The organism is Streptomyces sp. NPDC104367, assembly GCF_055583825.1.
The window spans coordinates 110531-162166 of record NZ_JBVJND010000002.1 but is presented as its reverse complement, the minus strand read 5'-3'; the positions used below and the strand labels follow the sequence as shown (position 1 = coordinate 162166).

47 protein-coding genes (1 of these 47 running past the window's edge) are annotated in these 51636 nt (G+C 71.8%); 34 read left to right on the top strand and 13 right to left on the bottom strand.

The genetic code is table 11. From position 1 onward, the window contains the following. Positions 1–81 precede the first annotated feature (81 nt). A complete protein-coding gene (locus ACZ619_RS03540; protein ID WP_469593593.1) occupies positions 82–819 on the top strand; it encodes an SRPBCC family protein in 738 nt (245 codons plus the stop codon). A gap of 18 nt (positions 820–837) precedes the next feature. Here ACZ619_RS03540 and ACZ619_RS03535 read toward each other — a convergent pair whose 3' ends face one another. After that, a complete protein-coding gene (locus ACZ619_RS03535) occupies positions 838–2664 on the bottom strand; it encodes an endonuclease/exonuclease/phosphatase family protein (protein ID WP_469593590.1) in 1827 nt (608 codons plus the stop codon). A 309-nt stretch (positions 2665–2973) separates the two neighbouring features. On the opposite strand from ACZ619_RS03535, the gene ACZ619_RS03530 reads away from it, so the two are divergent. From ACZ619_RS03530 to ACZ619_RS03485, 10 genes are all read left to right on the top strand, one after another. Next, positions 2974–4413 (top strand): hypothetical protein, encoded by a 1440-nt coding sequence (locus ACZ619_RS03530; RefSeq protein ID WP_469593587.1) that lies wholly within the window; start codon positions 2974–2976, stop codon positions 4411–4413. 204 nt (positions 4414–4617) lie between these two features. Then, positions 4618–6060: an alkaline phosphatase PhoX gene (locus ACZ619_RS03525; protein ID WP_469593584.1), complete on the top strand. Its 1443-nt coding sequence runs from the start codon at positions 4618–4620 to the stop codon at positions 6058–6060. A gap of 399 nt (positions 6061–6459) precedes the next feature. After that, the gene (locus tag ACZ619_RS03520) at positions 6460–8049 is read left to right on the top strand and encodes a TROVE domain-containing protein (RefSeq protein ID WP_469593582.1); all 1590 of its coding nucleotides are present in this window, start codon (positions 6460–6462) and stop codon (positions 8047–8049) included. Between the two features lie 106 nt (positions 8050–8155). Continuing rightward, positions 8156–8809, top strand: a complete 654-nt coding sequence (locus ACZ619_RS03515; protein WP_469593579.1) for a GntR family transcriptional regulator — start codon at positions 8156–8158, stop codon at positions 8807–8809. A gap of 22 nt (positions 8810–8831) precedes the next feature. Further along, positions 8832–9848, top strand: a complete 1017-nt coding sequence (locus ACZ619_RS03510; protein WP_469593576.1) for a 1-aminocyclopropane-1-carboxylate deaminase — start codon at positions 8832–8834, stop codon at positions 9846–9848. An 81-nt stretch (positions 9849–9929) separates the two neighbouring features. Next, positions 9930–10184 (top strand): DUF6332 family protein, encoded by a 255-nt coding sequence (locus tag ACZ619_RS03505; RefSeq protein ID WP_469593573.1) that lies wholly within the window; start codon positions 9930–9932, stop codon positions 10182–10184. Positions 10185–10282: 98 nt separating this feature from the next. Further along, a complete protein-coding gene (locus tag ACZ619_RS03500) occupies positions 10283–11335 on the top strand; it encodes a LacI family DNA-binding transcriptional regulator (protein WP_469594474.1) in 1053 nt (350 codons plus the stop codon). Between the two features lie 219 nt (positions 11336–11554). Then, the gene (locus ACZ619_RS03495) at positions 11555–12859 is read left to right on the top strand and encodes an ABC transporter substrate-binding protein (protein WP_469593570.1); all 1305 of its coding nucleotides are present in this window, start codon (positions 11555–11557) and stop codon (positions 12857–12859) included. Between the two features lies 1 nt (position 12860). Continuing rightward, positions 12861–13889 carry a carbohydrate ABC transporter permease gene (locus tag ACZ619_RS03490; protein WP_469593568.1) on the top strand — a complete coding sequence of 343 codons (1029 nt, stop codon included), beginning with the start codon at positions 12861–12863 and terminating at the stop codon, positions 13887–13889. After that, positions 13879–14757, top strand: coding sequence for a carbohydrate ABC transporter permease (locus ACZ619_RS03485; protein WP_469593566.1), 879 nt, complete (start codon positions 13879–13881; stop codon positions 14755–14757). Before ACZ619_RS03490 ends, ACZ619_RS03485 begins: the two co-directional genes overlap by 11 nt. A 40-nt stretch (positions 14758–14797) precedes the next feature. On the opposite strand, the gene ACZ619_RS03480 is transcribed toward ACZ619_RS03485, so the two are convergent. Further along, positions 14798–16240, bottom strand: coding sequence for an MFS transporter (locus ACZ619_RS03480; protein ID WP_469593564.1), 1443 nt, complete (start codon positions 16238–16240; stop codon positions 14798–14800). A 154-nt stretch (positions 16241–16394) separates the two neighbouring features. Between ACZ619_RS03480 and ACZ619_RS03475 the strand changes: the two genes are divergently transcribed. Further along, the gene (locus ACZ619_RS03475) at positions 16395–16961 is read left to right on the top strand and encodes a TetR/AcrR family transcriptional regulator (RefSeq protein ID WP_469593563.1); all 567 of its coding nucleotides are present in this window, start codon (positions 16395–16397) and stop codon (positions 16959–16961) included. A gap of 58 nt (positions 16962–17019) precedes the next feature. Here the strand turns inward: ACZ619_RS03475 and ACZ619_RS03470 are convergent, their stop codons facing one another. From ACZ619_RS03470 to ACZ619_RS03440, 7 genes are all read right to left on the bottom strand, one after another. After that, a complete protein-coding gene (locus ACZ619_RS03470) occupies positions 17020–18201 on the bottom strand; it encodes a TerD family protein (protein WP_469593562.1) in 1182 nt (393 codons plus the stop codon). 93 nt (positions 18202–18294) lie between these two features. Then, positions 18295–19284 carry a zinc-dependent alcohol dehydrogenase family protein gene (locus ACZ619_RS03465; RefSeq protein WP_469593560.1) on the bottom strand — a complete coding sequence of 330 codons (990 nt, stop codon included), beginning with the start codon at positions 19282–19284 and terminating at the stop codon, positions 18295–18297. After that, on the bottom strand, positions 19281–20117 hold the full coding sequence (locus ACZ619_RS03460; RefSeq protein ID WP_469593558.1) for a carbohydrate ABC transporter permease: 837 nt from the start codon (positions 20115–20117) through the stop codon (positions 19281–19283). The genes ACZ619_RS03465 and ACZ619_RS03460 overlap by 4 nt, the downstream gene beginning before the upstream one ends. Then, positions 20114–21052: a carbohydrate ABC transporter permease gene (locus ACZ619_RS03455; protein ID WP_469593555.1), complete on the bottom strand. Its 939-nt coding sequence runs from the start codon at positions 21050–21052 to the stop codon at positions 20114–20116. Before ACZ619_RS03455 ends, ACZ619_RS03460 begins: the two co-directional genes overlap by 4 nt. Further along, positions 21049–22419 (bottom strand): ABC transporter substrate-binding protein, encoded by a 1371-nt coding sequence (locus ACZ619_RS03450; protein WP_469593554.1) that lies wholly within the window; start codon positions 22417–22419, stop codon positions 21049–21051. The genes ACZ619_RS03455 and ACZ619_RS03450 overlap by 4 nt, the downstream gene beginning before the upstream one ends. Positions 22420–22499: 80 nt before the next feature. After that, positions 22500–23270 (bottom strand): DeoR/GlpR family DNA-binding transcription regulator, encoded by a 771-nt coding sequence (locus ACZ619_RS03445; RefSeq protein ID WP_469593551.1) that lies wholly within the window; start codon positions 23268–23270, stop codon positions 22500–22502. Positions 23271–23511: 241 nt separating this feature from the next. Next, on the bottom strand, positions 23512–24321 hold the full coding sequence (locus ACZ619_RS03440; protein WP_469593549.1) for an NAD-dependent epimerase/dehydratase family protein: 810 nt from the start codon (positions 24319–24321) through the stop codon (positions 23512–23514). A 243-nt stretch (positions 24322–24564) separates the two neighbouring features. On the opposite strand from ACZ619_RS03440, the gene ACZ619_RS03435 reads away from it, so the two are divergent. Continuing rightward, positions 24565–25506 (top strand): 5-dehydro-4-deoxyglucarate dehydratase, encoded by a 942-nt coding sequence (locus tag ACZ619_RS03435; protein ID WP_469593546.1) that lies wholly within the window; start codon positions 24565–24567, stop codon positions 25504–25506. 26 nt (positions 25507–25532) lie between these two features. Beyond that, positions 25533–26693, top strand: a complete 1161-nt coding sequence (locus tag ACZ619_RS03430; protein WP_469593544.1) for a hypothetical protein — start codon at positions 25533–25535, stop codon at positions 26691–26693. Here the strand turns inward: ACZ619_RS03430 and ACZ619_RS03425 are convergent. Next, positions 26636–27865 (bottom strand): MFS transporter, encoded by a 1230-nt coding sequence (locus ACZ619_RS03425; RefSeq protein ID WP_469593542.1) that lies wholly within the window; start codon positions 27863–27865, stop codon positions 26636–26638. The two genes, ACZ619_RS03430 and ACZ619_RS03425, sit on opposite strands and share 58 nt — an antisense overlap. Positions 27866–28023: 158 nt before the next feature. On the opposite strand from ACZ619_RS03425, the gene ACZ619_RS03420 reads away from it, so the two are divergent. Beyond that, positions 28024–28605 (top strand): TIGR03086 family metal-binding protein, encoded by a 582-nt coding sequence (locus ACZ619_RS03420; protein ID WP_469593540.1) that lies wholly within the window; start codon positions 28024–28026, stop codon positions 28603–28605. A 33-nt stretch (positions 28606–28638) separates the two neighbouring features. On the opposite strand, the gene ACZ619_RS03415 is transcribed toward ACZ619_RS03420, so the two are convergent. Further along, a complete protein-coding gene (locus ACZ619_RS03415; protein ID WP_469593537.1) occupies positions 28639–29010 on the bottom strand; it encodes a DUF6415 family natural product biosynthesis protein in 372 nt (123 codons plus the stop codon). A 27-nt stretch (positions 29011–29037) separates the two neighbouring features. On the opposite strand from ACZ619_RS03415, the gene ACZ619_RS03410 reads away from it, so the two are divergent. The 19 genes from ACZ619_RS03410 (at position 29038) to ACZ619_RS03320 (ending at position 50145) form a co-directional block, all read left to right on the top strand. Then, positions 29038–29640 carry an LOG family protein gene (locus tag ACZ619_RS03410; protein ID WP_469593536.1) on the top strand — a complete coding sequence of 201 codons (603 nt, stop codon included), beginning with the start codon at positions 29038–29040 and terminating at the stop codon, positions 29638–29640. A 35-nt stretch (positions 29641–29675) separates the two neighbouring features. After that, positions 29676–31019, top strand: a complete 1344-nt coding sequence (locus ACZ619_RS03405; protein ID WP_469593534.1) for a hypothetical protein — start codon at positions 29676–29678, stop codon at positions 31017–31019. A gap of 88 nt (positions 31020–31107) precedes the next feature. Further along, on the top strand, positions 31108–31860 hold the full coding sequence (locus ACZ619_RS03400) for an MBL fold metallo-hydrolase (protein ID WP_469593531.1): 753 nt from the start codon (positions 31108–31110) through the stop codon (positions 31858–31860). A gap of 198 nt (positions 31861–32058) precedes the next feature. Next, a complete protein-coding gene (locus ACZ619_RS03395; protein WP_469593528.1) occupies positions 32059–32715 on the top strand; it encodes a GntR family transcriptional regulator in 657 nt (218 codons plus the stop codon). Beyond that, positions 32712–33623, top strand: coding sequence for a dihydrodipicolinate synthase family protein (locus tag ACZ619_RS03390; protein ID WP_469593525.1), 912 nt, complete (start codon positions 32712–32714; stop codon positions 33621–33623). Before ACZ619_RS03395 ends, ACZ619_RS03390 begins: the two co-directional genes overlap by 4 nt. Further along, the gene (gene araD, locus ACZ619_RS03385) at positions 33611–35341 is read left to right on the top strand and encodes an L-arabinonate dehydratase (protein WP_469593523.1); all 1731 of its coding nucleotides are present in this window, start codon (positions 33611–33613) and stop codon (positions 35339–35341) included. The genes ACZ619_RS03390 and araD overlap by 13 nt, the downstream gene beginning before the upstream one ends. 98 nt (positions 35342–35439) lie before the next feature. Next, on the top strand, positions 35440–36375 hold the full coding sequence (locus ACZ619_RS03380) for a carbohydrate ABC transporter permease (RefSeq protein ID WP_469593521.1): 936 nt from the start codon (positions 35440–35442) through the stop codon (positions 36373–36375). Further along, entirely contained in the window at positions 36372–37256 is an 885-nt protein-coding gene (locus ACZ619_RS03375; RefSeq protein WP_469593519.1) for a carbohydrate ABC transporter permease, read from the top strand. The genes ACZ619_RS03380 and ACZ619_RS03375 overlap by 4 nt, the downstream gene beginning before the upstream one ends. 94 nt (positions 37257–37350) lie before the next feature. Next, positions 37351–38499 carry a Gfo/Idh/MocA family protein gene (locus tag ACZ619_RS03370; protein ID WP_469593517.1) on the top strand — a complete coding sequence of 383 codons (1149 nt, stop codon included), beginning with the start codon at positions 37351–37353 and terminating at the stop codon, positions 38497–38499. Continuing rightward, on the top strand, positions 38496–39341 hold the full coding sequence (locus ACZ619_RS03365; protein ID WP_469593515.1) for a DUF6807 domain-containing protein: 846 nt from the start codon (positions 38496–38498) through the stop codon (positions 39339–39341). The genes ACZ619_RS03370 and ACZ619_RS03365 overlap by 4 nt, the downstream gene beginning before the upstream one ends. After that, positions 39338–40843 (top strand): glycoside hydrolase family 43 protein, encoded by a 1506-nt coding sequence (locus tag ACZ619_RS03360; RefSeq protein WP_469593513.1) that lies wholly within the window; start codon positions 39338–39340, stop codon positions 40841–40843. The genes ACZ619_RS03365 and ACZ619_RS03360 overlap by 4 nt, the downstream gene beginning before the upstream one ends. 132 nt (positions 40844–40975) lie before the next feature. Continuing rightward, entirely contained in the window at positions 40976–42310 is a 1335-nt protein-coding gene (locus tag ACZ619_RS03355) for an ABC transporter substrate-binding protein (RefSeq protein ID WP_469593511.1), read from the top strand. A 113-nt stretch (positions 42311–42423) separates the two neighbouring features. Beyond that, on the top strand, positions 42424–43197 hold the full coding sequence (locus ACZ619_RS03350) for a rhamnogalacturonan acetylesterase (RefSeq protein WP_469593509.1): 774 nt from the start codon (positions 42424–42426) through the stop codon (positions 43195–43197). A gap of 17 nt (positions 43198–43214) precedes the next feature. Next, the gene (locus ACZ619_RS03345) at positions 43215–44528 is read left to right on the top strand and encodes a pectate lyase family protein (protein ID WP_469593507.1); all 1314 of its coding nucleotides are present in this window, start codon (positions 43215–43217) and stop codon (positions 44526–44528) included. A 114-nt stretch (positions 44529–44642) separates the two neighbouring features. Beyond that, a complete protein-coding gene (locus ACZ619_RS03340) occupies positions 44643–45761 on the top strand; it encodes a pectinesterase family protein (RefSeq protein WP_469593505.1) in 1119 nt (372 codons plus the stop codon). 1 nt (position 45762) lies between these two features. Beyond that, positions 45763–46803 (top strand): pectinesterase family protein, encoded by a 1041-nt coding sequence (locus tag ACZ619_RS03335; RefSeq protein WP_469593503.1) that lies wholly within the window; start codon positions 45763–45765, stop codon positions 46801–46803. Positions 46804–46825: 22 nt separating this feature from the next. Then, a complete protein-coding gene (locus ACZ619_RS03330) occupies positions 46826–47938 on the top strand; it encodes a right-handed parallel beta-helix repeat-containing protein (RefSeq protein ID WP_469593502.1) in 1113 nt (370 codons plus the stop codon). A 143-nt stretch (positions 47939–48081) separates the two neighbouring features. Then, on the top strand, positions 48082–48879 hold the full coding sequence (locus ACZ619_RS03325) for an HAD family acid phosphatase (protein ID WP_469593500.1): 798 nt from the start codon (positions 48082–48084) through the stop codon (positions 48877–48879). Between the two features lie 111 nt (positions 48880–48990). After that, the gene (locus ACZ619_RS03320; RefSeq protein ID WP_469593498.1) at positions 48991–50145 is read left to right on the top strand and encodes a right-handed parallel beta-helix repeat-containing protein; all 1155 of its coding nucleotides are present in this window, start codon (positions 48991–48993) and stop codon (positions 50143–50145) included. Positions 50146–50341: 196 nt separating this feature from the next. Here ACZ619_RS03320 and ACZ619_RS03315 read toward each other — a convergent pair whose 3' ends face one another. Next, the gene (locus ACZ619_RS03315; RefSeq protein ID WP_469593496.1) at positions 50342–51193 is read right to left on the bottom strand and encodes a hypothetical protein; all 852 of its coding nucleotides are present in this window, start codon (positions 51191–51193) and stop codon (positions 50342–50344) included. Continuing rightward, positions 51190–51636 carry the 3' portion of a SigE family RNA polymerase sigma factor gene (locus tag ACZ619_RS03310; protein ID WP_469593494.1) on the bottom strand. Its footprint extends 126 nt past the window's final position, so the window shows 447 of its 573 coding nt (coding positions 127–573); its start codon lies off the right edge, out of view — the gene reads right to left on this strand; its stop codon occupies positions 51190–51192. Before ACZ619_RS03310 ends, ACZ619_RS03315 begins: the two co-directional genes overlap by 4 nt.

The following is a 51636-nucleotide window of genomic DNA, read 5'->3' as shown; positions in this document are numbered from 1 at the left end:
CCCTCCCCCGGTCGAGGACCCTCCCCCGGTCGAGGACCGGCCCGTACCCGAACTGGATCAGTAGGCAGCAGGAGCCCCGTCATGTCCAAGGAATTCGAGATCGTCCGTGAGTTCGAGGTCGACGCCACGCCCGAGGAGGTGTGGGAGGCGATCACCAACGGCACCGGCGCCTATCTGTGGCCGATGCAGCCGCCCGAGCCCCGGGTCGGCGGCTCGGCGGCCTTCGGCTCCACCGTCACCGCCTACGACCCGCCGCACCACCTGGTCACCCGCAGCGAGGACGTCGGTTTCCCGACCCAGAGCGCCAACCAGCTGGAGCACGTCGTCGAACCCCGCGACGGCGGCCGGCGCGCCTGGGTGCGCTATGTGCACAGCGGGATCTTCACCGACGACTGGGACGGCCAGTACGACGGCGCGAGCCGGCACACCGACTTCTATCTGCACACCCTGCGCGAGTACCTCACCCGCTTCGCGCCCCGCCCGGTCACCTTCGCCCAGCTCAACGGGCCCGAGGCGTCCCAGGCACCGGACGCCTTCACCGCCGTGGGCCGGGCCCTCGGTCTGTCGGACGACACGGCCGAGGGCGCCAAGGTGAGCGTCCGGGGACCCGGCGGACGGGCCCTGGACGCGGTGGTCGACTACCGCGACCCCTACTTCATCGGGCTGCGCACCGACGACGCCCTCGTCCGGTTCTTCGGGCGCAACCACTGGGGCGCGCCGGTCGGCATCAGCGTCCACGACTTCGCGCCGGACGCGGACGCCGAGGCGAACGAGGCCGCCTGGCAGGACTGGCTGAACGGCGTGTACGGCCGGCCCTGAAGGGAGCGCGTCAGGGCGTCAGGGGCGGAACCGCAGCACCTGCGGGTCGTGGTCGCTGATCTGGTCGTGGAACTCCGAGTTGATGTGCACGCTGTCGTACTCGAAGTCACAGCCGCGCCGGATCGCCGGGCTGATCAGGATCTGGTCCAGGACCTGCTGGTTGCCCTGGTAGTCGTAGGTGTAGCGCTCGCTCCTGGGCAGCGACTGGATCGCCGACCACAGCTCGCCGTCACCCTGGAGGATCTTGGTGGTGTCGGAGAAGTCGAAGTCGTTCATGTCGCCGAGCGCGATGACGTTCGCGTTCTTCTGGACGTCGAGGATGCTCTTCACGAACGCGTTGACCAGCGTCGCCTGCGCGTGGCGCTGGGTCTCCGAGCTGCGCGCAGGGGGCTGGTACTGCGAGGTCAGACCCTGGTCGCCGCCCTTGGAGTTGAGGTGGTTGGCGATCACGAAGACCGACTTGCCGCGGAAGGTGAACTCTCCGGCCAGCGGCTTGCGGCTGCTGGCCCAGGCGGAGTCCGCCGGGGCGACACGGCCGGGGGAGGCGGTCAGCTGGGCCTTGCCGTGCACCTTGGTGACGCCCACCGCGGTGGTGGAGTCGCCGCCCGCGCGGTCGACGAAGGAGACCCGCTCGGGGTTGAAGAGGAAGACCTGGCGGATGTTGCCGCCGGGCTCGCCGCCGTCCTGGTCGTTGACCGGGTCGATCGAACGCCAGTCGTACTTCGGTCCGCCGGCCGCGACGATCGCGTCGATCAGCTTGTCCACCGTCACGTCGGCGGCGACCGTGCCGTCGTCCGTCGCGCCGTCGTTGTCCTGGATCTCCTCCAGGGACACGATGTCGGGCGACTGCAGGTTGTTCACGATCGCGGCGGCGTGCGCGTCGAACGTGGTGTCCGACGGGTCGAGGTTCTCGACGTTGTAGGTCGCGACCGCGAGCTCGCCGCGCGACTGCTTCTTCGTCGTCTCGCGCTCCAGGCCGCCGCTCTTCAGCGTGCCGAGGCTGCTCGCGACGAGGGTGTAGCCGCCGTACTGGTTGTAGTCCAGCGGGCCCGCCGTGGTGCCGGCCAGCGTGTCGCCGACGTTCGCCACCGGGAAGTCGGCGGTCGAACCGAGGGACTGGACCTGCAGACGGCCGGTGTTCTGGTCGGTGTAGGACGCGTACAGCGAACCGCCGCGGCGGGTGCGGTTCTCCTGCGGCTTCACCGTGACCCACAGCTCGCTGTACGGGTCGGTGGCGGTGACCACGCGGGCGTCCTGGACCTGGACGTTCATGCCCTCCAGGGACTCGTAGTAGTCCAGGGCGTACTTCGACGGCTCCAGCGCCAGGCCGTTGACCGAGCCGCTCGCGGCCGTGTCACCCGCCGGGGTGTACGCGGCGGGCACCGACTTCGCGTCGATCACGACCGGCGCGGGGACCGCGTTGCCGGTGGAGACGGTGGTGACGGTGGGCTTGGTGATCTCGGTCACCGACTGGTTGCCGGTGGAGGCACCGCCCGGGACGTACTCGGAGACCGTTCCGTTGACGGTGACCGAGTCGCCGACCGCGACCGTCGGGGTGGAGCTGGTGAAGACGAAGACGCCCTCGCTGGTGGCCGGGTCGTCGTCCGGCGTCGGATCCTGGAGCCAGAAACCTCTGGAGGAGCCGTACGTGCGCGTGGCCGTGACGATGCCGGGGACGTCCGTCACCTTCTGGCCGGCGTACGGCGACACCCGCGTGGTGCCCTGGATGTCGTGGATGCGCACCCCGTCGGCCTGCGCCGGAGAGGTGAGGGCGACGGTGGACGCCGCGCTGCAGACGGCGGCGACGGTGAGCGCGGCGAGTCGCGCGGAAGACCTGCTCGGCAAGGTGATCCCTCCGGGGACATGCGGAAGTGCCGGGACAAGGGTGACGTATATGGAGCGTGCATGACACGCGTAGAAAGAGAGTGAACAGTTGTCCCCCCTTTTCTACGCGCGTCAATCTCCTGCTTGGCCGGGGCAGTTGTCAAGGTTTCGGCCATGTACGGGACCCGGCGGGGAGATGAACCGGGCGGCATGGGTGGAAATCCGTCTAGGCTGAGCGGCTGAGTCGTACGGCGTCCAAAGAGCCGTACGGTCGTCGTACGGCGTCCGTGTCGCCGTACGACCGCCCAGGCGTCCGAGGAGAACCAGCCGATGTCAGACAGCGCCCCCCTGCCGCCGGTGCGGTTGCGTCCCGAAGCGGAGCTGGCGCGTGCCGCGCTGTCCACGCCGTTGCTCTCCCGGGCCGCCCGGCTCGCGCGCTGGGCCGGCCCCGACACCCGTGTCGACGCAGGCGGCGGACTCGCCGAGGGACAGCTCCCGGCCGCCGCCGAACTGCTCGGCCTCACCGGGGACGACGCCGCCGCCTTCGCCAGTGAGGCCTGGCGGGCCGCGATGGACGCCGGGCTCGTCGAGATCGTCGACGAGGAGGCCGGCACCGTGGCCGCGGGGGAGGAGCTGGCGCTGCTCACCGCGGGCTCGCCGCACGACGTGCTCGCGGTCTGGCAGGCGGCCCTGGAGGCCGTGATCGCCGACGCGGGCGTGCCCGACCTGGACGGAATTGTCGATGCGCTGGACGAGGGCGGCGAGGTCGATTTCTCGTCACTCGACTGGGACCCCGAGGCGGAGGCGGACTTCCTCGACGGCGTCCTCGGCAACCTGTACCTGCTCTCCGTGAGCGAGGACGGCCCCGGCGAGGCACCGGTGCCGCTGCCCGCGCTCGCCGCCTCGATGATCGTGCCCAGCGACATGGGCGAGCCGACCAACGACGTTCTCGAACAGGTCTCCGACGCGATGATGCGCCTCGACGACCAGTTCCGGATGCTGGAGCCGGTCGGACTGGTCGAGTACCAGCCGGTCGACGAGGCGCTGATGGCCGACGCCGACGAGGAGCCCGCGGCCGGACCGGTCGACGAGAGCGACGTCTCCCGCTACGGCATGGTCCGGCTCACCCCGCTCGGCGCGTACGGCCTGCGGGCCCGGCTGCTGGAGGCCGGCTTCGAGGCGCCCGCGGTCGGCGACCTCGTGGACAAGGGCGCGGACGCGCTGCTCGACGGCACGGCCGGCTTCCCGCAGGGCGCCGCGCGGGCCGAGACCGAGCAGTGGCTGGCGCCCCGCGAATCCCTGCCCGCCGCGCGGGAACTGCTCTTCGCCGCACGCGGCGCGGACTCCGGCGCGCCCCTGCGCCGGCTGCGCTGCCAGCAGGCGCTGTCGCTGGTCGGCCCCGAGGCCGAACCGGCCCTCCGCGAGGTCCTCGACGACCCCGAACTCGGCGGCCTCGCCCGGGTCTGGCTCGCCGAACGCGGCGCCGCCGACGTACCGGCGCCCTCCCCGGACATGATCTTCTGGCTGACCATCGACACCGTCGCCGCGCAGCTCGCCGCAGAGGGCAACTCCGAGGAACTCCAGGCCCTGGTCGAGGGGTTGGCCCAGCAGCACGGCGGCTTCTTCGCCGAGGCCTGGCGCGTGGAGCACCCGGACACGGCCGACGTCCTGGAGGCGATGGGCCGGCTGCACCCGGACAAGAAGGTGGCCAAGGAGGCCAGGAAGGCCGCGTTCAAGGCGCGGTCGCAGCACGGGGGCGGCGCCGAGTAGGCCGGACGGGGGAGACACCACCCTCCCTGGTGTGCTCTTGGCCGGGGCTTTGGGCTGCCGTGGGCCGCCGTATACGGATTCCTGGAACATGAGCCCTTGAGGTCGCCCGGTGTTCAACCGCCGTTCAGGGACGGGCGGGAGCGTGTGCGCCGTTACGAGGTCCGCGCCACCCTCCACGGCACTCCGACGGTCACAGGAGACACCATGTCGCTCACCCGCAGGGACTTCGCCAGGAAATCCGCGATCACCGGTGCCGGTGTGGCACTGGCGGGCAGCGTCGGCGCCCTGGCCACCGCCCCGAACGCCCTCGCCGCCACCGGGACCGTCGAGGCCGGGTCGGCGGACGCGCACGACGGCGTCGGCTACGGCCCGCTGTTCGCCGACCCGGACGGCATCCTCGCGCTGCCCGCCGGCTTCACGTACGAGATCATCACGTACAGCGGCAGGACCAGGCTGGAGACGGGGGAGTTCACGCCCTCCCATCACGACGGCACCTCCACCTTCGACGGCCCGCGCGGTGCCACCCTGCTCGTCAACAACCACGAGCTGAAGGGCCCGCGCGCCGACTGGGACCACCCGGTCCCGCTCACCGAGGGCCTCGTCTACGACCCCGCCGCCTCCGGCGGCTGCACGGTCGTCGAGGTGCGTCCCGGCGGCCGGGTCGCCGAGTGGGTCGGCATCGCCGGCACCTCCACCAACTGCGCGGGCGGCAACACCCCTTGGGGCACCTGGCTCACCTGCGAGGAGACCGAGGACAAGGCCGGCGCCAACGGCATGACCAAGGACCACGGCTACGTCTTCGAGGTCGACCCCGAGGACCGCCGGGCCAACCGCGACCCCAAGCCGGTCAAGGCGCTGGGCCGGTACGCCCACGAAGCCGTCGTCGTCGACCCCGGGCGCGGCCACCTCTACCTCACCGAGGACGCCTCCGGGCCCAACGGCCTGCTCTACCGCTGGACCCCGCCGCAGGGCTTCCACCACGGCCGCGGCAGGCTGCGCACCCTCGCCGACGACGCCGGCACCCTCCAGGCCTTCAAGTGCTTCGACTCCGCGGGCCAGTTCGTCGACGACCTCTCCCGCGCCACCAGGATCGGCACGGTGTACGGCGTCGACTGGGTCGACGTCCCCGACCGCGACGCCCGGACCACCTCGGTCCGCAAGCAGTTCGGCACCGGCCAGGTCACCCGCGCCCGCAAGCTGGAGGGGATGTGGTGGGGCGACGGCGGCACCTACATCGTCTCCTCCTACGCCCGTGCCGAGAGCCCCGTCCAGCACGACGGCGCCGTCTGGTTCCACGACCCGGTGCGCCGCACCCTCACCCTCAAGGTCCTCATCGGCGTCAACCCGGACCCCTCCGCGGAAGGCGGCTTCGACGGCCCGGACAACATCACCGTCTCCCCGTACGGCGGCCTCGTCATCGCCGAGGACGGCGAGGGACTCCAGCACCTCTTCGGCGCCACCGACAGCGGCCGCACCTACCCCATCGCCCGCAACGAACTCAACCTCGGCACCGAGACGGAGCCCGAGTACAGCGAATTCACCGGCGTCACCTTCTCCCCCGACGGAAAGACCCTGTACGCCAACATCCAGACCCCCGGCATCATGCTCGCGATCAAGGGCCCCTGGAAGCGGCAGAAGCGCTGCTGACCGCTAATTCGTTCGCCCGGCCCGAGGCCGTCCCCCTAAAGTGATGAACGTCCAGGTGCGAAGGCAGGACCTACTTCCACTCTTCATGGGGCGGCCGCGGGTTCGAGTCCCGCCACCGGTACAACACGCCGGTGTAGCTCAGGGGTTAGAGCACCTACGTCGGTTCCGCCGACTTCGATCTCTGGACACCGAAGACTTCTCGCACCTCCCGGTGCGTATCGTTCACCGAACTCGGGAGGCGCGGCTCATGGTGGGTGTCCGGTGCGTAGGCAGCGGTTGCCTCAGGGCGGAAAAGGCGGACGCGTCAGATTGTCGTTCCGCCGCCGACCCCTGACCTCGGACACCTTCCTTCCGCCGCGCCTCTCTCCGGAACTCCAATGAATTCGGGGGGAATTCACCATGGCGCGATTCAACACCAAGGCGGCCCGGGCGCAGCCCACCTCCCGCGTCACCTCCACGGGACGGGTCCTGCGCACCTACCAGGGCGGCCGCGGCCGGGAGCGGGACGCGCGCTCCGAGCTCTTCCTGCTCGCCGTCTCCCACTTCGTCTCGCAGCGGACCTTCTACGAGTCCGGCGCGGATCGCGACGACCGTTTCACCGCGCTCGTGCGCGAGCTCGCCGTCACCGACCCGGCCTGGACCGCGGGTCTGCTGGGCTGGCTGCGCGGCGAGGCCCGGATGCGGACCGCCGCGCTCGTGGGCGCCGCCGAGTACGTGCGCGCACGCCTGACCGCGGGCGCCACCGACGGCCCCGCCAACCGTCAGGTGATCGCCTCCGTCCTGCAGCGCCCCGACGAGCCCGGCGAGCTGCTCGCCTACTGGACCACCACCTACGGCCGCGCCGTCCCCAAGCCCGTCAAGCGCGGGATCGCCGACGCCGTGCGGCGGCTCTACCACGGCACGTCGCTGCTCAAGTACGACACCGCGGCCAGGGGTTACCGCTTCGGCGACATCCTCAACCTGGTGCACGCGGCGCCGGACCCGGACAAGCCGTGGCAGGGCGAGCTGTTCCAGTACGCGCTGGACCGCCGGCACCACCCGGACACCGCCGTACCGCCCGCGTCGAGCCCGGTGCTCGCCGCGCACCGCGAGCTGATGGCACTGCCCGTCGAGCGGCGGCGCGCGGTCGTCACCGGACGCGGCGGCGCCGAGCGGCTCGCGGCGGCGGGCCTCACCTGGGAGGCGCTGGCCGGGTGGCTCCAGGGGCCGATGGACAAGGCGGCCTGGGAGGCCGTGATCCCCTCCATGGGGGCTATGGCACTTGTCCGTAACCTGCGCAACTTCGACCGGGCCGGTGTCTGCGACGAGGTTGCCGCGCAGGTCGCGGCCCGGATCAGCCATCCGGCGGAGGTGGCGCGGTCGCGGCAGTTCCCGTTCCGCTACCTCGCCGCCTACCAGCACGCGCCGTCGCCGCGCTGGTCCCGTCCGCTGGAGCGGGCGCTCGGCCACTCGCTGGCCAACGTGCCCGCGCTGCCGGGGCGGACGCTGGTGCTCGTCGACCGGTCCGGCTCGATGTTCTACTCGCGGCTGTCCGAGCGCGCCGAGCTCAACCGGGCCGACGCGGCGGCGATCTTCGGTACGGCGCTCGCGCTGCGGGCGGCGGACGCGGACCTCGTCGAGTTCGGCACCATCAGCAAGCGGCTGCCCTTCGAGCGGGGCGAGTCGGTGCTGAAGATCCTCGGCCGCTTCGGCGACCTGGGCGGCACCGACACCACCTCGGCGATCCGGGCGCACTACCGGGGCCAGGACCGGGTGCTCATCGTCACCGACGAGCAGTACACGGACCACCGGCACGGCGACCCGACCCGGCAGGTCCCGGCCCGCGTCCCGGTCTACACCTGGAACCTGGCCGGCTACCGGGTGGGCCACGGCCCGTCGGGGACGGGCAACCGGCACACCTTCGGCGGCCTGACCGACGCGGCCTTCCGGATGGTGCCCTTGCTGGAGGCGGCCCGGGACGCCGACTGGCCGTGGACGACGGCGGCCTGAGGGCAGCCCTCCGAACGTGACCCGCACCTTCACGGGGGGTGCGGGTCACATCCGTGCCCGCGGTGCCCTTGCCGACGGGGCACACTGATATCTAACATTTCAGTTCATGGAGGCCATGCGACCCCTGCCCCGCACCCTGCTCCGGGACCGTGCCTGTGCCGCGATCCGGGACGCCATCGTCGCCGGGGAGATCGAACCCGGCGCGGTGGTGCGCGACGCGGAGTTCGCGGAGCGGCTCGGGCTGTCGCGGGCGCCGGTCCGCGAGGCGTTCGCCCGCCTCGTCGACGAGGGGCTGCTGGAGAGCAAGCCGCAGAGCTACACCAGGGTCACCCCGGTCGTCGCCGCGGACGTGAGGGACGCGGCGGCCGTGGTCGGCGCCATGCACGAACTGGTCACCCGGGCCGCCGTGCCCCGGCTGCGGGACACCGACCTGGACGTGATGCGCGCGGCCAACGACCGGTTCGCCGCCGCGGTCGCCGCCGGTGACGTGGACGCGGCCCTGCGCGCCGACGACGAACTGCACGACGTACTGGTCCGGGTGAGCGGCAACCGCGCGGCCGCCGCCACCGTCGCCCGCTACACCCCGCTCATCCGCCGCCTGGAGCGCCGCCGCTTCGGCGAGGGCGGCTCCTGCCGCTCGGCGGGCCTGCACGAACGGCTCATCGGGGCCTGCGCCGACGGCGACCCGGAGGCGGCGGTCCATGTCACGGCCGACATCTGGCACACCCTCTCCGACCTGGTCGACGACACCACCGACTGACCACCCCGCCAGGAGGCGCCCCATGTCCCTCTCCTCGTACGAGCGTTACCCCCTCCTCTTCGGCCCCTCGCCCGTGCACCCGCTGGAGCGGCTCACCGCCCACCTCGGCGGCGCAGCGCTGTGGGCCAAGCGGGAGGACTGCAACTCCGGGATCGCGTACGGCGGCAACAAGACGCGCAAGCTGGAGTACCTGGTCGCCGACGCCCTCGCCAAGGGCTGCGACACCCTCGTCTCCATCGGCGGGGTCCAGTCCAACCACACCCGCCAGGTCGCCGCCGTCGCCGCCCGCGCCGGACTCAAGTGCGTGCTGGTCCAGGAGAGCTGGGTGGAGTGGCCGGACTCCGTCTACGACAAGGTCGGCAACATCCTGATCAGCAGGCTGGCGGGAGCCGACGTACGGCTGGTCCGGGCCGGGTTCGGCATCGGGTTCAAGGAGAGCTGGGAACTGGCGCTGCGTGAGGTCGAGGAGTCCGGCGGCACGCCCTACGCCATCCCGGCCGGCGCCTCCGACCACCCCCTCGGCGGCCTCGGCTTCGCGGGCTGGGCCTACGAAGTCGCCGAGCAGGAGCGGGAGTCGGGCGTCTTCTTCGACACGGTGATCGTCTGCTCGGTGACCGGCTCGACCCAGGCCGGCATGGTGGCCGGCTTCGCCGCGCTCGCGGAGGCGGGCGGCCGCGCACGCCGGGTCATCGGCATCGACGCCTCCGCCAAGCCCACCGAGACCCGCGAGCAGATCGCCCGCATCGCTCAGCGGACCGGACGACTGATAGGCCTCAAGCGTGAGTTGACCGTCGACGACATCGAGCTCGACGAGCGCTACCACGCGGGCGTCTACGGCGTCCCCGACGACACCACCCTCGCCGCCATGCGTCTCGCGGCCCGAACGGAGGGCATGGTCACGGACCCGGTCTACGAGGGCAAGTCGATGGCCGGCCTGGTCGACCTGGTCGAACGCGGCGAGATCCCCGCCGACTCCACGGTCCTCTACGCCCACCTGGGCGGCCAACCGGCCCTGAACGCCTACAGCGCACTGTTCTAGGGGCCGCGGGTGCGGGGTTTGCGGTGCCCGGGACCGGGACCGGGGTGGGGGTGGGGTGGGGTGGGGTGCGAGACTCGGTGCATGGACTGGGGGCGTGAGTCGCGGTGGGAGAAGGACGCGATGACGGTGGAGATCGTCTTCGCCCTGGTGACCGCCGCCGCCACGGCCGCGGCGGTCTTCGCCGGGGCCGTGGCCCTCGCCCTGGCCACCGGCCTCTTCGGTCCGGTGCGGCAGGACGCGCTGGTGGCAGGTGCGGTGCTCGGGGTCGCGGTGGGGGTGTGGCGGCTGGTGCGGGTGCTGCGGCGGTTCGACGGACGGCGGCGGGCCGGTCACTGACCGCGGGTCCTCCGCGCCGCGGCCGGCGGTGCGCCGCCGTGCGGGGGGTGACCAGCCGCGACGGACCGGCGGCGGGCGGAGCGCCCGCCAGCGATACAGTGCACAGCGTGCGGGCGGACGATCACCAAAGAGACCCACGCGCCGGGCGGCCGGACGGCCCCCCACGGCGCGCCACGATCCATGACGTCGCCCAGCTCGCCGGCGTCTCCCGCCAGACCGTCTCCCGCGCGGTCAACGACAAGGGCGAGATCGACCCGGCCACCAAGGAACGCGTGCTGGAGGCGGCCCGGCTGCTCGACTACCGGCCCAGCCGGTTCGCCCGGGGCATGGTCCGCAAGGGCCAGGTCACCACCGGTCTGGTGATCCCCGACCTGATGAACCCGTTCTTCCCCGAGGTGGCCGCCGGGGTGCTGGAGGCGGCCGAGCAGCGCGGCTGGCAGGTCGTGGTGTGGGACTCCCGCACCGACGTGGCCCGCGAGCGCGAGGCGCTGGACGTGCTCTCGCACCAGGCGGACGCGGTCGTCGGCTACTTCAAGAACGACGACGACGAGCTCGCCCGCCTGCTCGGCGGCGTACCCCTCGTGATGCTGGAGCGCGGCCCGCAGCAGACCCGGTTCGGGGCCGTCGGCATCGATGTCGCCGCCGGGATGCAGCAGGGCGTCGCCCACCTGGTCGCGGCCGGGCACCGCCGGATCGGGCTGCTGGACGGGGACGGGCTGTCCGCCCCCGGCCCGCGCCGCACCGCCTTCCTCCAGGCGGCCCGGCGGCACGGCCTCCCGGTCGACGAGGGCTGGATCACGCTCTGCCCCGAGCACAGCGTGGCGGGCGGCGAGGCCGGTATGGAGCGGCTGTTCGCGGCGAGGCCGGACCTGACCGCCGTCGTCGGGTTCAACGACCTGATCGCCATCGGCGCCACCCGGGCCGCCCGGCGCCGCGGCCTGCGGGTGCCGGACGACCTCGCGGTGCTCGGCTTCGACGGGCTGTCGCTGGGCGAACTCGTGGAGCCCGCGCTGACCACCCTGCACATCGACAAACGCCGCCTCGGCCGGCTCGCCGTCGAGCAGGTCGCCCGGCTCCGGGCCGGGGAGGAGCCGCTGAGCGGCGCGGACGCCTGGGTGATTCCCGAGCTGGTGGTACGGGCCTCGGCCTGAGCGCCGGCACCGCCTCGGCCCGAGCGCCGGAACCGCCACTGACACCGCCTCGGCCCGAGCGCCGGCGCCGCTCCTGACACTGCGTCAGCAGATTGCGGTTGCAGGTGTCTTGACTGAGCTTTTCGGCCACCCCAATACTCGTCGGCAACGTTCACGTGAACGTTCACGGGGCTGCGACATCGTTGTCCTCCCCTTGTTCCGGAAAGCGAGTGCGCGCTCATGGCACCACACCGAACGATCTCCCGCAGACGTCTGCTGGGGGCCTCCCTGGGCGGCGCGGGTGCCGCCCTGCTGGGTCTGTCAGGATGCGGAAGCACCTCGGGATCGGTCTCCGCCGGCACCGACCACCTCAGCATCTGGTACTGGAACGGGTCGCTGAGCGACAAGCTCCTGGCCACCGCCGCGCGCGGGGTGCCCGGGGTGGCCGGGCTGAAGGTGAAGGGCTCGCCGATCGCCGGCGACTACAAGTCCAGGATCCGCACCAGCCTGGCGGCCCACGCCTATGTGCCCGACCTGGCCGCGGCCAACTCCGACGTGTCGGTGTTCTTCCCGGACGAGAGCGAGTTCCTGGACCTGCGGTCGCTCGGCGCGGACGCGGTCGAGGACGCGTACCTGCCCTGGAAGTGGAAGAGCGGCATCAGCCCGACCGGCCGGATGATCGGCTTCCCGCTGGACGCCGGCCCCACCGCGCTCTACTACCGCCGGGACCTGTTCGAGAAGGCGGGCCTGCCCGCCGAGCCGGACGAGGTCGCGGAGGCCACCTCGACCTGGGAGAAGTACCTGGAGGTCGGCAAGCGGCTCAAGGCCAAGGCCCCCACGCACCCCTTCCTGGTCTCGCAGATCAGTTACGTCTTCCGGATGGCGCTGTACCAGAGCGCCCAGCAGTTCGTCGACGCCGACGACCGCTTCATCGGCGACCAGCCGCACGTCAAGCGCGCCTGGGACCTGGCCGTGGAGACCTACCGGCAGGGCCTCAGCGCCCGGGTCCTGGACGCCACCCCGGACTTCAACTCGGCGCTGAGCGGCGGCCGTATCGCCTCGCTGATCACCGCGGTCTGGTACGCGAACGGCCTCAAGCAGACGGCGCCGAAGACGGCCGGCAGCTGGCGGCTGGCCGCGATGCCCGGCGGGCCCACCAACTACGGCGGCTCGTACGTCACGATCACCCGCTACTGCCGTGACCCGGAAGGGGCGTTCGCCTTCCTGAAGTGGATGCTCGGCCCGGAGAACCAGCTCAAGGCGTACCAGGAGATGGCGCTCTTCCCGACCACCCCGGAGATCTACTCCCGGTCCGAGATGCGCAGGCCCGACTCCTTCTTCGGCGGGCAGATCCCCGTCGACGTCTTCGGCCCGGCCGCCGAGAAGGCGCCGGTCATCTACTTCAGTCCGTACGAGAGCACCGCCAACACCCCGGTCTTCCAGGAGCTCACCAACGTGGAAACGCTCGGCAAGAACCCCGACAAGGCCTGGCGGGACGCCATGAACGCGGCCGAGTCCGAGCTCTCCCGGCGGGGGGTGGTCTGACATGGCGACCCTCACAGGAGCGGCTCCGGTCCCCACGGCGGACGGCGGGACGACCGACGGCGGCGGGACCGGCGCCCCGCGGGGCCGCCTGCGCCGGCACCTGCCGTCGTACCTCGCCATCTCGCCGTACTACGTGCTCTTCGCGGTCTTCGGTCTGTTCCCGGTGGGCTTCTCGCTCTACCTGTCCTTCCAGGACTGGGACGGGATCGGCCCGATGCGGTACGTCGGGCTCCAGCAGTACCAGTGGCTGCTGCACGACCAGGTGTTCTGGCACTCGATCCTGAACACCTTCGAGATCTGGTTCATGTCCACGGTGCCGATGCTGTTCCTGGCGCTGGTGATCGCGTTCCTGCTGAACGCGCAGGTGCGGTACGCGTCCGCGCTGCGGGTGGCGTACTTCGTCCCCAACATCACCTCGATGGTGGCCATGACCATCGTCTTCGGGTCGGTGTTCGCCCAGGCGGGGCTCGCCAACTCGCTGCTGAAGGCGGTCGGCGGAGACGGGGTCGGCTGGCTGACCTCGTCGCTCGGGATCAAGTCCGCGATCTCCATCATGATCATCTGGCGGTGGGTCGGCTACAACGCGCTGATCTTCCTGGCCGGTCTCCAGGCGATCCCCACGGACCTGTTCGAGGCGGCCCGGATGGACGGCGCGAACAGCCGCCAGACCCTCTTCCGGGTCCTGGTGCCGCAGCTGCGCCCGGTGATCCTCTTCGCCGTCATCACGTCCACCATCAACGGCCTGCAGATCTTCACCGAGTCGCAGGTGCTGTTCTACTCCGACGACCCCGGGACCACGGGCGGACCGGGCCAGGAAGGCATGACCATCGTGCTCTACCTCTGGCAGAAGGCCTTCAACGACCACCAGTTCGGCTACGGCGCCGCCATCGGCTGGTCGCTCTTCGCCCTGATCGCGCTCTTCGCGATCGTCAACTGGCGGCTGGTGTCCGGCTCCGAGCGCGACGGGCGGCCCCGTCGCTCGCCGCTCCCGCTGCCCGCGCTGCGCAAGGGAGGCCGCAATGGCCGTTGACCGTTCGCCTCGTACGGCCTCGGGTGCCGGGCTCGTGATCGGTTCCGGCAGCCGGCTCTCCCGGATCGGGGTGCGGGCGGCGCTGCTGTTCGGGGTCGTGGTCTCGCTGTTCCCCTTCTACTGGCTGGTGGTGATGGCGTCCGGGACGACGTCGGACATCTTCGCCTACCCGCCGAAGCTGGTCCCCGGACCCCATCTGCTCGACAACATGCGTGCGGTGGTCGACCGCATCGACTTCTTCGGCTCGCTCCTCAACACGGTCGTGGTCTCCGTCACCGGTACGGTCCTGGTGCTGTTCTTCGACTCGCTGGCCGCGTTCGCCTTCGCCAAGTACGAGTTCCCGGCGCGGAGGTTCCTCTTCGGCGTCCTGATGGCGACGTACATGATCCCGGCGCAGCTGTCGCTGGTCCCGCAGTTCGTCACCATGGCCCACTTCGGCTGGGCCGGTTCGCTGAAGGCGCTGACGATTCCCGCGGCCGCCAACGCGTTCGGCATCTTCTGGATGCGGCAGTACGCGAAGAACGCGCTGCCCGACGAACTCCTCGACGCCGGACGCATCGACGGCGCGGGCTTCTTCCGCCTCTACTGGCAGATCGCCGTCCCGCTCTTCCGGCCGGCCCTGGCCTTCCTCGGGATCTTCACGTTCATCCAGCTCTGGAACGACTACATCTGGCCGCTGGTCGTGATGATCGACCCCGACAAGGTCACCCTCCAGGTCGCCCTCGCCAACCTCAACGTCGCCTACAACACGGACTACGCCGTGGTGATGGCCGGCGCGCTGATGAGCGTGGTCCCCCTGATCGTGGTCTTCCTCATCGGCGCCCGCCACTTCCTGCGGGACCTGGCGGCGGGAGCGACGAAGATGTGACCGGCCCCGGCGCCGCCCCGGTCCTGCCCCGGCGACCGGCCTACTGGCCCGGTTCCCCGGGGCGGCCGGTGATGACGAGGGCCGCGGCCAGGAGGGCCGTGGCCGCGATCAGGGCGCTGATGCCGAAGGCCTGGGCGGCGCCGTGGGTGAGGGTGACGGCCGGGGCGGCGGCCGAGTGGCGGGTGGCGGTGCCGTAGACCGTGACCAGGACGGCGAGGCCGAGGGTGCCGCCCAGCCACTGGAGGGTCTGCAGCAGGCCGGACGCGGCGCCCGCCTCCCGGGGTTCGATACGGGCCAGGACGGTCGCGTTGAGCGGCATGAAGCTGAGGCCGGCGCCCACGCCGAGCAGCAGCAGCGGGCCCAGCAGCCCGGTCGCGTAGCCGTCGCCGGGGCGCAGCCGCCACAGCCAGCCGCCGGCGGCGGCCAGCAGGGTGATGCCGGTGAGCAGCAGCGGCTTGGTCCCGAAACGGGGGAGCAGCCTCGGCAGCAGCCGTACGACCGCGAACATCGCCAGGGTCATCGGCAGGAACGCGAACCCCGCGCGCAGCGGGGAGTACTCGAGGACCTGCTGGCAGACGAGGGTGAGGAAGTAGAAGGCGCCGAACATGCCCGCGGGCAGCAGCATCACGGTGAGGTAGCCGCCCGCCCGGTCGCGGTCGGCGAACAGCCGCAGCGGCATGATCGGCTGGCCGGCCCGGGACTCGATGAGGGCGAAGCCGGACAGCAGGGCGACGGCGCAGCCGAAGCCGAGCAGGGACCGGGTGTCGCTCCAGCCCTTCTCCGAGACCCGGATGAACCCGTAGACCAGGGAGGTCGTCCCGGCCGTCCCGGTGAGCGCGCCCGCCAGGTCGAAGCGGCCCGCGTGGCGCGGGGCCTCGGCGACGAAGCGGGGCAGGGCCGCGAAGAGGGCGATGCCGATGGGCACGTTGACGAGCAGGGCCCAGCGCCAGGACGCCCACGAGGTGAGCATGCCGCCGAGGACCAGCCCGGCGGAGCCGCCGATCCCGGCCATGGAGGAGTAGACGCTCAGGGCGTGGTGGCGGCGCGGCCCCTGGGGGAAGTTGGTGGTGATCAGCGCCAGGGTGCTGGGGGCGATCAGCGCCGCGCCGACGCCCTGCAGCGCGCGGGCCGCGAGCAGCCAGCCGCCCTCCGCGGCGACCCCGCCGAGCAGCGAGGACAGGGCGAACAGCAGTGCTCCGGCGCCCAGTGCGCGACGGCGTCCGACGATGTCGCCGACCCGCCCGCCGAGCAGTAACAGCCCGCCGAAGGCGAGGGTGTAGGTGTTGAGCACCCAGGACAGGCCGGTGCGGCTGAACCCGAGGTCCTGTTGGATGTCGGGCAGGGCGACGTTGACGACGGTGGAGTCGACGCCGACCATCATGTACGCGGTGACGATGACGAGGAGGGCGGAGCCGAGCCCGGCGGGGTGCGCGGGGGCCGGCCGGTTACCGGCGGCGGTGGACGGGCTGGACGGGGCGGACATGAGGTTCTCCCGTTCTGGGCGTCCCCGGCGCGGGCATGGGCGGGTACGGGCAGGGTGACTGCCCGCGGAGCACGCACGGCGACAAGCGGGGACTGTCTCCGTTTAGTGTTCGACAAGATACGGAGAGAGTCCCCGGTTCGCAAGGAGTAACTGGATGACGCAGGTCAGGCCCATGCGCGCGGACGCTCGCCGCAACTACGAGCGCTTGCTGAGGGTGGCCGTCGAGGCCTTCGCCGAGCATGGGGAGAACGCGTCCCTGGACGACATCGCCAAGCGGGCGGGCGTCGGCTCCGGCACTCTCTACCGGCACTTCCCGACCCGGCAGGCGCTGCTGGAGGCCGCGTACGTCGACCGGATCGAGGCGCTGGCGGTGCGCGCCGACGAACTGGGGGACGCGCTGCCGGCGGGCGAGGCGCTGGCGGAGTGGCTCAACGAGCTGTGCGTGGGGACGATCGAGGTGCGCGGGATGAAGGCGCTCCTGGGGTCCGCCGTCACCGACGGCAGCGTGGCCGCGGTGACGGCGTGCGGGGTGAGCGTGAAGGGCGCGGCGACCCGGCTGGTGTCGGCGGCGCAGGAGGCGGGGGTGCTGCGCGGGGACGTCGAGCCGATCGACGTGCTGCGGCTGGCGCACGGGGTGGCGACGGCGACGGAGCTGGCGAAGGGGGAGCGGACGCTGATCCGGCGGTACGTGGGACTGATGATGGAGGGGCTGGGGGCGTAGGGGGCCGCCCCGCGCCCCTCGGCCGGGTGCGCCCCCGCCCCCTGCCCGGGGCGCCGTGCTACAGCGCCTCCGCCCCCGGCTTCACCATGTTCCGGACCGTGCGGGCCTTCACGAACGAGCCCACGGCCGTCATGTCCCACTCGCCGGAGAACTGGCGGATGAGCTTCGCCATCAGGACGCCCGTCTGCGGTTCGGCGCCGGTGAGGTCGAAGCGGACCAGTTCCTCGCCGGTCGCGGCGTCCAGCAGGCGGCAGTAGGCCTTGGCGACCTCGGTGAACTTCTGGCCGGAGAAGGAGTTCACGGTGAAGACCAGGCCGGTGACCTCCGGCGGGATGCGGCCGAGGTCGACCACGATCACCTCGTCGTCGCCGCCCCCCTCGCCCGTGAGGTTGTCGCCGGAGTGCTTGATCGCGCCGCCGAGGACGGACAGCTTGCCGAAGTAGCAGCTGTCGATGTGGTTGCGCTGCGGGCCGTAGGCGATGACCGAGGCGTCCAGGTCGATGTCGGCGCCGCGGAACGCCGGCTCCCAGCCCAGGCCCATCTTCACCTGGGCGAGCAGCGGGCTGCCGCCCTTGACCAGGGACACGGTCTGGTTCTTCTGGAGGCTGACCCGGCCCTTGTCGAGGTTGACCTTCCCGGCGCCCGGGGCGGGCGGCGCGGGCGGGGCGGGCGGCATCGGGGGAACGGCGGGCGGGGCCGGCTGGGAGAGGGGGGCCGGGGGAGCGGCCGGCGCGGTGGCGGGGGCCGGTTCCTCCACCGACACTCCGAAGTCCGTCGCGATGCCGGCCAGTCCGTCGGCGTACCCCTGGCCGACCGCGCGGGCCTTCCACGCGCCGCCCCGCAGGTAGATCTCCACGACGACCAGCGCCGTCTCCGTGCCCAGCTGCGGCGGGGTGAAGGTGGCCAGCACCGAGCCGTCGTCCGCGTTGCGGATGGTCGCGGTCGGCTCGATGCCCTGGAAGGTCTGGCCCGCGGCGTCGGGGCTCGCGGTGACGACGATCTTCTCGATGCCGGGCGGCACGGCCGCCGTGTCGACGGTGATCGCGTCCGGGGACGTACCGCCGCCGGAGCGGTACGTCACACCGGGGCCGGCCGGCTGGTTGTAGAAGATGAAGTCGTCGTCGGAGCGCACCTTGCCGTCGCCGGTGAGCAGCAGGCCCGACACGTCGAGCCGCACCGGGGCGGCGACGTCCACCGCCACCCGGGGGACGGGGAGAGGGATGTTCGAGCCAGGGGTCATAGCTGTCATGCCCCACTGAACGAACGGCACCGCTTTACCGTTCCCTTACCGAAGGGCGGACCCGGGACAGCCCCCGGACGGCCCCCGGACGGCTCAGGGGACGACGACGATCTTCCGTCCCACCCCCGCCGCGAACTGCTCCAGCGCCTGCGGGTAGCTGTCCAGGGGGAGCCGGTCGCTGATGAAGACGTCCGGGTCCAGCACCCCGTTCGCGAACAGCTCCGCCGCCCGCTCGTAGCTGTGCAGCACGGCCATCGAGCCCGTGATGGTGATCTCCTGGTTGTAGATGCGGTACGGGTCGATGGTCACCCGCGTCGCGTAGTCGGCGACGCCGAACTGGAGGAACGTGCCGGCCTTGGCGACCCGGTCCAGGCCGTCCTGGATCGCCGCCGCGTTGCCGGTCGCGTCGATCACCACGTCCCAGCCCTGCGGCCGGTCCAGTTCGTCGGCGTGCGCGGCGGTCGCCGAGACGCCCAGGCGGCGGGCGGTCTCCAGCCGGGCCGGGTTGAGGTCGACCACGTCGACGCCCGCCGCGCCGGTCCGCTTGGCCAGCTCCAGCATCATCAGGCCCATGGTCCCGGAGCCGTAGACGAGCACCCGCGCGCCGAGCCTCGACCGCAGCACGTCGTAGCCGCGGACCGCGCAGGACAACGGCTCGATGAGGGCCGCGTCCTGGGTGCGGATGTGCTCGGGGAGCCTGACGCAGTTGGCGACCGGGGCCACCGCGTACTGCGCGGCCCCGCCCGGCACGGTCACGCCGATCGCGGCCCACCGCTCGCAGAGGTTGTTGTGGCCGCTCCGGCACTGCCGGCACTCGTGGCAGTACAGGGACGGGTCGACCGCCACCCGGTCGCCGACCGCCACCTCGGTCACCTGGGAGCCGACGCCGACCACCTCGCCCGCGAACTCGTGCCCCGGCACGATCGGCAGCTTGGGCGCGAACTCGCCCTGGAGGATGTGCAGATCGGTGCCGCACAGACCGCAGGCGGCCACCTCCACGACGACCTCGCGGGGGCCCGGTGCCGGGTCGGGGACCTCGGTGACGACGGCGCGGCCCACGGACTCGATGACGGCGGCCTTCATTTCACGGCTCCCAAGGACAGGCCCTGGACGAGTTTGTCCTGGGCGGCGAACCCCGCGGCGAGCACCGGCAGGGAGACGACGAGCGACGCGGCGCACACCTTCGCCAGGAACAGGCCCTGGCTGGTGATGAAGCCGGTCAGGAAGACCGGGGCGGTCTCGGCGACCACGCCGGTCAGGACCCGGGCGAAGAGCAGTTCGTTCCAGCTGAAGATGAAGCAGATCAGGGCGGTCGCCGCGATGCCGGGCAGCGAGATCGGGGCCACCACGCGCGCGAGGACGGTCGGCAGGCGCGCGCCGTCGACCCGGGCGGCCTCGATCACCGCGACCGGGACCTCGGCGAGGAAGGACTGCATCATCCAGACCGCGATCGGCAGGTTCATCGAGGTGTAGAGGACGACCAGCAGCCAGATGTTGTCGAGCATCCCGGCGTTCTTCGCGAACAGGTAGACCGGCAGCAGGCCCGCCACGGCCGGCAGCATCTTCGTGGAGAGGAAGAAGAACAGCACGTCCGTCCACTTGCGCACCCGGCGGATCGACAGCGCGTAGGCCGCCGGGAAGGACAGCAGGAGGACGAGGAGCGTCGAGGTCACCGACGCCATGGTCGAGTTGATCAGCGCGGGCCACGGGCTCGCCCCGCCGCCGACGCCGAAGAACTCGCGGTAGCCGTCCAGGGTGAGGGCGGCGGTGACGGACGGCGGGTTGGTCGCCGCGTCCGTCTCGGAGTGGAAGGACGTCAGCGCCATCCACGCGATGGGCAGGAAGAACACGATCCCCGTCAGCCACGCGACCAGCCCGGGTCCGCCCCGCCGTACGGCGGTCACTGCGGTGTTCATGCGCGGGACGCCTCCTCGCGGAACAGGGACGACACCACGCGCAGGGCGAAGGTCGCGATGACGATCGAGCCGATGACCACCAGGACGCCCGCGGCCGAGGCGAGGCCGTTCTCGTGGGCCTGGTAGAAGCTCTGGTAGACGGTGTAGGGGAGGTTGGCGGTGCCCAGGCCGCCGGAGGTGATGGTGAAGACCGCGTCGAAGTTCTGCACGATGTAGATCGAGCCCAGCAGGGCGCCGAGTTCGAGGTAGCGGCGCAGGTGCGGGAAGGTCAGGTAGCGGAAGATCTGCCAGTCGCTCGCGCCGTCCACCCGGGCGGCCTCCAGCTGCTGCTGGTCACGGCTCTGCAGTCCGGCCAGCAGGATCAGCATCATGAACGGCGTCCACTGCCACACCAGGGCGGCCTCGACCGCGAGCAGCGGGGTGTCGGAGATCCAGTCCGGCTGGGGACCGCCGACGTAGTGCAACAGGCCGTTGAGCAGGCCGTATTCGGGGTTGTAGAGGACGTGCTTCCACAGCAGCGCCGCCGCGACCGGGACGACCAGGAACGGCGCGATCATCAGGGTGCGGACCACGCCCCGGCCCCGGAACCTCCGGTTGAGCAGCAGCGCGACCCCGAGCCCCAGGACCAGGCTGACCAGCACCACGGTGACCGTCAGCAGGGCGGTCGTCCCCACCGAGTGGCGCAGGTCCGGGTCGGTCAGGACCTGGCGGTAGTTGTCGACGCCGGTGAAGTGGCGGTCCTTCGGGTAGAGGGCGTTCCAGTCGAAGAACGAGATCACCACGGTCGCCACGAACGGCAGCTGGGTCACCACGACCATGAAGACCAGCGCGGGCAGCAGCGGGGCCCGGGTGGCCCAGGCCCGCAGCCGGTCGGACGGGGGCCGGGGCGCCGGCCGCGCGGCGGCGGCGACCCGGGCGGTGGCGGTGGCGGTCATGATCCCTCGTACTTCTTGCCGACGGCCTCGGCGAGCTTCTGCGCCTTCTTCAGCGCGGCGTCGACGGACTGCTGACCGGCGACGGCGGAGCTGATCTCCTGGGAGACCTTGGTGCCCAGGTCGGTGAACTCGGGGATGTCGACGAACTGGATGCCGGGCGCGGGCCGCGGCTGGACACCCGGGTCGTTGGGCCTGGCGCTGGCGATGGCGTCCCGGGTGACGTCCGCGAAGGCGGCCGCCTCCGCGCGGTACTGCGGGATGTCGTACGTCGACGTGCGCTTGCCGGCCGGCACGTCGGCCCAGCCCGCCTTCTGGCCCACGAGCTTCTCGTAGCCCTTGCCCGACGCCCAGGAGATGAACTTCCAGGCGTCGTCGGGGTTCTTGGACGCCTTCTGGATCCCCCAGGCCCAGGTGTAGAGCCAGCCGGAGCTGTCGGTCTTCTCGACCGGGGCCGGGACGTAGCCCATCTTGCCCTTGACCGGGGAACCGGAGGCCTCCAGCGAACCCGCGCCTGAGGTGGCGTCGTACCACATCGCGGTCTTGCCCTGGGTCGTGTCGTTCAGGCACTCGGCGAAGCCCGACTGGGCGGCGCCGGACTCGCCGTGCTTGCGGACCAGGTCGACGTAGAACTGCGTGGCCTTCTTGAACTCGGGGGAGTCCAGTCGCGCCTTCCAGTCCTTGTCGAACCAGGTGCCGCCGAAGGTGTTGACGACCGTGGTCAGCGGAGCCAGCATCTCGCCCCAGCCGGGCAGCCCGCGCAGACAGATGCCCTTCATGCCGGGCTCCGCGCCGTCCACCTCGGCGGCCAGGTCGGCGACCTGCTGCCAGGTGGGATGGGCCGGCATGGTCAGCCCCTTCTTCTCGAAGACGTCCTTGCGGTACATCAGGAAGGACGACTCGCCGTAGAAGGGCTCGCCGTAGAGCTTGCCGTCCGCCGCGGTGAGGGCCTCCTGCATCGGCTTGAGGATGTCCTGCTGGTCGAAGGCGGTGTCCTTCTTCACGTACGCGTCGATCGGCTCCAGCCAGTCGTTCTTGGCGTAGATCGGGATCTCGTAGTTGGAGAGGGTGGCGACGTCGTACTGGCCGGCCTGGTTGGCGAAGTCCTGGCTGATCTTGTCGCGGACGTCGTTCTCGGGCAGCACGGTGAAGTTCACCTTGATCCCGGTGTCCTTGGTGAAGTGGGCGGCCGTGAGCTTCTGCAACTCCACCATCTGCGGGTTGTTGACCATGAGGACGTTGATGGAGTGGGCGGAGGAACCGCCGCCCGCGCCGGCGCCCGAGCAGCCGGCGAGCAGCGGGGTGATCAGCGTTCCTGCGGCGGCCACCGCAAACAGCGCGCGGGGCGTTCGACGGCTCTGGGTTCGCATGGGGCGCTCCTGGAGAACTTATCGGGACATAAGGGGCCCTCGTGGGCGTGGGTGTGCCGTACGGGGAGGGTGTTCGTCGATCAGACGCGGATGACCTGCGGGCCCTGGAGCGAGTAGCGGTGGGCCTCGGAGGCGGGCAGCAGGGTGCTGGTGACGATGGTCTCCAGCTCGCCGATCTCCGCGAACCGGCAGAAGCTGACCGCTCCGAACTTGGTGTGCACGCCCGCGAACACCGTGCGGCGCGCGGCCCGGATCGCCTGCGCCTTGACCTCGCTGACGGCGGGGTCGGGGGTGGTCAGGCCGTGCTCGCGGGAGATGCCGTTGGCGCCGATGTAGGCGAGGTCGAGGACGAAGCCGGCCAGCATCTTCGTCGTCCAGTGGTCGACGGTGGCCAGGGTGCCCCGCCGGACCCGGCCGCCGAGCAGCAGTACGGAGACGTTCTCGGCCTCCGCGAGCGCGCCCGCCACCGGCAGGGACGCGGTGACCACGGTCAGCGGCCGGTCCCCGGGCAGCGCCTCGGCGATGAGCTGGGGGGTGAAGCCCTCGTCGACGAAGACGGTCTCGGCGTCGCCCAGCAGGTCGGCGGCGGCGGTCGCGATCCGGCGCTTCTCGGGGACGTGGCTGGTCGAACGGAAGGCGAGCGTGGTCTCGAAACCGGCGCTCTCCACGGGATAGGCACCGCCATGGGTGCGGCGGACCAGCCCGTGGTCCTCCAGGGCGCGCAGATCGCGCCGGATGGTCTCCCTGGCGACGCCCAGCTCGGCGGCGAGTGCGGTGACGTCGACGGAGCCGGTGGCGCGGGCGGTCCGCACGATCTCGCGCTGGCGTTCTTCCGCCGTCCTGGTGCTCATGCCGTCACCCGCTTCCCCGTGGAGCCGCCCGTTCGGGCCATGGGGGAAGTTCTACCGCCGGTGCGCGGTCCGGACCAGGCCTGTTGCGCGCCCGATGCTGCCCGGGTGTGCCCGATCGGACTCCCGGGTGCCCGTCTCAGACCTGGGGCGCCGCTGTGGGTGACGTGGGATCGGGCATGATCCGTGCCCGAACGTGCCGCCGGGCGGGCCCGTTCGGTGCCCGCCCGCTCCCGGTGGGGGCTCAGTACGGCCAGATCGGCGGGTCGTTCACGAAACGGCCGCCCAGGTGGGTGTGGGCCGGGTTCTCCGGGTCCAGCTCGCCGTGCTCGGCGATCAGCTTGCCGGCGTACTGCTCCGAGTCGTCCTGCGGCGCGTAGCCGAGCGCCCGCGCGGAGGAGAGGTCCCACCACAGCCGGGTGTTGGCGGAGGAGCCGTAGACGACGGTGTGGCCGACCTCCTCGGCGGTCAGCGCCGCGTGGAAGAGGCGGGCGCCGTCGCCGGGGCTCATCCAGACCGAGAGCATCCGCACGTCCCGCGGCTCCGTGAAGCAGGAGCCGATGCGGACCGAGACGGTCTCCAGGCCGTGCTTGTCCCAGTACAGCTGGGCGAGGTCCTCGCCGAAGGACTTGGACAGTCCGTAGAAGGTGTCCGGGCGGTGCGGGGTGTCGACCGGGACGGCCGGCTCGCCCGGCCGCGGGGCGGGCGCGAAGCCGACGGCGTGGTTGGAGGAGGCGAAGACGATGCGCGGCACGCCCTCCAGCCGGGCGGCCTCGTACAGGTTGTAGGTGCCCTCGATGTTCGACCGGAGGATCTTCTCGAACGGTGCCTCCAGGGAGATCCCCGCGAGGTGGAGCACCGCGTCCACACCCCGTACCGCCTCGCGCAGCGCCGCCGTGTCCCCGAGGTCGGCGGTGATCGCGTCCGGCGCGCCCTCGACGGGCCGCACGTCGAACAGGCGCAGCTCGTAGCCGTACTGGGGGAGCAGTGACCGCATCAGGGTGCCGAGCCCGCCGGCGGCGCCGGTGAGCAGTAGCGTGCGGGGAGTGGGCATCCACGGTCTCCTTGGCTCGGCGCTGGTCGCGTACGTGCATTGTATTCACATTCGTGGACACGCTAGGGAGCTGGGGCGTGTTGCGTCAAGTGTGCCGTGGCGTGCGGAAATCCGCTGGCATGTTGGTCGTTTGCCTGCTTGACCGGCCTTGAGCGGGACTCGTAACGTGGTCGCGTTCATGAATATAGACGCCGATCAGAGGCGTGCATCGACTGCGTCGACCGCATCGCCCAGGGAGCGCCCGTGACGCCAGCCCCTCTCGCCGCCCGGCTCCGCGACCCGCGCGGGCCGCTCTTCTTCCCCGTCACGGCCTACGGCCCCGACGGCGCCCTCGACCTCGACGTCTACCGCGAGCACGTCCGCCGGGGCGTGGCCGCCGGCGCCGCCGCCGTGTTCGCCTGCTGCGGCACCGGCGAGTTCCACGCGCTGCTGCCCGAGGAGTACGAGGCCTGCGTGGCCGCGGCCGTGGAGGCGGCCGAGGGCCGGGTCCCGGTGGTGGCCGGCGCCGGCTACGGCACCGCGCTCGCCGCACGCTACGCGCGTCTCGCCGAGGCTGCGGGCGCCGACGGCCTGCTCGCCATGCCGCCCTACCTGGTGGTCGCCGGACAGGAGGGCCTGCTGCGGCACTACCGCGAGGTGGCCGCGGCGACCGGCCTCCCCGTCATCGTCTACCAGCGGGACAACGCGGTGTTCACACCGGCCACCGTCGTCGGACTCGCCCGCACCGAGGGGATCATCGGCTTCAAGGACGGCCTCGGCGACCTCGACCTCATGCAGCGCGTCGTCAGCGCCGTGCGCACCGAGGCACCCGGCGACTTCCTCTACTTCAACGGCCTGCCCACCGCCGAACAGACCCAGCTCGCCTACCGGGCCATCGGCATCACCCTCTACTCCTCGGCCGTCTTCTGCTTCGCCCCCGAGATCGCCCTCGCCTTCCACACGGCCCTGCGCGAGGACGACCGGCCGGTCCTGGAACGCCTGCTGGACGGCTTCTACCGCCCCTTCGTCGAACTCCGCGCCCAGGGCCGCGGATACGCCGTCTCCCTCGTCAAGGCGGGCGTACGGCTGCGCGGACTGGACGTCGGCGGGGTCCGCCCCCCGCTGCACGAACCGGGCGAGGATCATGTCAAGCAGCTCGCTCAGCTGATCGAGCGCGGGTACGCGCTGCTGGAGGAGAACGCGTGAGCCCGTCCGCGTCCGAAGGAAGCCGTATGAAGGCGTCGACGTTCGTCTACCCCTGGGACGTCAACGGGGACCCGGAGGCAGCCGGGCGGATCGCCGCACTCGGCGTGGACCAGGTCACCCTCGCCTCCGCCTACCACTCCACCCGCGCGCTGACCCCCCGCCACCCGCTGCGCCGCATCGTCACCGCCGAACACGCGGCCGTGTACTACCCGCCGGACGAGGGCCGTTGGGCGGGCCGCGCGCTCCGCCCGTACCCGGCCGGCGACTGGGCCCCGGGCGACGCCCACGGCGAGGCGGCCGAGGCCCTGCGCGCCGCCGGCCTCGAAGTGCACACCTGGGTGATCCTCGCCCACAACTCCCGTCTGGGCGCGGACCGTCCGGACACCTCGGTCGTCAACGCCTACGGCGACCGCTACCCGTGGGCCCCCTGCATCGCCCAGCCCGCCACCCGCGCCCACCTCACCGACCTCGCCGCCGAGGCCGCCGTGCGCCCGGGCGCCTCCGGCACCGAACTGGAGTCCCTCGGCTGGTACGGCCTCCAGCACCTGCACGCCCACGACAAGACCGCGGGCGTCCCGCTCGGCGACGCCGGCCAGTACCTGATGGCCCTCTGCTTCTGCCCGGACTGCCGGACGGGCTACGGCGAACAGGGCCTGGACGCGGACGAGCTGGCCAGGGCGGTCCGGCACGCGCTGGAACCGCTGTGGCGCGGCACCGCCGACGACGGGGGCTGGCCGACGGTCGAGAAGCTGCTCGGCGAGCCGGTGGCGGCGGCCACGCGCGCGTGGCGGGACACGACCGCCCGCACGCTCCAGGAGACGGTGGTCGCCGCCGTCCGCGCCGCCGCGCCCGCCGGCTTCCAGGTCCTGCTGCACGCCGACCCGGTGACGTACCACTGCGGCGCCAACCCGGGCGTGGACCCGCGGGGGATCCTGTCCGTCGCCGACGGGGTCGTGGTCCCCTGCGCGGGCGGCCCGGCGCCGCTGACGCCCTTCGCCGGGCACGCCCGCGCGGACACCGTCCTGGCGGCCAACTTCGGGGTGGTCTCCGGGATGGGCGGCAGCCCCGGCACGCTCGCGGCCGACGCGGAGCGCGCGCGGGCCCTGGGCGCGACCGAACTGCGGCTCTATCACGCAGGGTTGGCGTCCGACGAGGACCTGGCCGCGGTGCGGGAGGCGCTGCGCTGAGCCAGTGACCCGGCGGTGGCGAGCAGCCCGCCGCCGAAGAGCGCCAGCAGCAGCCGGTGGTCGACGAGTCCGACCAGGGCGGCCCCGGCCGTCAGCCCGATCACGTTCGGTGTGAACATCAGCGTGTCGGCGGTCGCGGTCGCCCGCCCCAGCGCGGCGGACGGGATCTCGCGCTGGACGGCGGTGTAGGCGGCGATCAGGACGCAGGGCAGGCCGAGTCCGGAGGCCAGGCTGCACGCGAGCAGTGATATGTCACACGGCACGGCCCGCCCGGCCATCGCGACCCCCGTCAGCGCGATCCCGCACACCGCGAACCACCGCTCGCCGAGCCGCCGCATCGCCGGCCCCGCGAGCAGCCCGACCGCGACCGAGCCGATGCCCTGGACGGCGTACAGCACACCGAGGTAGGCGGGGGCGCGGCCCAGCGCGTCCAGGACGGCGTAGTTGAGGGCGCTGCCCAGCGAGGCCAAAAAGAGCGTGGTGCCGCCGGCCCGGACCAGCGGGCGCAGCCCGGGGTGTCCCCGGAGCAGCCGTACGCCCTCGGCCGTCTCCCGCCGCCAGTTCCCGGCGGCCCGCGCGGGGCGCTCCTCGCGGACCCGCAGCAGCGCGCACAGCCCCGCCGCGAGCACGAAGGTCAGGGCGTCGAGCAGAACGACGGCCCGCCCGCCGTACGCCGTGTACAGCGCGGCGCCGGTCAGCGGGGCGACCAGCTTCATGCCCTCGCGGGCGGTCATCCGCAGCCCGTTGAAGTCGCCGAGCAGGCCGGGGTCGACGGCGGCGGCGACGAGCGCGGCGTTGGCGGCCTCCTCCACGACGCCGGCCGCGCCGTATACGAGCAGGACGGCGAACAGGAGCGGGACGGAGGCCGGGGAGCCGACGGTCAGCAGGGGGAGCAGGAGACCGGCGAGAGCGAGGTTGACGGAGATCAGCAGGGGTTTGCGGCGGACGCGGTCGGCGAGGGTGCCGAGGACCGGGCCGGCGAGGGTGGGGGCCCAGAGGGCGGCGGTGCACAGCGCGGCGAGGCCGTCGGACCCGGTGAGGTCCTTGACCCAGACACCCGACACCAGCCAGAGCGCCGAGGTGCCGAAGCCGGACACCACGACGCCGGCGAGGTAGAGCGCCGCGTTGCGGTCCCGCAGCAGCCGCACCACGGCCCAGGAGGAGGTCGTCATGTCGGCTCATGGTCGGTCTGAGGCGGGGGTGCGGGCATCGGGAAGGTGCCTTAGAGCGGAGCCGGGAGCGGGCCGGGTCCGGGCGCGCCGATGAGTTTCGGCGCGCCGCGCGGTCCACCCTTCGACGCAGACCACCGCACCGGCAGGAGGCACCGGAGATGACCGGCACGACCATGATCGACCTCGGACCGCAGGCGAGGATCGTGGCGGCGCTCGCGGAACGGGTGACGGACGGGCAGCTGGCGGCGCCGACCCCGTGCCCGGCCTACGCGGTCCGGCACCTCCTCGGCCATGTGGCGGGACTCTCCGTCGCCTTCCGGGACGCGGCCCGCAAGGACCTCGGCGCGACGACCGGCACCCCGCCGGACGCCGTCACGCCCGACGTCGGACCGGGCTGGCGCACGGAGCTGCCCGAGGCCCTCGACGCGCTCGCCCGGGCCTGGCGCGACCCGTCCGCGTGGGAGGGCATGACGCGGGCCGGCGGGATCGACCTGCCGGGCGCGGTGGCGGCCGCGGTGGCCGCCGACGAACTGGTCGTCCACGGCTGGGACCTGGCCCGTGCCACCGGCCAGGAGTACACCCCGGACCCGGCGGCCCTGGAGGCGGCGTACGGCTTCCTGCGGACGGCGGCCCAGGGCGACCGCGGCCCGTTCGGCCCGGTCGTACAGGTGCCCGAAGCGGCCCCACTGCTGGACCGCACGATCGGCCTGACCGGCCGCGCCCCGGGCTGGAAGCCGTAGCCGACGCGGGGTCGCGGGAATGGACGGTCGGCGTCACCCTCCCTCGTGGGGCTCTCCCGCCTGGGTGGAGCCCGGGAGAGGGGAGTCCTCGGCCGTCAGTCGTTCGAACTGGTCGCACAGGGCGTTGAGGGCGCGGGCAAGACGCCGGGCGTGGCCGACGGTGCCGCCGTATCGGGGGCTGGGTACGGCTTCCAGTCTGCTGCGGGCCTCCCACACACATCTGCGTGCTACGTAACCGGCGACGCTCGCCTTGCCGACCTCTTCCGCCAGTGACTCGATCTCCGGGACGAGCAGATGCAGGTGACCTCGCAACGCGTCGGTGAGGAGGAGCAGTCCGGCGGCTGACGGGGGCAGCACACCAGGGGCCGCGTCCGGGTCGAGCAGGATGCTCGCGGTGCCCCTCATCGTGGTGATGTCCGGAGGAGGGGTGCTGTGAGCGCTCTCGACCAGGGGCTCGGTCGCGCGGCACAATCCCACGGTCACCCGTGGGGAGAGCATGGTGAGGTCATCGTTGTCCACGGCTTGACGATCCCAAGGACGGCATCAGCCGGGGATATGACAACCCATGACACGGAGTTGATCTTGACGCGTTCGGTGACGATCACAGGGACCCGTGGCACAGGCCACCGTCGGCCCGACGACTTCTCGGCTCTGTTCGCCGAGTATCTGCTCCCGTTCACCACAAGCGCGCACTTCTACCTCGGCGGCGCCAAGGGCATCGACACTCTTGCCTTGTTGTGGTTGGCCGGGAACACGGAGGCCGACCTCACCGTGGTCACTCCCGGCACGCTCGACCAGCAGCCGGCCGAAGCCCGTGAAGCGGTCGCCCTGGTCCGCGAACGCCTCACCGAGATCGTGGAACTCGCCGCACCGGAGTTGCACACCGACGCGTACCACGCACGGAACAGATGGATGGTCGACCGCTCGGAGATGACGATCGGCTTCCCCGGCGTCGAGCAGCTTCGGTCGGGTACCTGGCAGACCCTGAACTACACACGCGATCAGGGGAAACCACACCTGGTCGTTCCTGTTTAGCCGTGTTTGGCCACGCTCCGGTGCACTATGGCCCCATGCGCGAGAGGACTGCCGGAGCGGCGACATTCAAGCGGTTACGCAAGGGGCGGGGCCTCTCGCTCGCCGGTCTCGCCCACGCGCTTGTCGTACTCGCACGGGATCTGCGCCACCCTCCGCTGCCGACGGCGGCCGGTGTGCAAAGGAGCGTCGCCCGCTGGGAGTCGGTCAGCCCGAGCAGACCCGATGAGCGTTACCAACTGCTCCTCGCGCACCTCTACGCCCGTACCCCTGCCGGTGAACTCCAGCTCGGTGCGGGCAGCGACTTCGCCGAATACCTCCAGGCGCTCGGGCTCATGGGCGAGAGCGAACTCCGTATCGCCGAACTCCGCACCCAGGTGCTGCGGGCGGCGACGGACTCCACCGGTGGGATGCTCGCTCTGCTCTCGCCCCGTGTGCAGAGCGGCCTTGCCTCGGCTCTCGGTGATCCCACGCGCGCGGACGAGGACACTGTGGCCGGGCTCGCATCGGTCGTAACGGACGTCAACACCGAGGTGGGTTCGCTGCCGATGGTGCGGCTCCAGCTGTTGCTCGCGCCCGCCGTGGAAGCGGCACACCGTCTCTTGTCCGGTCCGGTACCCGAGCCCCTCCTTCCGGGCCTGCGTGAGGTGGCGGTGTCGGCGGTCATGCTGGCCGGACGGCTGGCATTCGAGACCCGGGACGACGCGGCGTCGCGGACGCTCTACCAGGAGGCGATCCAGGAGGCGGTACGGCTCGGTGTTCCGTGGCGTACCGCCGCTGTGCAGATGAGCCATGCGCTGGTGACCCTGTATTCGGCGGATTCGGCACAGGACATCGGGAGTGCCCGGCGCATGGTGAGCGACGCGGTGTTCACTGCCGGCCGCGGGGAGTCGACGCTGATGCGGGCCAGAGCCCATGCGCTCCAGGCGGAGATCGCCGCGCGGGCGGGGCAGGAGCGACAGGCGCGGGCCGCGCTGGGGCTGGCCTGGTACGACGTCGAGGCGGACCGCGGCGAGGACCCGGCGCCGACGTGTTTCTCGGTCGGACACCTGCGCGGCTTCGAGGGCGTGTGCGAGTTGTACGTCGGCGACGCGGCTGCCGCGCACGACCGGTTAGCCCGATCGGCCCTCGCGTTACGGGCTCCACGGGAGCAGGTGCAGCGGGTGATCGTCACGACCGACCAGGCGCTGGCACGGATCCGGCTGGGCGAGCCACGAGCGGCGGCGGAACTGCTGCACGAGTGCGTGACCGCGGCGTCCGGCACGGGCGGCCGGGTTCCGGCGCTCCGCCTGCGGGAGGCGCGCAGGCGACTGCTGCCCTGGCGCCGCGAGGACTGGGCGGCGGACCTCGACGACCACCTCATGGACATACGGGGAACCTGATACGGGGACCTGGCATATCGGGCATGGTGGGCGACGGGGAAGCCGAACGGTGAGCGGGCGGCCTCCTGGGTCCGTATTCTCCTTCGCCATGCCACTGAGCCTCACCGTCCTCGGCACCGCCGCTCCGCATCCCCTCCCGGGCCGTCCGTGCTCCGGGTACCTGCTGCGGGGCGGTGGTGCCGAGGTGTGGGTGGACGCGGGCACCGGGACCTTCGCGGAATTGCAGCGGCACACCGATCCGACGCGGCTCACGGCGATCTGGATCTCGCATCTGCACGCCGACCACAGCGCCGACCTGCTGGCCGCCGCGTACGCCTACGCCTTCGGCGGGATGACCCCGCCCGCGCCGATCCTCGTCTACGCCCCGCAGGACTGCGCCCGCCGCCTGGCGGGCTTCTTCGGCCGTGCGGACCTGGCCTTCCTGAACGGGGTCTTCGACTTCCGGCCCCTGTACGACGGCCATACCGTCCAGCACTGGAACCTGCGGCTCTCCGCGCGGGCGGTCGCCCACGACGCCGAGGGCTACGGACTGCGCGCCGAATGCCAGGGCAGCGTCCTCGCCTACTCCGGGGACAGCGGCCCGTGCGACGCCCTGACCGAGCTGGCCGTGCGCGCGGACGCCTTCCTCTGCGAGGCGGACCTCGACGAGCATCGCGATGGCGAACGGTTCCATCTGACTCCGGAGGACGCGGGGCGGATCGCCCTGGAGGCCGGGGTGCGGGAGCTCCTGATCACCCACGTGGGACCGGCCCTGACCCGGGAGATGGCCGCGGCCCGGGCCGCCGCGGTCTTCGGGCGGCCCACGAGCGTGGCGCGGGAGGGCGAGGCCCGGGGCATCTGAGCCCCGGCCCGGAGCGACCCGGCAACCGCACCCCAGTAACCGCTTTCTGTCTTCTCTGTCAGAAGCATTGACGAAACACGGCCGCCCTCCTACCTTCATCCGCGTCGTACTTCGTACGTCATATATGAGACGCGATACGCGAGATCAGATACGTCAGACCGGGTCCCAGGGCCCGGTACGTGACCCCGAGAGGCGCGCATGACCTCTGTGCCCATGCCGATCCCGTCCCGCACCCAGTTCGTGCTGGACGCGATCAAACACCGCATCCTCACCGGGCAGCTGACGCCCGGCCAGGCCCTGGTGGAGACCGAGCTCGCCGCCCAGTTCGGGGTGTCCAAGACCCCCGTGCGGGAGGCGCTCAAGACCCTCGCCGGGACCGGGCTGGTCATGATGAGCCAGTACAAGGGCGTCACGGTGCGCATGGTGGACGCGGACATGGCCCGCGAGGTCTACGACGTCCGGCTGCTCCTCGAACCCGAGGCGCTCAGACGCGCCGTCCGCAGGGGCGCCTCCCTCGACGCCGCCCGCGACGCCCTCACCCGGGCCGACGACGCGACCGACACCGCCGAACGCTCGCTGGCCAACCGGGAGTTCCACCGCGCCCTCTACCTCCCGTGCGGCAACCCGCTGCTCGGCCGCATGCTCGACGAGGTCCGCGACCAGGCCGCCCTCGTCTCCGCCGTGGCCTGGGCCGCCTCCCCCTCCTGGGAGCGCGAGGCCGGCGAGCACCGCGAGATCCTGCGGCTGGCGCTGGACGGGGACGCCGACGGCGCCGCCCGCGCCCTGCACGCCCACATCGCGTCCTTCGTCGAGCGTGCCTATCCCGATGCCCAGGCAAAGGAAGGTCAGGAATGAGCAGCGTGGCGTTCGAGACCCCACGGGCGGCCCTGGCCGACGTCGTGGCCATCCCGGTGACCCCCTTCGCCGCGGACGGCAGCGTCGACCGGACCGCGCACCGGGCCCTGCTGCGCCGCCTCCTCGACGGCGGGATCCGCACCCTCACCCCGAACGGCAACACCGGCGAGTTCTACGCCCTCACCCCCGAGGAGCGCCGGCTGGTCACCGAGACGACCCTCGACGAGGCCGGCGACCGGGCCACGGTCCTCGTCGGCGTCGGCCACGACGTGCCCACCGCCGTCGCCTCCGCCCGGCACGCCCGCGACCACGGCGCCGACATGGTGATGGTCCACCAGCCCGTCCACCCGTACGTCGCCCAGTCCGGCTGGGTCGACTACCACCGCGCCGTCGCCGAGTCCGTCCCCGAGCTGGGCGTCGTCCCGTACGTCCGCAACGCCCAGCTCACCGGGGCCCGCCTCGCCGAACTCGCCGACGCCTGCCCCAACGTGATCGGCGTCAAGTACGCCGTCCCGGACGCCGCCAAGTTCGCGGCCTTCGCCCGGGACGCGGGGCTGGACCGCTTCGTCTGGGTCGCCGGGCTCGCCGAGCCCTACGCGCCCTCCTACTTCTCGGCCGGCGCCACCGGCTTCACCTCCGGTCTGGTGAACGTCGCCCCCGCCATTTCGCTGAACATGATCGAAGCGCTTCGATCCGGCGACTACGCGGCCGCCATGAAGGTCTGGGAACAGATCCGCCGCTTCGAGGAACTCCGCGCCGCCAACGGCTCCGCCGACAACGTCACCGTCGTCAAGGAGGCCCTCGCCTCCCTCGGCCTGTGCCGCCGCGACGTCCGCCCGCCCAGCAGGCACCTCCCCGAGGAAGAGCGCGCCGAGGTCGCCGCCATAGCCGCCGGATGGTCGCTGTGAAGCGGCCGGAGGAACTCCGCAGCCACCAGTGGTACGGCACCGACGGCCTGCGCTCCTTCAGCCACCGCGCCCGTACCCGCCAGCTCGGCTACCTGCCCGAGGAGCACCTCGGCAAGCCGGTCGTCGCGATCCTCAACACCTGGTCGGACATCAACCCCTGTCATGTGCACCTCCGTGACCGGGCGCAGGCCGTCAAGCGGGGCGTCTGGCAGGCCGGCGGCTTCCCGCTGGAGTTCCCGGTCTCCACCCTCTCCGAGACCTTCCAGAAGCCGACCCCGATGCTCTACCGCAACCTGCTCTCCATGGAGACCGAGGAACTGCTGCGGTCCTACCCGGTCGACGGCGCGGTGCTGATGGGCGGCTGCGACAAGTCCACCCCCGCCCTGCTCATGGGCGCCGCCACCGTCGACCTGCCCACCGTCTTCGTGCCCGCCGGCCCCATGCTCCCCGGCCACTGGCGGGGCGAGGTCCTCGGCTCCGGCACCGACATGTGGAAGTACTGGGACGACCGGCGGGCCGGCCTGATCGGCGACTGCGAGATGCAGGAGCTGGAGAGCGGCCTGGCCCGCTCGCCCGGACACTGCATGACCATGGGGACGGCCTCCACCCTGACCGCCGCCGCGGAGGCGCTGGGCGTCACCGTCCCCGGCGCGTCCAGCATCCCGGCCGTCGACTCCGGGCACGAGAGGATGGCCGCCCTGGCCGGGATGCGGATCGTCGAACTCGTCCACAAGGACCGCAGGCTCTCCCAGCTGCTCACCCGTGACGCCTTCGAGGACGCCGTCACCACCGTCCTCGGGCTCGGCGGCTCCACCAACGCCGTCATCCACCTCATCGCCATGGCCGGACGGGCGGGCGTGCGGCTCACCCTGGACGACTTCGACCGCGTCGCCCGCACCGTGCCCGTCCTCGCCGACGTCCGGCCCGGCGGACAGAAGTACCTCATGGAGGACTTCCACTTCGCGGGCGGCCTCCCCGGCTTCCTCTCCCGCATCCCCGACCTGCTCCACCTCGACCGGCCGACGGTGTCGTACGACACCTACCGCGAGCAGCTCGCCGGCGCCCGGGTGCACGACGACGACGTCATCAGGCCCCGCGACAACCCGGTCGCGAGCGAGGGCGGGGTCGCCGTGCTGCGCGGCAACCTCTGCCCCGACGGCGCCGTCATCAAGCACATCGCCGCGGAACGGCACCTGCTCAAGCACACCGGGCCCGCGGTCGTCTTCGACGACTACCGGACCATGCAGCGCACCATCGACGACCCGTCACTGGGCATCACCGCCGACAGCGTGCTCGTCCTGCGCAACGCCGGCCCCAAGGGCGGCCCCGGCATGCCCGAGTACGGGATGCTGCCCATCCCCGACCACCTCCTCAGACAGGGCGTGCGGGACATGGTCCGCATCTCCGACGCCCGGATGAGCGGCACGAGTTACGGCGCCTGCGTGCTGCACATCGCGCCCGAGTCGTACATCGGCGGACCCCTCGCGCTCGTCCGCACCGGGGACTCGGTCACCCTCGACGTCGAGGCCCGCGTCCTCAGGCTCGACGTGGACGACGAGGAGCTGGCGCGGCGCCGGGCCGAGTGGACGCCGCCGCCCGCGCGGTACGAGCGCGGCTACGGCGCGCTCTACGACCAGCAGATCACCCAGGCCGACACCGGCTGCGACTTCGAGTTCCTGGCCCGGCCGGGAGAAGTGCCCGACCCGTACGCGGGCTAGCCCCCCTTTCGTGATCGTCGAAGCGCTTCAACCACGTGCATGTAGCAAGCGCTTCCTGTACCCGCTGTACCTGCCCCACTGCGAACGGAGAACAGGTCATGGCCCAAGCCGCAGCCGTGGCGAAACCGCCCGCGCCACCCCGGCGGCGCCGTGCCTCCGCGACCCCGCGCAGGCTGCCGTATCTGCTGATCGCCCCCGCGGCCCTGCTGATGCTGGGCTTCATCGCGTACCCGGTGCTCAGCGTCTTCTACTACAGCCTGCAGAACTACAACCCGACCAAGCCCTGGCGGAACGGCTTCGCGGGCCTGGACAACTTCACCCAGGCTTTCGCCCACGACCCCCAGTTCTGGGACACGCTGACCTTCAGCGCCAAGTGGGTCGTGGTGGAGGTCGGGTTGCAACTGCTGTTCGGCCTCGCGCTCGCGCTGATCGTCAACCAGACCTTCGTGGGCCGGGCGCTGGGCCGCGCCCTGGTCTTCTCCCCGTGGGCCGTCTCCGGCGTGCTGACCTCCGCGATCTGGGTGCTCCTCTACAACTCCCAGACGGGCATCACCCGTTACCTCGCCGACGCGGGCATCGGGTCGTACGGCACCAGCTGGCTCTCGGACACCGGGACCGTCTTCCCCGCTGCCGTGGCCGCCGACCTCTGGCGGGGCGTGCCCTTCTTCGCGATCCTCATCCTCGCCGACCTCCAGTCCGTCTCCAAGGACCTCTACGAGGCCGCCGAGGTCGACGGGGCCGGCCGGCTCAAGCAGTTCTGGCACATCACGCTGCCGCACCTCAAGGACGCCATCGTGCTGGCCACGCTGCTGCGCGCGGTGTGGGAGTTCAACAACGTCGACCTGCTCTACACCCTGACGGGAGGCGGCCCGGCGGGGGAGACGACGACCCTCCCCCTCTACATCGCCAACACCAGCGTCGACGCCCACAACTTCGGCTACGCCTCGGCCCTGACCACCGTCGCGTTCGTGATCCTGCTCTTCTGCTCGGTCGTCTACCTGCGGCTGAGCAAGTTCGGAGGCGAGGCGAAGTGATCACCGAGATCGCACCCACCGCGGAGCCCGCCGTGTCCGCACCCGCCCGGCCCGCAAGGCGGCGCCGCGCCTGGGACGAGGTCCCGCGCTGGCAGATCTACCTCCCCCTCGGGATCTACCTCCTGTTCACCCTTCTCCCCTTCTACTGGATCCTGCTCTTCGCCCTCCGCCCGGCCGGCTCCACCTCCCTCGTCCCCTGGCCGGTCACCTTCGACCACTTCCAGAAGGTGTGGACCGAGCGCAGCTTCGGCACCTACTTCACCAACAGCGTCTACGTCGGCGTCTCGACCCTGGTGCTGACCACGGTCGTCGCCCTGGCCGGCGGCTACGCCCTCGCCCGCTTCGACTTCCGGGTCAAGCGCGGCTTCATGCTGGCCCTGCTCTGCTCCCAGTTCGTGCCGGGCGCGCTGCTCCTCGTCCCGCTCTTCCAGATCTTCGCCGGCCTGCGGATGATCAACTCGCTGGGCAGCGTCGTCGTCGCCGAGACCGTCTTCCAGCTCCCGCTGTCGATGATCCTGATCAGCGGCTTCATCCGGAACGTGCCGTACTCCCTGGAGGAGGCCGCCTGGGTCGACGGCTGCAACCGGTTCACCGCCTTCCGGATCGTCGTGCTCCCGCTGCTGCGGCCCGGCCTGATCGCCGTCGGCTCCTTCGCCTTCGTGCACGCCTGGAACCACTTCCTGTTCGCCCTGATGTTCCTCTCCGACCAGAGCAAGCAGACCATCCCGGTCGGCCTCAACACCCTGATGAGCGCCGACAGCGTCGACCTGGGCGCGCTGGCCGCTGGCGGGATCGTCGCCGCCGTCCCGGTCGTGATCGTCTTCGCCTTCATCCAGAAGTGGCTGATCACCGGCTTCAGCGCGGGGGCGGTGAAGGGATGAGCCACCGCACGGGACACCTCATGAGACGCCTCCCGGTCCGGGCGGCCCGGACGCTTACCCTGCACGCAAAGATCGACAACGCAGGGAGGACGCTGTGAACTCTTCACCCATCGACGTGGTCCTGGCCGGAGCGCGCGGCCACGGCCACTGGCACCTGGAGAACATCCGGCGGCTCCAGGACAAGGGGGTCGTGCGGCTGGCGGGTATCTGCGAGCTGACCCCGATGGGCGCCGACGAGCTGCCCGAGGGGCTGGGTTCGCCCGAGCAGTCCGCCGACTTCGGCGTCCTGCTCGACTCGACCGGCGCCCGGATCGCCGTCGTCTGCACGCCCATCCCCACCCACACCGACCTGGCCCTGACCGCCGCCGAGCGGGGGGTGCACCTGCTGCTGGAGAAGCCGCCTGCGCCGTCGTACGCCGAGTTCCGGCGGATGGCCGACGGGGTCGCCAAGGCGGGTGTGGCCTGCCAGATCGGCTTCCAGTCGCTGGGCTCGCAGGCCGTGCCGGCGATCCGGAAGCTGATGGCCGAGGGCGCCATCGGCGAGGTGACCGGGGTGGGCGGCGCCGGCGCCTGGGCCCGCGCCGAGTCCTACTACCGGCGCGCCCCCTGGGCCGGCAAGCGGCGGCTGAACGGCGTCGACGTCATCGACGGCGTCCTCACCAACCCGCTCGCGCACGCCGTCGCCACCGGCCTCGCCCTGCTCGGCACCACCCGCGCCGAGGACGTCACCGGCATCGAGACCGAACTGCTGCGCGCCAACGACATCGAGTCCGACGACACCTCCTGCGTCCGCGTCGCCACCCCGCACGGCCCGGTCACTGTCGCCGCCACGCTCTGCGCCGAGGAACCGGGCGACCCCTACGTCCTGGTGCACGGCTCCAGCGGCCGGATCACCTTCTGGTACAAGCAGGACCGCGTGCTGGTGCAGCGGGCGGGCCACGGCCCGCAGGAGATCGACTTCGACCGTACGGACCTGCTGGAGAACCTCGCCGACCACCTCACCACGGGCGCCGAGCTGCTCGTCGAGCCCGACGCGACCGGCGCCTTCATGAAGGTCGTGGAGGCGATCCGGCTGGCCGACGACCCGGCCGCGCTGCCCGCCGGCGCCTGGCACCTCCTGCCCGACGAGGACCGCCGGGTGGTGACCGGCATCGACGGCCTGGTCACCGCCGCCGCCGACACCCTCGCCCTCTACTCCGAGCTGGGCGCCCCCTGGGCCCCACCGAACGAGGTGAGCACATGACAGCAGACAGCCCGGTGCTGACGGCCGCGGGGCGGCCGGTGGCGTGGTACGTGACACACCACAGGCTCCCGGCCCGCCTCTCCCCGCGCCCCTACCTCCACCCCGTCACCACCCTGGCCGGCACGGTGGTCACCGAGCTGGCGCCCGCCGACCACCTCCATCACCTCGGCGTCGGTGTCGCCGTTCCCGACGTCGAGGGGCACAACTTCTGGGGCGGACGGACCTTCGTCCGGGACCGGGGGCCGACCGAGCTGGACGACCACGGCACCCAGCGCCATGTCGCCTTCCAGCTCAGCGACCCCGACGGCTTCGTCGAGGAGCTGCGCTGGGTCGGCTCCACCGGGACCGGGCTGCTGCGCGAGCGGCGCACCGTCGCGGCCGTCGAACTCACCGACACCGCCTGGGCGCTGGACTTCACGTTCTCGCTGACCGACGTCACCGGCGGCCCGCTGTCCATCGGCAGCCCGGCCACCAACGGGCGCCCCGGCGCGGCCTACGGCGGCTTCTTCTGGCGGGCCCGTAAGGAGGCCGCCGCGCCGGACGTCTTCACGGCGGACCGGGAGGGGGAGCCGGCGGTGCACGGCCGCGGCGCCGACTGGCTGGCGATGGCCGGCACCGACTGGACGCTGGTCTTCGCCGGGGCCACCGAGGAGACCCGCCACGACCCCTGGTTCGTGCGGACCGCCGAGTACCCGGGCGTCGGCTCCTCGCTGGCCCACACCGGGCGGCTGCCGGTCCCGGCCGGCGGGACGGTCGTCCGCCGGATCGTCACCGTCGTCGCGGACGGCCGCCTCGGCCGCGACGAGGCGGCCTCGCTGGCCCGGAAGGCGGTGACCCGGTGACGGCGACCTACACCAACCCGGTCCTGGACGCCGACTGGTCCGACCCCGACGTCGTGTGCGTCGGCGACGACTTCTACCTGACCGCCTCCAGCTTCGGCCGTGCTCCCGGCCTGCCGCTGCTGCACTCCCGCGACCTGGTGAACTGGACCCTCGTCGGCCATGCCCTCGAACGCCTGGTGCCGGAGGGGGAGTTCACGGTCCCACGGCACGACCGCGGCGTCTGGGCGCCCTCGTTGCGCCATCACGACGACCGCTTCTGGATCTTCTGGGGCGATCCCGACCACGGCATCTTCCAGGTCAACGCGGCCGAGATCAGGGGCCCCTGGACCAGCCCGCACCTGGTGAAGGAGGGCAGGGGACTCATCGACCCCTGCCCGCTGTGGGACGACGAGACCGGCGAGGCGTACCTCGTGCACGCCTGGGCGAGGTCCCGCTGCGGGATCGGCAACCGGCTCACCGGCCACCGGATGCACCCCGACGGCACCTCGCTGCTCGACGCGGGCAAGACCGTCGTCGACGGGGACCGCATCCCCGGCTGGTTCACCCTCGAAGGGCCCAAGCTCCACCGGCACGACGGCTGGTTCTGGATCCTCGCGCCCGCCGGGGGAGTGGCGACCGGCTGGCAGGGCGCCCTGCGCTCCCGCGGGTTCTTCGGGCCCTACGAGGAACGGATCGTGCTGGAGCAGGGGGACACCGACGTCAACGGGCCGCACCAGGGCGGCTGGGTGCGGACCCGCGGCGGCGAGGACTGGTTCCTGCACTTCCAGCAGCGCGGGGCCTACGGCAGGGTGGTCCACCTCCAGCCGATGCGCTGGGGCGAGGACGGCTGGCCGGTGCTCGGCGAACGAGGCGCGCCCGTCGCCGTGCACCGGCGGCCCGCTCTGCCGGCGCAGCCGCCCGCCGCGCCCGCCACCGACGACGACTTCCCCGGCGGGCGGTTCGGACGGCAGTGGCAGTGGACGGCCAACCCGCGGGACGGCTGGGCGACCCAGCACTCGGCGGACGGGCTGCGGCTGACGTGCGTGCGCTCGTCCGACGCGTTTGACCTGAGGCGGCTGCCGAACGTGCTGACCCAGCGGCTGCCCGGTACGCCGTGCACGGTCGAGGTCGGACTCCGGCTGGACGGCGCCGAGCCCGGCGCGCGGGCCGGGCTCGCGGTGCTCGGGGACGCCTTCGGCTGGATCGGCCTGGAGCGCGGGCCGGACGGGGGCGTACGGCTGGTGCACCGGTTCGCCGAGGCCGTCGCCGAGACGGAACGCGACGCCGCGTCCGCGTGCCCCGCGCCCGCGGGACGGGCCCGGCTGCGGATCGAGATCGCCGCCGGCGCGCGCTGCCGGTTCTCCTTCGACGTGGGGGCGGGCCCCGTCCCGTCCGGACCGGTGTTCACCGCCACGCCCTGGCGCTGGGTCGGCGCCCTGCTCGGCCTCTTCGCCGTCGCGCCCGAGGGGCCTGGCCCCGCCGGTGCGGCCACCTTCAGCCAGTTCCGGATCAGCGCCAGGTAGTCCACACCACCCCAGGGAGCCGCAATGACGCATCCCCGTAGCAAGCGCTTGCCCGACCAGGAACCGACTTCTCCCACAGCTCCACATGTCCGCTGGATCCCGAAGAAGAGACCCGAGGAAGAGAGCCGACCGATGAAGAGCAGCATCCGCAGAAGCAGGCGTGCGGCCGTCGCCGTCGCCCTGGGTTCCGTGCTCGCGCTGACCGCCACCGCCTGCGGCGACGACGGCAGCGGCAGCGCGGGGGACAAGGGCGGCGAGGGCTCCGGCAAGGGCACGATCACGTTCTGGGACAACAACGGCGGTGTCCGCACCGACGTCTGGAAGCAGATCATCGCCGACTTCGAGAAGCAGAACCCCGACATCAAGGTCAAGTACGTCGGCGTGCCCGCCGCCAGCGTCCAGTCCAAGTACGACACCGCCATCCAGGGCGGCGGGCTGCCGGACGTCGGCGGGGTCGGCACCGCGATGCTCGCGGAGGTCGCCGCGCAGGGCGCGCTGGAGCCGCTGGACGGCCGGCTGTCCAAGAGCTCGCTGAACGGCAAGCTGGGCGACAACTTCCTGGCGAGCGTCAAGGCGGCGGGCGGCGACGGCAAGACCTACTCGGTGCCGACGTCCGCGAACAACGGCACGCTCTGGTACCGGACCGACCTGTTCGAGGCGGCCGGACTGGACGCGCCGACCACCTGGACGAACTTCTTCACGGCCGCGGCCAAGCTCACCGACCGGGCGAAGAACGAGTTCGGGTACACCATCCGGGGCGGTGAGGGCTCCATCGCCCAGGCGCTGGACGCCACTTACGGGCAGAGCGGGATCACCTCCTTCTGGAACGGCGACAAGACCACCGTCAACGACCCGGAGAACGTGGCCGCGCTGGAGAAGTACGTCGGGCTGTACAAGAAGGACACGCCGTCCGCCGACGTCAACAACGACTTCACCAAGATGGTCGCGCAGTGGGACTCCGGCACGATCGGGATGCTGAGCCACAACCTCGGTTCCTACGCCGACCACGAGAAGGCGCTCAGCGGCAAGTTCAAGGGCATCCCGAACCCGACGCTGGACGACGGCACCCGGGTGCAGGTCTCCAACCCCGTCGACGGGCTCGGGCTGTTCAAGTCCAGCAAGAACAAGTCCGCGGCCTGGAAGTTCATCGAGTTCGCGGCCTCGCACAAGGCCAACAGCGAGTGGAACGAGTCGGCGGGGCAGGTGCCGGCGAACAACGAGGCGGCGCAGGACTCGTGGGTCCAGTCGTCGGAGCCGACGAAGCTGGCCGCCGAGGCGCTCGGCGGGGCGACCACGAAGATCGTGCAGCTGCCCTACTACCTGCCGGACTGGAACACCATCTCCAAGGCCGACAACGAGCCGAACTTCCAGAAGGTGCTGCTCGGGAAGCTGACGGCGAAGGAGTTCCTGGACACGCTGGCCGACCAGCTCGACAAGGCCCAGGCGGACTGGAAGAAGAACCACTGAGGCCGGATGGTTCGCGGCTGTGGGGGACTGCGGGGCCGTCGCGGCCGGTCGCGCAGTTCCCCGCGCCCCTGGGCAGGACAGACACCTCGATCCCTGTTTGAAAGGCGGCCCACGTGTCCCTTACGCGCAGACAGGTAACATCCGCGGCTCTCGCCGCCGTTCCGCTCGCCGGTCGCGGCCCCGGGGGAACCCACCGCACCCTCTACATCGCCGGCGACTCCACCGCCGCCCAGAAGTACGCCGACGCGGCTCCGGAGACCGGGTGGGGGATGGCGCTCCCCTTCTTCCTCCGTGCGCGGACCACCGTCTCCAACCAGGCCGTGAACGGGCGGAGTTCCAAGAGCTTCGTGGACGAGGGGAGGCTGGACGCGATCCTCGCCGCCATCCGGCCGCACGACCTGCTCCTCGTCCAGTTCGCGCACAACGACGAGAAGAGCGCCGATCCGACGCGGTACACCGAGCCCTGGTCGACGTACCAGGACTATCTGCGGATGTACCTCGACGGGGCGCGGGCCCGCGGTGCCCGGCCCGTGCTCGCCACCCCGGTCGAACGGCGCAAGTTCGACGCGGACGGCAACGCCGTGCCGACCCACGGCGACTACCCGGCGGCGATGCGTGCGCTGGCGGAGCAGGAGCACGTGGCGCTGCTCGACATCGAGGCGCTGTCGCTCGCGCTGTGGCAGTCGCTCGGGGTCGAGGCGACCAAGACGTACTTCAACTGGACGGACACCGAGCAGGACAACACCCACTTCAACCCGCCGGGGGCCATCGCCGTGGCCCGGCTCGTGGCACGGGAACTGCTGCGCACCCGGGTGCTGGCCCGGCACGACGTCGTCCGGCTGCACGAGGACATACCGACTTCCTGGATCACCTGGCCACCCGCATAGCCGAGGAGAACCGCACAGTGCGTACACAGAAATGTCATGGACGTGTCATAGGGGCGGTCGTGGGCTGCACGGCCCTCGTGCTGGCCGTGACCGGGACCGCCCAGGCGGCCCCGCACCGGGTCGCCACCGACCGCCAGGTGCTGGCCGCGAACGACGGCTGGGGCGCCGCCACCACCGGGACCACCGGGGGGTCCGCCGCCGACGCCGCGCACGTCTACACCGTCACCACCTGGGACCAGTTCAAGGCGGCCCTCGCCGACGGCGGCAGCGCGCCGAAGATCATCCGAGTCGAGGGCACCATCGACGCGGACGGGCCCGGCTGCGACTCGTTCGCCGCGCCCGGCTACGACTTCGACACCTACCTCGCCACCTACTCACCCGAGGTCTGGGGGCGCGCCACCAACCTCGACAGCGAGCCCGACGACAGCCCGGAGGGGCTGCGCCGCGCCTCCCAGGCCAACCAGGACGCCTACATCAAGGCGTACGTCCCGGCCAACACCACCATCGTCGGCATCGGCAAGGACGCCGGCTTCAAGGGCGCCAGCCTGCAGATCAAGGCCGTCGACAACGTCATCGTCCGCAACCTGGGCTTCGAGAGCCCGCTGGACTGCTTCCCGCAGTGGGACCCGACCGACACCGCCGACGGCAACTGGAACTCCGAGTACGACAGCGCCGTCATCTACGGGTCGACCCATGTGTGGATGGACCACAACACGTTCACCGACGGCGACCACCCGGACAGCACGCTGCCCTACTACTACGGGCGGATCTACGAGCAGCACGACGGCGAGCTGGACATCGTCAAGGGCGCCGACTACGTCACCGCCTCCTGGAACGTCTTCGAGGACCACGACAAGACGATCCTCATCGGAAACAGCGACAGCGCCGCCACGGCCGCCGTCGACCGGGGACACCTCAGGGTCACCTTCCACCACAACCTCTTCTCCAACCTGGTGGAGCGCGCGCCCCGGGTCCGCTTCGGACAGGTCGACTCCTACAACAACCACTTCGTCGCCGAGGACGGCTACGGCTACAGCTACGGCATCGGCATGGAGTCCCAGCTCGTCGCCGAGCACAACGCGTTCACCCTCGCCGACGGGGTCGGCACCGGTTCGATCCTGAAGAAGTGGAAGGAGGCGCCGCTCACCGCCGACGACAACTACGTCAACGGCGTCCTCACCGACCTCATCGCCGTCCACAACACCGAGGTCCCGGGCGAGATCCTCCAGTCCGGCGCCGGCTGGACCCCCACCCTGCGCACCCGGATCGACCCCGCGCAGGCCGTGCCGCGCATCGTCGACTGCGGCGCGGGCGCCGGCCGCCTGAGCTGACACCCCACGGGGCCGGGGCACTCCGCGTCCCGGCCCCCACCCCCCCCCACCGCGAAGGACGTACCGCCACCCCTTCTTCTTCCTCCTCTCCCGCCACCGTCAAGGAGCACCCGCATGTCCTCGCCCCACCTCCCCCTGTCCAGACGGGGTTTCCTGCTCGCGGGCGCCGGGGCGGGCGCCGCGCTCGCCCTGGGCGCCCGCCCCGCGCACGCCTCGGGCCGCCCCTTCGGGCGCTACGGCTCCCCGGAGCACCGCCTCTCCCCGCAGACCCTGTACGTCGACGCCCACGGGCGCGGTGACTTCACCACCGTCCAGGCCGCCGTCACCGCCGCCACCGGCAGCGGACGGACCCTGGTCCTCGCCCCGGGCGTCTACCGGGAGACCGTCGCCGTCGACACCACCCGCACCGAGGCCACCTGGATCGGTGCCGCCGAGGACCCGCGTGCCGTCGTCATCGTCTACGACAACGCCAACGGCACCCAGAAACCGGACGGTTCGGGGACCTACGGCACCAGCGGCTCGGCCACCACCACGGTGCAGGCCGCCGGGTTCACCGCCCGCTGGATCACCTTCGCCAACGACTGGCTGCGCGCCGACCACCCGGACATCACCGGCACCCAGGCCGTCGCCCTCAAGGTGCAGGGCGACCGGTCCGCCTTCCTCGACTGCCGCTTCCTCGGCCACCAGGACACCCTGTACGCCGACTCCACGGCCCTGGCCGTCTTCGCCCGCCAGTACTTCGCGCGCTGCCACGTCGAGGGAGACGTCGACTTCGTCTTCGGGCGGGCGAGCGCCGTGTTCGAGGACTGCCGCTTCCGCACCCTGGACCGGACCGACCTCGCCGCCGCCCCCTACGGGTTCGTCTTCGCGCCCTCCACGGCGGCCGCCAACCCGTACGGCTACCTGGTCAGCCGCTCCAGCGTGACCAGCGCGGCGCCGGACGCCTCCTACAAGCTGGCCCGGCCCTGGGTGCCCAGCTCCGACACCACCGCCCGGCCCTCGCTCGTGGTCCGGGACAGCCGGCTCGGCGCCGGGATCGACGCCGTCGCCCCCTACACCGACATGTCGGCGAGCCACCCCTGGCAGGACCAGCGCTTCGCCGAGTACCGCAACACCGGCCCGGGCGCGGTCGTCTCCGTCCCCGAGAACCGGCCCCAGCTCACCGACGAGGAGGCCGGGTCCGCGACCCGGGAGACCTACCTCGGCGACTGGACCCCGTGGCAGGGGTGCTGACGTGCCGACCCGACGCGCACTCCTCGCCGCGGGCGCCGCGCTCACCGTGGGCTCGGCCACCGCCTTCACCCGCGACCGCCGTGTCCTGCACGTCCGGCCCGGCGACTCCGTGCAGGCCGCCGTGGACGCGGCGGACGGCCCCGGACGGACGATCGTCGTCCATCCGGGAACGTACCGCGAGGTCGTCAACGTGCCCGCGGAGAAGGCCGAGTTGACGATCCGGGGCGCCGGGCGCGACCCACGGGCCGTCGTCATCGTGTACGACAACGCCAACGGGACCCAGAAGCCGGACGGTTCGGGAACCTACGGCATTGCGGGCTCCGCCACCTTCACCTCGGCGGCGCCGGGGCTCGTCGTCCGCGACCTCACCCTCGCCAACGACTGGCTGCGCGCCGACCACCCGGACATCACCGGGACCCAGGCCGTCGCCGCCTGCCTGACCGGGGACCGCACGCACGTCGACAACGTGCGGCTCCTGGCCCACCAGGACACCCTGTTCGCCGACACCACCGCGCTCGGCTCCTTCGACCGGCAGTACTTCCGCCGGTGCCACATCGAGGGAGACGTCGACTTCGTCTTCGGCCGGGCGCGGGCGGTGTACGAGCACTGCCACTTCCGCACCCTGCAACGGGACGTGGCCTTCACGCCCAAGGGCATGGTGTTCGCCCCTTCGACCGCCCGTGCGAACCCGTACGGGTTCCTCGCCCTCCGCTGCCGGTTCTCCTCCGGAGCGGAGGACGGGGCGTACAAACTGGCGCGGCCCTGGGTGCCGACGTACGAGACCACCGCCTGGCCCTCGCTGGTCGTGCGGGACAGTCTCATCGGCCCCGGGATCGACCCCGTCGCGCCCTACACGAACATGCGGGACGCCTACCCCTGGCAGTCCATGCGGTTCGCCGAGTACCGCAACTCCGGTCCGGGCGCGGTGATCACCGTGCCCGAGAACCGGCCCCAGCTCACCGACGCCGAGGCGCTGTCGCACACCCCCGCGGCCTACCTCGGCGACTGGAACCCCCTGGGACGTCCGATCCCCTCACCCTGATCGACGAAAGGACCCGCACGTCATGCGTCGACTCAGCACCTTCACCGCCCTCGCCGTGACCACGGCCTCGCTCGGCCTCGCCGTCCTCGCCACCCCGGCACACGCGGCGACCGTCGTGGTCAGCAACTCCACCGACCTGACCAGCGCCATCAAGAACGCCACGGCCGGCACCGTCATCCAGGTCCGCGGCGGCACCTACTACCCGACGGCCACCCTCCAGTCCACGGCGAACGGCACCTCCTCCGCGCCGATCACGCTCACCGCGTACGGCTCGGAGACCGTCAAGATCGACGGTTCCTCGCTCGCCTCCGGCTCCTGGATCTTCAAGCTGACCGCGGACTACTGGAACGTCTCCAACATCACCTTCCAGAACTCCCCGGACAGCGCGGTGGTCTGCCAGTCCTGCACGGGCACCAACTGGAGCAACATCAAGACCATCAACGGCGGCGACTCGGGCTTCACGCTCACCGGCGACGACACGGTCAACAACACCGTGAAGAACCTGGACAGCTACGGCAACTACGACGCCGCCACGCACGGCCAGAACGCCGACGGCGTCGCCATCAAGTTCGGCTCCGGCACCGGCAACCTCGTCACCGGCGCCCGTCTCTACAACAACTCGGACGACGGCATCGACCTGTGGTCCTTCTCCTCGCCGGTCACCATCGAGCACAGCTGGTCCTTCGGCAACGGCGTCAACCGCTGGGGCGACTCCGCCTTCGAGGGCAACGGCAACGGCTACAAGCTGGGCGGAAACGGCGTCACCGTCGCCCACGTCGTCAACAACTCCGCCGCCTGGGGCAACGCCGGCAACGGCTTCACCGAGAACTCCAACACCGGGGCGATCGTCATCAACCGCACCACCGCCTACGCCAACAGCGGCTGGGGCTACTACTTCGCCACCAGCGCCTCGCGCCTCGGCAAGAACCTCGCGGTGAGCAACGGCAGCGGCTCGGTCAGCAAGGGCTCGTCGGTGGTCTCGGCCGGCAACAACTGGGACAGCGGCATCAGCACCCCCGCCTTCAAGTCGACGGACGCCACGACGGCGTACAACGCGCGGCAGTCCGACGGCTCGCTGCCCGTCACCACCTTCCTCACCACGGGGAGCACGACCATCGGGGCCACGATGGACTGAGCGGGAGCCCGGTAGACGGACAACGGACAGACAACCGGAACCCCTCCGTCCAGGGCGCTTGACCCGCTTTTTGCCTGTGGATGAGGTATCGATCGGGCAACGGGTCTCGCGCCCACCCGGGTGACGCGCGTAGAACTCCTGTCATGAATAAGCCACTTCGGATCGCGGCGATCGTCGCCTCCTGTGCCGTCGCCGGAGGCGCCCTCTACGGCGCCGGTGCCGCCACCGCCGGTCAGTCGACGGCGAACTCCACCCACGAGCCCTACAACATCGGGCTGCTGGTGAAGGACATCGACACCTACTACGGCACCGCCGCCGACGCCAACGGCGTGTACCAGGCGTCCGCGGACAGCCCGTACGCCAAGGACCTGGCCCGCATCGACGCGGCCGCCAGGAAGTACATCGACCAGGCCGCGCGCAAGGCGCACCACCGGGGCGAGAAGCCCGCGGTCGTCTTCGACATCGACGACACGCTGCTGCTCAGCCTAGACTACGAGAAGCGGTACAACTACACGTACAACTCGACCACCTGGGCCGACTACGTCAACAAGGCCGACCGGCCGGCCGTGTTCGGCAGCGCGGAACTCGTCCGGTACGCGCATCAGAAGGGCGTGGAGGTCTTCTACAACTCCGGTCTGAGCGAGGCGCAGCGCACCGCCGCCGTCGACAACCTCAAGAAGATCGGCGCGGACGTCAACCTCGACGCCGCCCACATGTTCCTCAAGGACAAGGCCAACCCGCCGTCCTACCTCAGCTCCTGCGCCACGGCGGGCACCTGGAACTGCACGACCGTGCAGTACAAGGCCGGCACCCGCAAGCACATCGAGGACGACCTCGGGTACGAGATCGTCGCCAACTTCGGCGACCAGTACTCGGACCTGGACGGCGGCTACGCGGACCGCACCTACAAGCTGCCGAACCCGACGTACTTCGTGTCGTAACCGGAAGGGCGGCAACCCTTTCCGGCCGCGGCGGCGACTGGGAGACAGAAACGGGCCGGGGCGGCCCCTCCGGCCCGTTTCGCTCCCCATCGTCAAGGAAAGGAACGGCCCGTGCGTCTCAGCACCGGACGACACCGCAGGACGCGTACGCTCTCGATCGCCGCGACGGTGGCCGTCGCCGCGGGAGCGGGAGGCGTCTACCTCGGCCTGTCGAACGGCGGTGCCCAGGCCGCCACCAGCACGGTCACCGTCTCCACCACGGCACAGCTCCAGTCGGCCGTCGCGAACACCGCCGCCGGGACCGTCATCCAGGTGCGCGCGGGCACCTACTACCCGACGGCCACCCTCAAGTCGACCGCCAGCGGCACGAGTTCCAGCCGCATCACGTTCAAGGCCCACAGCGGCGAGAAGGTGAGGATCGACGGCTCCAAGCTGCCCGCCGGCTCCTGGCTGACCGGGATCTACGGCAGCCACTGGACCGTCCAGGACCTCACCTTCCAGAACTCCCCGGCCCAGGGCTTCGTCGTCACCTCGTCCACCGGCGGCGTCTTCAAGAACCTCGTCACCGCGAACAACGGCGACTCCGGCTTCACACTGCGCGGCGACGACACCGTCGGCAACCTCGTCCAGAACCTGGACAGTCACGGCAACTACGACGCCTCCGGGCACGGGCAGAACGCGGACGGCATCGCCATCAAGTTCGGCTCGGGCACGGGGAACAAGGTGACCGGCGCCCGCCTCTACAACAACTCGGACGACGGTCTCGACCTCTGGCAGTTCTCCTCGCCGGTCACCATCGAGCACAGCTGGGCCTTCGGCAACGGCAAGAACCGGTGGAACGACTCCGCGTTCGAGGGCAACGGCAACGGGTTCAAGCTGGGCGGCGGGGGCGTCGCCGTCGCGCACGTCGTCAACGACGACGCGTCCTGGGACAACACGCTGAACGGGTTCACCGAGAACTCCAACACCGGGGCGGTCGTGCTGAACCGCAACACGGCGTACGCGAACGGCGAGGCCGGTTTCTACTTCGCCACCGGCAGGGCCCGGCTGGCCCGCAACCTCGCGGTGGGCAACAAGGGCGGGGCGGACAAGCTGGGTTCGTCGACCGTGTCCGCGGCGAACAGCTGGGACAGCGGGGTGAGCACGCCCGCCTTCAGGTCGACGGACGCGACGACCGCGTACGGGGCCCGCGGCTCCGACGGTTCGCTGCCCGCCACGACCTTCCTGACCACGGGGTCCGCCACCATCGGGGCGACCATGGACTGACGGCGCGACGACCCGTGCCCGGCCCACGGTTCCCCGCGCTCCTGCCGCTTCTTCTAGGGCGCGGGAAACCGTGTCCGGCCGGCCGTTCGGGGCGGCGTGTTCCCGGACCTCACCACCGGGAGCCGTGCCACCTCCCCGCCCGCCTGCTCCTGGTCGCCGCCGGCGGGGAAAAGGTTGCCGCGTTCCCGGAACTTTCCTACGAGTCGCCGTCGTCCGTCGTGTGGGTGGCGAAGCCGCCGGTCACCGCGTACCGCTCGCCGTCGCCGCCGCCCGTGACCGTGTAGCTGTCGTCCTTGGCGTCACGGCTGCCGCGCTCGTGGTTGTACTGGCCCGCGAACACCCACTCGCCGACCGCGACCTCGGCGCCCGGCTTGAGCGTCCACGTGTAGACCAGGTAGCCGTCCTGCTCGGCCACCGTCAGCGTGAAGTCGGTCTCCGGCAGCGAGCGCCAGGCACCGGCGTCGGACACCCCGCCGGTCTGGGCCACCTTCAGCCGGACCGTGAGCGAGGTGAGCCGCTCGGTGGTCTTCAGCGTCACGTCGGACTGCGCCCAGAAGTCGTTGCTGTGCGGGTCGACCGAGCCGTCGGACCACAGCGCGCCGTCCTCCTCGCCGCGCGCGGCGGGTGCCGTGGCGGTGGCGGAGGCCTTCGGGGTCGAGGTGTGCGTCGGACCGGCGGAGGGCGAGGAGGACTCGGCCGACGGGCTGGGCGCCGGCGGGGCGGCCGAACGGGACGGCGGGCGCGAGGTCGCGTCCGGGGACCCGGAGGGCGCCGGCGACACCGCGACGGTCTTCTCGGCCGGCGTGTCCTTCACCGCCGAGGCGACCGCGTAGCCGCCGACACCGAGGACCGCGGCGACCGCGGCCGTGGCGCTGACCACCCGGACCCAGCCGAACACGGGCGGCAGGGTGGCGCGGTGGCCGGGACGGCTCTGCGCGGTCATGCCCCGCTCCACCCGGGCCAGGATGCGGGCGCGGTCGGGTTCGTGCTCCCCGGCCGCCTCGTGCAGCCGGGCGCGCAGCTCGTCGTGCACGTCCTGCTGCCTCATCGGTTCCTACCTCCGCTCCCGCCGGCGCGCGGCGCCATCGCCGCGTGCACCTTCTGCGGAACGCCCGGGGACCCGCCGAGCAGCTTCTGGAGCTCGGCCATGCCCTTCGACGTCTGGCTCTTAACCGTACCCACCGAGATCCCCAGGGCGAGCGCGGTGTCCTTCTCCGACAGGTCGAACGCGTGCCGGAGCACCACACACGCCCGTTTGCGGAACGGCAGGCGGCGCAACGCCCCCTGGACGTCGACGACTCCGGCGATGTCCGGGTTCTCGGTCCGCTCCTCGCGGTGCGACCAGAACAGGGCGACCCGGCGCCGCTCGCGGACGGCGCTGCGGATGCGGGTACGGGCCAGGTTGGCGACGACGCCCCGGGCGTAGGCCACCGGGTGGTCGGCCGCGCGCACCCGGTCCCAGCGGTGCCACAGCGCCAGCAGGGCATCGGC

Excerpts from the sequence above, each read along its gene's own strand:
- ACZ619_RS03445 (WP_469593551.1), bottom strand. The coding sequence starts at position 23,270 with ATGAGCACCAGGACGGCGGAAGAACGCCAGCGCGAGATCGTGCGGACC.
- araD (WP_469593523.1), top strand. The coding sequence starts at position 33,611 with ATGGTCGCTGTGAAGCGGCCGGAGGAACTCCGCAGCCACCAGTGGTAC.
- ACZ619_RS03470 (WP_469593562.1), bottom strand. The coding sequence starts at position 18,201 with ATGACCCCTGGCTCGAACATCCCTCTCCCCGTCCCCCGGGTGGCGGTG.
- ACZ619_RS03485 (WP_469593566.1), top strand. The coding sequence starts at position 13,879 with ATGGCCGTTGACCGTTCGCCTCGTACGGCCTCGGGTGCCGGGCTCGTG.
- ACZ619_RS03505 (WP_469593573.1), top strand. The coding sequence starts at position 9,930 with ATGGACTGGGGGCGTGAGTCGCGGTGGGAGAAGGACGCGATGACGGTG.
- ACZ619_RS03415 (WP_469593537.1), bottom strand. The coding sequence starts at position 29,010 with ATGAGGGGCACCGCGAGCATCCTGCTCGACCCGGACGCGGCCCCTGGT.
- ACZ619_RS03315 (WP_469593496.1), bottom strand. The coding sequence starts at position 51,193 with ATGAGGCAGCAGGACGTGCACGACGAGCTGCGCGCCCGGCTGCACGAG.
- ACZ619_RS03365 (WP_469593515.1), top strand. The coding sequence starts at position 38,496 with ATGACAGCAGACAGCCCGGTGCTGACGGCCGCGGGGCGGCCGGTGGCG.
- ACZ619_RS03460 (WP_469593558.1), bottom strand. The coding sequence starts at position 20,117 with ATGAACACCGCAGTGACCGCCGTACGGCGGGGCGGACCCGGGCTGGTC.
- ACZ619_RS03515 (WP_469593579.1), top strand. The coding sequence starts at position 8,156 with ATGGAGGCCATGCGACCCCTGCCCCGCACCCTGCTCCGGGACCGTGCC.
- ACZ619_RS03490 (WP_469593568.1), top strand. The coding sequence starts at position 12,861 with ATGGCGACCCTCACAGGAGCGGCTCCGGTCCCCACGGCGGACGGCGGG.
- ACZ619_RS03480 (WP_469593564.1), bottom strand. The coding sequence starts at position 16,240 with ATGTCCGCCCCGTCCAGCCCGTCCACCGCCGCCGGTAACCGGCCGGCC.
- ACZ619_RS03465 (WP_469593560.1), bottom strand. The coding sequence starts at position 19,284 with ATGAAGGCCGCCGTCATCGAGTCCGTGGGCCGCGCCGTCGTCACCGAG.
- ACZ619_RS03455 (WP_469593555.1), bottom strand. The coding sequence starts at position 21,052 with ATGACCGCCACCGCCACCGCCCGGGTCGCCGCCGCCGCGCGGCCGGCG.
- ACZ619_RS03510 (WP_469593576.1), top strand. The coding sequence starts at position 8,832 with ATGTCCCTCTCCTCGTACGAGCGTTACCCCCTCCTCTTCGGCCCCTCG.
- ACZ619_RS03495 (WP_469593570.1), top strand. The coding sequence starts at position 11,555 with ATGGCACCACACCGAACGATCTCCCGCAGACGTCTGCTGGGGGCCTCC.
- ACZ619_RS03390 (WP_469593525.1), top strand. The coding sequence starts at position 32,712 with ATGAGCAGCGTGGCGTTCGAGACCCCACGGGCGGCCCTGGCCGACGTC.
- ACZ619_RS03450 (WP_469593554.1), bottom strand. The coding sequence starts at position 22,419 with ATGCGAACCCAGAGCCGTCGAACGCCCCGCGCGCTGTTTGCGGTGGCC.
- ACZ619_RS03430 (WP_469593544.1), top strand. The coding sequence starts at position 25,533 with ATGAAGGCGTCGACGTTCGTCTACCCCTGGGACGTCAACGGGGACCCG.
- ACZ619_RS03330 (WP_469593502.1), top strand. The coding sequence starts at position 46,826 with ATGCGTCGACTCAGCACCTTCACCGCCCTCGCCGTGACCACGGCCTCG.
- ACZ619_RS03325 (WP_469593500.1), top strand. The coding sequence starts at position 48,082 with ATGAATAAGCCACTTCGGATCGCGGCGATCGTCGCCTCCTGTGCCGTC.
- ACZ619_RS03400 (WP_469593531.1), top strand. The coding sequence starts at position 31,108 with ATGCCACTGAGCCTCACCGTCCTCGGCACCGCCGCTCCGCATCCCCTC.
- ACZ619_RS03440 (WP_469593549.1), bottom strand. The coding sequence starts at position 24,321 with ATGCCCACTCCCCGCACGCTACTGCTCACCGGCGCCGCCGGCGGGCTC.
- ACZ619_RS03520 (WP_469593582.1), top strand. The coding sequence starts at position 6,460 with ATGGCGCGATTCAACACCAAGGCGGCCCGGGCGCAGCCCACCTCCCGC.
- ACZ619_RS03355 (WP_469593511.1), top strand. The coding sequence starts at position 40,976 with ATGAAGAGCAGCATCCGCAGAAGCAGGCGTGCGGCCGTCGCCGTCGCC.
- ACZ619_RS03425 (WP_469593542.1), bottom strand. The coding sequence starts at position 27,865 with ATGACGACCTCCTCCTGGGCCGTGGTGCGGCTGCTGCGGGACCGCAAC.
- ACZ619_RS03395 (WP_469593528.1), top strand. The coding sequence starts at position 32,059 with ATGACCTCTGTGCCCATGCCGATCCCGTCCCGCACCCAGTTCGTGCTG.
- ACZ619_RS03420 (WP_469593540.1), top strand. The coding sequence starts at position 28,024 with ATGACCGGCACGACCATGATCGACCTCGGACCGCAGGCGAGGATCGTG.
- ACZ619_RS03530 (WP_469593587.1), top strand. The coding sequence starts at position 2,974 with ATGTCAGACAGCGCCCCCCTGCCGCCGGTGCGGTTGCGTCCCGAAGCG.
- ACZ619_RS03405 (WP_469593534.1), top strand. The coding sequence starts at position 29,676 with ATGCGCGAGAGGACTGCCGGAGCGGCGACATTCAAGCGGTTACGCAAG.
- ACZ619_RS03540 (WP_469593593.1), top strand. The coding sequence starts at position 82 with ATGTCCAAGGAATTCGAGATCGTCCGTGAGTTCGAGGTCGACGCCACG.
- ACZ619_RS03525 (WP_469593584.1), top strand. The coding sequence starts at position 4,618 with ATGTCGCTCACCCGCAGGGACTTCGCCAGGAAATCCGCGATCACCGGT.
- ACZ619_RS03475 (WP_469593563.1), top strand. The coding sequence starts at position 16,395 with ATGACGCAGGTCAGGCCCATGCGCGCGGACGCTCGCCGCAACTACGAG.
- ACZ619_RS03340 (WP_469593505.1), top strand. The coding sequence starts at position 44,643 with ATGTCCTCGCCCCACCTCCCCCTGTCCAGACGGGGTTTCCTGCTCGCG.
- ACZ619_RS03380 (WP_469593521.1), top strand. The coding sequence starts at position 35,440 with ATGGCCCAAGCCGCAGCCGTGGCGAAACCGCCCGCGCCACCCCGGCGG.